The following is a 57,671-nucleotide window of genomic DNA, read 5'->3' on the forward strand; positions in this document are numbered from 1 at the left end:
CTTTCACCGCTGGCCACGAAGCCCGTCGCCGGCAGCGGATGCGTACTTTACGGATCCACCAGCGGGAACGCAAGGGGATGATGTAAAAATAGGCGCCCAGCGTTTACGTGGCAACGCCTTCAACAACACAAGGTCGACTGACCTCGTTGAGCAAGTCGAGAATCGAACGATAGGGAATCCCGGCATGGTAGCTCAGCCCCATTTCACAAGTCCGCGAGTTGGAATAGCCGACATCGCACCCACTGACGGCATCCGCCAGGCCACGCAACGCGGCGGCGTTCAACTCCGGCGTGGTGAGCCCCTTGTCCCCCGCGAACCCGCAACAGGCGATCTCCGCCGGCACCACGACGTCATCGGCACATGCTTTTGCCAGCGCCACGAACTTGTCGCTCAACCCCATGCGCACACTCGAGCAGGTGATATGCAGGGCGATACTCGAATGCTTCGGCCTGACCGCCAGGCGCGTCAATAGATAGTCGTGCGCAAACGCGACCGGCTCCTGAATCGTCAAACGCGTATCGAGGCTTTCCATCATGCGTTGTGTACAGGGGCTGGTATCGCACAGCACAGGGTAGCGACCGTTCTGGGATGCCAATAGCAACTCGCGGTTGAGTTCGCGCGCCTTGTGATCCGCCTCATCGAAATAGCCCCGGGATTGAAACGCCATCCCACAGCAAAGGTGCCCGATCATTGCGGGAATGACGACCTCGTAACCGGCCTTCTCGAGCAGTGCCAGGGTCGTGCGTGTCACGGCCTCGGCCCCGTCATCGCCCCGCGAGGTACCGAAGACTCGCGTGGCGCACGCCGGCAGGTAGACAACCTTGTCGCGCTTGCCACCGACCGCCTTCTCCGCCCGACGCTCCAGGATGCGAACCGGCGCGGGCGCCGGCAGTGAGGGGACCCACTGCGGCAGTCGCTCACCACTGAGTCGACGCGCACCCCGCGTCAAGGCGCTCATCATGCCCGTACCCAGCACACCGTGCGTGGTATCCACGAGACGTAACGCGCCTCGTCCGATGCGGGTCGTGCCGGAAAAATGACGTCCGACCAGACGCGCCGTGCCGCCACGCTCGACGACTCGGCGATGGCGCCACTCACGCACGAGATCACCGGTATTGATGCCTACCGGACATTGCGTGGCGCACAGGCCATCGGCGGCACAGGTATCGATGCCTTGATATTGATAGGCTTCGCGCAATGTTGCGAGGCGTGCTGTCGACGCTTGCGTTCCAACACGCTCGAGGCGTGCCATCTCACGCTGGATCACGATGCGCTGACGCGGTGTCAAGGTCAGCTCGCGGGACGGACAGACCGGCTCGCAGAACCCGCACTCGATGCACTTATCCACAATGGGATCAGCGGCCGGCAGCGGCTTGAGGTTGTGGAGATGTAGCTCGGCGTCGCGGCTCAGAATGACATCCGGGTTGAGCAGATTCTCGGCATCGAAGAGTGCTTTGATCCGCCACATCAAGGCATACGCTTCGGCGCCCCACTCACGTTCGACGAAGGGCGCCATGTTACGCCCCGTGCCATGTTCCGCCTTGAGCGAGCCGCCGTATTCGTCGGCCACCAAGGTCGCCACGTCATCCATCAGGGCGGCATAACGATGCACCTCGGCGGGCGTCTCGAAGCCCTGGGGGAAGACGAAGTGCAGATTGCCTTCCAGCGCATGGCCGAAGAGGATGGCGTCGTCATAGCCATGCCGCCGGAACGTTTCGGTCAGCGCTGCCACGCCTGCCTCGAGGTACTCGAGAGGAAAAGCGACATCCTCGATGATGACCGTGGTACCGACATCACGCACCGCGCCCACGGCGGGGAACAATCCCTTGCGCACCTTCCAATACCGCGCATAGAGCTCAGGGTCGCGCGTGAATCCCAGTGGTTCCAGCGTCTTGAGCCCTTCGAGTGCCGCGTGCACCGCGGCGATACGCGCCGCCAGTGCGCGCTCCTCCTCGTCACGCACATCGATGAGCAAGGCAGTCGCATCGGCAGGCAACGTCTCGAGGCCTACCGGCATGCCCGGCGCCCCTTCCACGGCGCGCAGAGCGGCCCGATCCATCAGCTCGACCGCCGACACCGGCGCCGACTTGAGCGCGAGCGTCGCCCGGCATGCCGACGCCATGTCCGTAAACAACGCCAGCGCTGCGGTCTTCAGCGGTGCGTCCTGCACGGTGTCGTAGGTGATGGCGCTGATGAAACCAAGTGTGCCCTCGGAGCCGATCATCAGGTGCGCGAGAATATCGAAGCCATCCTCGAAATCGACCAGGCTATTGAGCGCGTAACCGGTCGTATTCTTGAGTCGATACTTGTGGCGAATGCGCTCGGCCAGCGGCGTATTCGCCCGCGTCTCGCGTCCCAGCGCCTCCAGTGCTTCAAGCAGCTCACCGTGAGAGGCACGAAATGCTGAGCGACTGGCCGTATCGCCGGTATCCAAAAGCGTGCCGTCGGCCAGGATGACCCGCATATCACGGAGCGTGCGGTAACTGTTCTGTGCCGTGCCACAGCACATGCCCGAGGCATTGTTGGCGGCGATCCCGCCGATCATGCAGCTATTGATCGAGGCGGGATCGGGGCCGATCTTGCGGCCGTAAGGGGCCAGCAATTGATTGGCGCGCGCGCCGATGATGCCGGGCTGCAACCGAATCGCCCGCCCCTCGTCAAGAATCCGGTAATCCCGCCAACCCTGATTGAGTTGAATGAGCACCGAGTCGGTCACGGCCTGCCCGGAGAGCGACGTTCCCGCCGTACGAAACGTCACCGGCAAGCGCCGATGACGGCATTCGGCCAGCACGGCCATCAGCTCTTCTTCGCTGTCGGGACGCACGACCAACTGCGGAATGAGGCGATAGAAGCTGGCATCACTGCCATAGGCCAACGTCCGCAGCGGATCGTCGATCAGCTTGTGTGCGGGCAACCTTTCACGCAGCGCTTCAAGAAGCTCTGTATAGGGCGCTTTCATCGTGGATTCCGATTATCAGGCGGCGAACGCAGTGCATCGAACAGCAATACCGTTTCATCGGTCATTCGTCTCTCCCCGCTCATGTCGGTCGCCCTTCAGCATGGTGCACGATCATCATCCGCTCAATCCGCGCCGTGGCTTGCAGCAGACACCAACGAATCCGCCCCAAGCTCGGCGATGGAGCGTGCCCCGGTGAGCGTCATTGCGACCCGCATCTCCTTTTCGAACAACTCGAGCAGGTGGGTAACCCCCGCCTCCCCGGCGGTGGCAAGGGCATAGATGAAGGCACGTCCCAACAAGACAGTATCGGCGCCCAAGGCGATCATGCGCACGACGTCCAGCCCGTTGCGCACGCCGGAATCGGCCAGGATGGCCAGATCGCCTTTGACCGCGTCGGCGATGGCCGGCAAGGCACGCGCGGTAGAAGGCACACCGTCGAGCTGACGGCCGCCATGGTTGGAAACGACGATGCCATCCGCACCGAAGCGGACCGCATCGCGGGCGTCTTCGGGATCGAGTATCCCCTTGATAATCATCGGGCCATCCCAGAACTCGCGAATCCACTCCAGGTCTTTCCAGGAAATGGCAGGATCGAAATTGTTGCCGAGCCAGGCGATGTAATCCTCGAGCCCCGTCGGTTGACCTCGATAGTCCGAGACGTTGCCCAAGTCATGAGGGCGGCCATGGAGTCCCACGTCCCAAGACCAGGAAGGATGCATCACGGCCTGGAGCATTCGCCGAGCCGCTGCATGCTTGCCGCTCATGCCGGAATGGGCATCACGGTAACGCGCCCCCGGCACGGGCATGTCGACCGTGAAGACCAGCGTTTTGACGCCGGCGGCTTTGGCGCGCTCCAACACATGTCTCATGAAGCCCCTGTCCTTCAGCACGTAGAGCTGGAACCAGAGGGGACGATCGATGGACGAGGCCACCTCGTCGATCGGACACACCGATACCGTCGACAGCGTGAACGGTATGCCTTTCCCGGCCGCTGCGCGCGCCGCCTGCACCTCGCCGCGCCGGGCGTACATACCTGCCAACCCCACGGGCGCCAAGGCAACAGGCATGGCAAGGGATTCGCCGAATAGCTCGGTCTCCAATGACAACGTAGACATGTCCTTCAGCACGCGCTGACGCAACGCGATACCCGCAAGGTCTTCGACGTTATGTCGCAGCGTATGCTCGGTATAGGATCCGCCATCCGCGTAGTGAAATAGAAAGGGCGGAATACGTCGCTTGGCGGCTTGGCGGTAGTCCGTGGAAGCTGAAATGATCATGATGAACCCTGTGCAAGTGATGCGCTAAGCATTGTCTGAAAACTGCCTGCGCTCGGCCATACTGCGTTAAAAATCAGCTCGGGCGCGAGTCCGATCAAAATGCTCATTTACACCCCGTAAACTCCGCTTTTTCGCTGATTTTTGCCTTGTCTGACCTTCGCTCGTCGACTTTTCAGACAGTGCCTAACGTTGGATGGTCATCGAAGCGTCGTGCCGAACGTTCGGAGAGTGGTGATAATAGAATGGTTGAGACATAGGCGAACGAAGAAGAAGAAATGGAAACAGCAGCTCACCACTTGCCCTTATTGGTTTTACCAATTTACAAAACCGAATGGCCTAACTCTATGAGCGGGTACTGAAGGGTGTCAACAAGGAACCTGCTTCTCGAACAACAATAGCTTTATACTTTAGTCAGAGTCGTAATATAAGGCGCTCGAAGAAGACTGGAGTGGCGCAAAAAGATTGCGTAAAATTGGTCATACCATTTATCAAGCGATATCACGCCGGTCATCAACCAACGAGTAAAGAGCGACGCCCATGGCTCCACAACACCTCAGACAACCGCGCCTCGCCGACGTGATCACCGAGCGGCTCGAGGCCATGCTGCTCGAAGGCAGCCTCAAGCCGGGAGAGAAGCTGCCTCCCGAGCGTGAATTGGCGGAGCATTTCGGCGTTTCGCGCCCTTCCCTGCGCGAGGCTATCCAGAAATTGGCCGCGCGCGGCCTGCTCACCAGCCGCCAGGGTGGTGGCACTTTCGTCTCCGAACAACTCAGCAACAGCTATAGCGATCCGCTCCTGGAAATGCTCACACGGCATGGCGAGTTCAATCTAGATCTACTCGAATTCCGCGACGCCCTGGAAGGCATCTCAGCCTATTACGCCGCCTTGCGTGCCACATCCGATGACAAGGCCATGCTGCAAACACGCTTCGAGGAACTCGAGGCCAGTTATCGGCATCCTGATCGCAGCAGCGACCCCATGCGCGAAGCTCGTGCCGATGCGGCTTTCCATCTGGCCATCGCCGAGGCGGGCCACAACGTGCTGCTGCTGCACACCATGCGTGGCCTTTTTCACCTACTGGAGAAAAGCATCGTCGCCAACCTGGCTCACCTATTCGAGAAACCGAACTCTCGCGACCACCTCATGGACCAACATCGCGCCCTGTTCGAGAGCATCCTCGCCGGCAACGCCGACGAAGCACAAGCACGCGCCCACGAACACCTGGCCTTCGTCGAGAACGGACTCCTCGAGCTCGAACGTGCCGAAACACGCGCCCAGCGCGCGCAACGCCGCTCACAAGGATTACCCGAATCGCCTACCTGAAGCCCCTCGTCAGGCCACATCACGACCAGGATGTGACGCCGCGATTCACCAGCTCCAGCAACGTGGGCCAGGGCGGCAGCCACGGTGCCAGAGCAACGCCCAACAACAACCACAGAACAGCGTTGCCAGGCTCGCGGTAATCGAAGAGCTTGAAGGCGGTTCCGAAGGAACGCTTGAGCCGCGAGCCGACCAGATCGACGCTGTACAGCTCGTCAAGCAACAGATGGACCAACGCGCCCCCGCTCAGCGCCATGCCTTGAGCCCAAGCCATCGGTGCAGGCTGGGCCAGCAGATGAAAGCTCATCGCCGCCGTCCCCATACCACAAAGCAGGCTCGCCAGCAGCGAATGCCAAATGCCGCGATGCACGGTAAAACGCTTGAAGATCGCACCAGCCAAGTAGCGTACGCCGAGATACAAGCCACCACATGCCAACACCAAAGGGCCCGGCGCCAGACGCGATTGCAACCATAGCGCGCCGGCGATCACCGCCAGGACCGCCAGCAAAGTGAAGATTAGGCGAATGGCGTGCGAATGATCGGAGTCGATATCGGGCAGGATGCCGCCAAACGCCATCAAGACGGCCAACGGCCAGCCCTCGTTGAAGCTCCATAGGCTTGCCTGCCAGCCGGCATAGGCCGCCAACACGCCACCGCCCAGGGCAACGCCGAAATGTGTGCGAAAGTTGGCCATGGCCCGCCTGAAACGCCCTCGACAATACTGGATGAAAAACCAGATTATGAGGCTTCTCGACGAAACAAAACAATGCGTTAAGTGAGAAAATGGCGCCGCGGACGGGCCTGGCACACCCAGGCGTGTCGTTATACCGGTGGCTGGGCCAGATACTCGTCCTTGAGTTTCACGTAATTCCCTGCCGTATAGGTGAAGAAAGCTCGTTCGGCATCTTTGAGCGCCCTGAGCGGCTTCGCGGGATTGCCCGCGTACACTTGCCCGCTCTCAAGATGTTTGCCCGGCGTCACCACCGCGCCGGCGGCGATGATCACCTCGTCCTCGACCGTCACGCCATCCATGACCGTAGCACTCATACCCACCAGCACCCGGCTACCGATGGTGCAACCGTGCAATAGTGCTTTGTGGCCCACCGTCACGTCATCGCCGAGCGTCAGTGGATAGCCGTCGGGGTTGTAATCGCTGGCATGGGTAATATGCAACACGCTGCCATCCTGAATGCTGCAACGCGCGCCGATACGGATACGATGCATATCGCCACGTATCACGGTCATCGGCCACACGGAGCAATCGTCACCCAAGGTGACATCGCCCAGCACGACACACGTCGGGTCGATATAGACCCGCGCCCCCAAGCGCGGCGTCGTCCCTTTGAACGTCCGCAATGTCATCCACTGTCTCCCTTACTTCAACTCATGGTGGTCGGGCAGTTCATGCAGGCATCCTCCATCACCATAGCGCCGACAACAGCACGATGACGACCAGCGGGATCGACACGTAACGTACCAGCCCACGCCACATTCGGAACCCACCAGGACTTGCATCCAGCGCCCGCATGGCCGTACTCGCCGGCATGACCCAGGCGGCGAAGATAGCGATAAACAACCCGCCGATGGGCAGGAAAAACTCCAGTGGCACGGTGGTCACCAGTTCGAAGAAGTTCATGCCCGCCAGCCAGTTCACCTCCGACATACTCGAGAACGAGAACACCGACAGCAAACCGACCAACCACACCAAGGCGCCGATCAACGCCGCCGCCTTGCCGCGCTTGAGACCGGCATCGGTGAAGATCGCTACCAAGGGTTCGGCCAGGTTGATCGACGAGGTCCATGTCGCCAGCAACAGCAACAAGAAGAAAACGCCCAGCCACAACGGCCCGCCCGGCAGATCAGCGAAGGCGATGGGCAAGGTCACGAACATCAATCCCGGCCCCTCGGCGGGATCCATACCCTGCGAGAACACCACCGAGAAAATCGCGATGCCCGCCAGCAGCGCCACGGCAACATCCAGCACCGCTACCGCCGCCACGGCTCGCGGCAGGCTCTGATGATCGGGCATATAAGCACCATAGGCCATCAGCGCGCAGGCACCCACCGCCAGGGTAAAAAAGGCGTGGCCCATGGCATTGAGCACCACGCGCAGGGTGATTGCCTCGAGATCGGGCGTGAACAACCATGCCATCGCGGTGCCGAAACCGTCGGTGGTCACGGCGTAACCGACCAGCACCACCAACAGAATATAGAGTAGCGGCATCAACAGGTTGTTGAGTCGCTCCAGGCCGCCGGAAATACCCGCCGCAACCACCGACATGGTCAGCAATATGAACAACGTATGGTTGAACGTCATGCGCAGCGGATCGGCGAGGAAGGCATCGAAACTAGCGCCGATTTCATCCGGTGTGCGGCCGCTGAAATTGCCGTTGACCGACTCGATCAGATACTCGATCGACCATCCCGAGACCACCGAATAGAACGACAGAATGAAAAACACCGTCATCGCGCCGAACAGCCCCAGCCAGCGCCAATGCGGCGACACGCCCGCCTGACGCGCCAGATGCGCCAATGACTGCATCGGCCCGCGGCGACCGGCTCGACCCACGAGGATCTCGGCCATCATGATCGGCAGCCCCAGGATCAACACGAACACCACATACAGCAACAGGAATGCCGCCCCACCGTTTTCGCCCGTCATGTAAGGAAAACGCCAGATATTGCCCAGACCTACGGCCGCCCCGGTCACCGCGAGAATGAAGGCACGTCGCGACCCCCAGCGTTCCAGCGTTTCACTCATGGCGTTGTACCCTTCGTTATGACCCGGCGCCACACACGGCGCCGAAAGCGCCAAGCCTAGCAGGCGCGCGGTTGGCGGCCAATCGCGCCGACATTGAAAGCGGCCGCGCCCACCCCCACCTATGCTTCATTCACACGTTCATATCGAGGTGCCCATGTCACGCAACCCCTTGCTCGAATCGCATGTCCTGCCGCCGTTCGATGACATCCAGCCCGAGCATGTGGTGCCGGCCATCGAGCAGCTTCTAGCAAAGAATCGCCGTGACATCGAGGCCCTCGCCAATCAGTCGCAGGTCAGTTGGGAGAGCCTCGCAGCGCCCCTCGAGGCCCTCAACGACCGCCTCTCGCAGGCCTGGTCGCCGGTGTCGCACCTCAATTCCACCATGAACAACGACGCGCTGCGTGAAGCCTATCAAGCTTGTCTCGCCATGCTTTCCGACTACAGCACGTGGCTGGGCCAACACCAAGGCCTCTTCGACGCCTTCACGCAGCTGAAGGAAAGCAACGAGTACGCCCGCCTCGAGGAAGGTCAGCAGCGCTCCATCGACAATACCTTGCGCGATTTCCGCCTCGCCGGTGTCGATCTGACAGAGGACAAGAAGCGCCGCTACGGCGAGATTCAGGCACGCTTGTCGGAATTGGCCAACACCTTTTCCAACCATTTGCTCGACGCCACCCAAGCATGGCACAAGGACTTGCCCGACGACTCACGCCTGGCCGGCCTGCCGGAAAGCGCACTGGCCACGCTCAAGGCCAACGCCGAAGCCAAGGACGTCGAGGGGTATCGCATCACGCTCGACTTCCCGAGCTTCTACCCGGTGCTTTCCTTCGCCGACGACCGCGCGCTACGCGAAGAAGTCTATACCGCCTTCGTGACCCGCGCCTCGGACAAGGGCCCACAGGCCGACCGCTTCGACAACGCGCCGATCATCGAAGAGAGCTTGCGGCTGCGCCGCGAACTGGCCGAGCTGCTCGGCTTCGACACCTACGCCGACTATTCGCTGGCCACCAAGATGGCCGATTCGCCCGAGCAGGTACTGGGCTTTCTCAATGACCTGGCCGAACGCGCACACCCCCAGGCCCAGCGCGAATTCAACGAACTCGAAGCCTTCGCCCACGAATCGCTGGGGCTCGAATCGCTCGCGCCTTGGGATATAGGCTACGCCAGCGAGAAGCTCCGCGAAGCGCGCTACGCCATCTCGCAAGAACAGCTACGCCCCTATTTTCCGGCCCCCAAGGTCATCGAGGGGCTGTTCCGGGTGACCGGCACGCTCTACGGCATCCGCTTCGCCGAGCGCGATGACGTGCCGCTTTATCATTCCGACGTACGCTATTTCGAGATCCTCGACGGTGATACGCCGATCGCTGGCTTCTATCTCGACCTTTATGCCCGCGAGGGCAAGCGTGGCGGGGCCTGGATGGACGAATGCCGAGTGCGCCGCACCCGTGAGGACGGTAGCCTGCAATTGCCGGTCGCCTACCTGACCTGCAACTTCACGCGGCCCGTGGACGGCAAGCCGGCGCTGCTCACCCATGACGAGGTACTGACGCTGTTCCACGAGTTCGGCCATGGCCTGCATCACATGCTGACGCGTCAAACCGTCGCCGATGTCTCTGGCATCAATGGCGTCGCCTGGGACGCGGTCGAGCTGCCCAGCCAGTTCATGGAGAACTTCTGCTGGGAGCGCGAAGGGCTGGACATGATCGCCGCGCATGTCGACACCGGCGAGAAGCTGCCCGACGCCCTGCTCGACAAGCTGCAAGCCGCACGTAATTTCCAGTCGGCCATGGGCATGACGCGTCAACTCGAGTTGTCACTGTTCGACTTCCGCCTGCACCATGAACTCGAAGCGCCCGATGCGGGCGAAGTCCAGGCCCTGCTCGACGACGTACGCGACAAGACCACCGTCACGCCGCGTGTCGACTTCAATCGCTTCCAAAACGGCTTCGGACATATCTTCGCCGGTGGCTACGCGGCGGGCTATTACAGCTACAAGTGGGCCGAGGTGCTCTCGGCGGATGCCTATAGCGCCTTCGAAGACGCCGGCATCTTCGATACCGCGACGGGCAAGCGTTTCCGTCAGGAAATCCTCGAGCGCGGCGGTTCGCGCGACGCTGCTGCGCTGTTCAACGCCTTTCGCGGCCGCGCGCCCAGTATCGAAGCGCTGCTTCGTCACTCCGGCATCGAGAATGCCGACGCGGCCTGATACCGTCTTTTGCAATTCCGCTTTTGCAATCCTTTCCAACCGGGCCACGTGCCCGGTTGCCATCGCTAGAGGACTCCAAGATGACGGCCAATCCCAAGCGTTTCATCGCCGGCGCCATCTGCCCGCGCTGCGCGGCCATGGATCGCATCCGTGCCTGGGAGCAGAACGGCATCCGCTATCGCGAATGCGTGTCCTGCGATTACCTCGAGCAGCTGGCCATCGATGAGAATGGCTTCGCTGAAGACCTCGCCACTCGCGTCAACCAACCACGCGAGGATGACGCGTCCGACGACATCCAGACCGTGCGCCTGATCGACCCGAGCGACGGCAAGACCCACTGACCGCGAATCGCGCCGCCCCGCCACGGTATAAAGCAAGACGCATAAAAAAGGCTCCCGCAGGAGCCTTTTCGTTACCTAGCGTAGCCGACAGGGCCTTCGCAACAGGGCCATCACTCGGACACAGTGCCGCATGCTACGCGCTTGCCGCCGCCACCCAACTTGGGCTCGTCGGAGTATGTGTCGCCACCGGCATGAATCATCAGGGCGCGGCCATCCAAGTCGGAGACTTCAAGACGCGGTGCCAACACCGGCGTCGTGGCCTTGCCTTCCTTATCGACCATCAACACCGGCAGGTCACCGAGATGCCCATCTCCATAGGGGCCCTGGTGCGTACCCGTGTCTTTAGGGTCGTAATGACCGCCAGCAGCGCCGCCCGGCACCGTTTCACCGTCTTGCTCCGAAGGCTGGCAACTTGGGTTCTCATGCACGTGGAAACCGTGCATGCCCGGCTCGAGCCCCGAGAGATCCGGAGTCAGCAGCAGGCCGTAATCGGTATCTTCGAGGGTTACGGTGCCCATGCTGTCGCCAGTGCCCTGAGCATCGACCTTGTGCAGTTCGATATCATGTTGCGCTGCCTGGGCGCTTCCCAGCATCAACAAGGCACTGCCGACACCGAGCGCAAGACGAGGGATACGTAGCATGCCGTTCTCCTATCCATGGGTGAGACGTCTACCTCACAAAGGGTAGACAAAGAGCACACCCGACGCCATGCATCAGCTATCGTAACGAAGATTGTCGAGCACTCGCAGCGCCGGCGTCGCCTGGTTGAGCGTATAAAAATGCAACCCCGGTGCACCGCCGTCGAGCAGACGCTGGCAAAGGTTCGACACCACCTCCTCGCCGAACGCTTGGATGCTTTCGCTATCGTCGCCGTAGGCTTCAAGCTGTTTGCGGATCCAGCGCGGAATGTCCGCCCCGCAGGCGTCAGAGAAACGCGCCAGCTTGGTGTAATTACTGATCGGCATGATCCCCGGCACGATCGGCGCCTCGACCCCCAGTGCACGAGCCCGATCAAGGAAATGGAAGTAGGCGTCGGCGCTGAAGAAATACTGCGTGATGGCGATATCGGCACCGGCCTGCATCTTGCGCACGAAATTCTGCAAGTCGTGCTCGTAACTCGGCGCCTGGGGATGCATCTCAGGATACGCCGCCACCGCGATCTGGAAATGATCGCCGGTTTCCTCGCGGATGAATTCGACCAGCTCGTTGGCGTAACGTAGCTCGCCCATGCCGCCCATTCCCGAGGGCAGGTCGCCACGCAGTGCGACCAGGTTGGTGATACCCGCCTCGCGAAAACCCGCCAACCGCTCGCGCAACTCGCCCTTGTCGCTACCGATGCAGGACAGGTGCGGGGCGGTATCGATGCCGCACTGACGTACCGACTGCACGGTCTCGAAGGTCCGTGCCTGTGTCGAGCCTCCGGCGCCGTAGGTCACCGAGAAGAAACGCGGACGCCGCTCGGCTAGCATGTCACGCACGCCTTTCAGCTTGTCCCGCCCGGCATCCGTGTTAGGCGGAAAGAATTCAAAGCTGATGCCCAGCGGATGTTCGCGAGTACTCATCGATGCAACCCTCTTCATGACATGGCGCGACCGACATTGGGTCACGTTCGTATTCGATGCCGCGCATTCTGCCGATCCTCGTCCACGCTGACCAATGAAAGTTTCGCGGCTCGTCATTAATCCGGGTCATAGCGCCCGACGCCTCAGGGATGCGTGGTGGATGTCACCTGGCAATCGCCTCCTGTCAGGCAAGCCTCGCCTTCGACCTGCAACGTTGCATGGCTGATCCCGAAGCGTTCATGCAGGCACGCATAGGCGGCCTTGAGCATCGTCTGGTGCGACATGTCATCGCGCACCACCAGATGCAGGCTCAGCAACGGGTCCTGTGGCGTGAGTCCCCACACATGCAGGTCATGCACACTGACCACACCCTCGATGTCTTCCAACGCCGTGCGAATCTTGTCGACATCGACGCCTTCCGGCGTGCCTTCGAGCAGGGTATGGGCCGAGCGACGCAGAATTTTCCAAGCCGCGCGCAGGATCAAGGCCGCCGCCAGCACGGACAACAAGGGATCGATGGGCATCCACCCCGTCAGCATGATCACCAGCGAGGCCACAATCGCCGCCACCGATCCCAGCAGGTCGCCCATCACGTGTAACAGCGCCCCACGCAGGTTGAGATTCTCCTGGTCGCCACCGTGCAGAACCTTGAATACCACCAGATTCACCAGCAAGCCGAGGATCGCGATGGCCATCATCGGCCCGGCCAGTACGTCCACCGGCTGCGTGAAGCGCTCGATGGCAGCGATGAAGATCCATACCGCGATGCCCAGGAGCATCAGCCCGTTGATGAAAGCTGCCAACACCTGGAAGCGCTGGTAACCGAAGGTACGCCGCTTGTCCGGCGACTTGTCGCCCATGTAGAAGGCAAACAGCGCTAACCCCAGCGCAAAGCTATCACTGAACATGTGCCCGGCATCAGCCAGCAGCGCCAGCGACCCCGACACCCAGCCGCCGATCGCCTCTGCCAGCATGAAGCCGGCGGTCAGGTACATGGCGAACTTGACGCGCTTCGCACTATCGGCGGTGACCGTAGGTGCGTGGTCGTGGTCGTGGTCGTGGTCGTGGTCGTGGTCGTGGTGATGATCATGCGCCGCATGATCGTGACCGGAAGTCGAATGTCCCATGCCGTCGTGCCTCTGGAGGGCTTTTCTCCAGTGTAATGTCTGGAGTGGACTTCAGGGTCAATACGTCGACTTTTTGCCGCGTAGCGGCACGCGTAACCAGCCACTGCCGATGAGCATGCCCAGCGTGATCAGCCCCGCTGCCACCACTAGCCAAGCCGTGGCCGTGGCGTATCCGGTCGCGATCAGCACCAAGGTGGACAGCAGCGGCGTGAAGTAGGCCAGCAGCCCCAGCAAGCGCAGGTCGCCATGCTTCACGCCTATGTCCCAGGTAAAGAAGGCGCTGCCCACAGGACCGAGTCCCAGGCCGATCACACCCAGCCAACCGATGCCCTGCGGCCAGCGCGAGGGTTCGAACAACCAGTGACACAGCGCCGCCAGTACCGCCGTCGCCAGGCAAAAGCCCCCCACGGCCGCCGTGGGCACCGCGCGATTGGCCCGCGAGAGCACCGAATAACCGCTCCATAGGAAGGCACAGGCGAACGCCGCGATATAACCCACGGCACTGCCCGAGGCACTGACATCGCCCCCCACCAGCAAGGCCGCGCCCACGAAGCCCAGCAAGGCGCCCGCGACATGGCGCACGCGAAGCCGCTCGCCGGGCAACAGCGCCACGAACAGCACGATCAACAACGGCCACAGATAGCTGATCAAACCAGCGTTGGCGGGGGGCGCATTCTGCTGGGCGACGAAGTACAGAGCGTGATAGCCGAACAGCCCACCGACACCCAACGCCCAGACACGCGGTGGCTGACGCAACGGCGCCCACAGCGACTCACCACGCACGCGCAACCAGACCATGAAGCACACGAAGGCCAGACCGAACGCCAACGCGGTGAGCAGAAACGGCGGCACGGGGCCTGCCAATTGCGTCAACGCCGCCAACAAGGCCCAGTTGAGCACGGTGGTGGCGCCGATCAGCGTGGCTCGACGAGACGTGGACGACTCGAGCGACATGATGAACTCCCATATGACATGAACGCGAGCGCTCAGGCTGTCACGCCGACACGCCACAAACTTGTCAAATTCTGACCCCGGGCTACCACAGCGGGGGCATTGCAAGCGCATCAGGGGCTGGAAAACCCTGAATCCTGAACCCGGGGGCTGCCAAACAAGCCGCATAACGGGCATCATGGGTGCTCATCATCAGGAAGCGTGCATGTCCCAAGTCGATCTTTCTCAACCGCTGTGGATGCTGCTGATCTTCGTGGCACTGGGCTGGCTCTGTGCGCGGCGCCTCGCCGTCGACCCTCGCCCCATCGCCACGCTGTTGATCTATCTCATCGCACCGCTGACGTTCTTTCGCGGGCTCTATCTGGGCGAGCCCTCGCCTGCCTTGCTGGGCCTGACGGCAGGCATGTTCGCGCTGGCCAGCGTCTTGTGTCTGGTGACCCACGCCGTCGTACGGCGTTACTTCGCCCCGCAGGAAGCCGCGCTGCTGGCGTTTTCCGCCGGCACCGGCAACACCGGCTACTTCGGGCTGCCCCTGGCCATGGCGCTTCTCCCACCGGAGGGCGTTGCCGCTTACCTGTTCTGCTTGCTGGGCGTCACGCTGTTCGAATTCAGCGTGGGGTTTTACATCAGCGCCCGCGGGCAATTCTCGGTCCGCGAGAGCCTTGGCAAGATCGTCCGCCTGCCGTTGCTCTACGCCTTCCTGGCAGCGCTGGTCGCCTCTCATCTACCCTGGTCGGTGCCTGGCGCCGTGATCGAAGGACTCGACTACTTCCGCGCCAGCTATACCGTGCTCGGCATGATGATCATCGGCATGACGCTGGGTGGCGTCTCGATGCGCGCCTTCGACGTGCGCTTTCTGGGCGTCTGCATCGCCGCGCGCTACGTGATGTGGCCCTTGGTGATGCTGGGCCTGGTGCTCGCCCTGCAAGCGACAATGGGCATTTCGTCGACGCTGGCCGGCGCACTGATTTTGCTGGGTGTGGTGCCCATGGCGGCCAATGTCGTGGTCATCGCCATGGAACTGAACATCCGCCCCGCCAAAGGCGCCATTGCGGTGCTGCTGACGACCGTGGCGGCGCCGCTGATCATTCCGTCCTACCTCGACATTCTCTGGCGAATCGCAGGACTCGGTTAGCGTATCGGCTATCGTTAACCTGCCGACTGACGGCGTTGCCGCCACTCGCGGGGTGACAACGCATGACGGGCGCGGAAGGCACGCGAAAAATGCGCGCTGTCGTGAAAGCCACACGCCTGGGCGATCTCGGTGAGAGGGCATTGGGTATCCTGCATCAGCGCACAGGCGCACTGCAGGCGGCGCTCGATCAACCAGGCATGTGGCGAGGCTCCAGTGAGGATGCGAAAACGCCGCGCGAACGCCGCCTCCGCCATGTGGCAGCGCGCCGCCCAGTCACGCACACGCCAAGGTGCCGCCAGATCCGCCTCGACCTCCGGCAGCAAATGCAACAAGCGCAAGCGCGGTTCGGTATGCGTCGTGCGCCCCACGTCGAGCAGCGCATGCAGTCGCCTCGCCAGTACATCGGGACGCGCGTCGACGAGCGCAGCGATATCCGCACGCACGGTCGGCGGCAAACGGCGCGACGTGATATCGCCAAGCCCTGCTGCCTCGCACCACGCAACAGGCAGGTCGAGCACCAGCGTGCGGTTGTGGCCCGGCGCCAGATAGTGATGCTCGTTGCCGCTGGAGATAGTGACGAGCCGCCCCGCATCCACGTGCGCGCCACGTCCGTCGGCTTCCAGCTCGACAACGCCCTCGAGCCCGATCAGCCACTGGTGAAAGCCATGGCGGTCGGTCAGCACCCGATCCGGGTAACGGCGCGTCTCGGCGGTAGGCAGCAAGCATTCATTCGACATGGCAACGACTCATCTCAATCGGCCAGGGCCCAGCCGGCCGCACCATAGACACCGGCGCCAACCAACGTGGCCAACCCTACGTTAGGCGTCAAACGCTGCACCAGCAACACCGCCGTCGCGCCCAGCGCCAAGCGTACCCCGCCGCGCCAGTGCGGCGCCTGCCACCATAGATCGCTCACCGAGAGGACGATCAACGCCGCGATGGCGGCAAGCCCCAGTGCCCCAAGGAAGCGGCTCAGCCTGCCCTCACCACGCACCAGGCGCGTCCCGGAAAGTAGCGGCAGGTAACGTATCAGAAACGTGCCCACCCCCGCCGCAATCACGATGACCCACCATGTCATGTCATTGCCTCCCGAGCGCGTGCGGTACGGGCTCGACGGCTACCCACCAGGGCACCCGCCAGCATGCCGACCAGCATGGCCACATGTCCCGGCCACCACACCATACCCAATAGCGTGGCGCCGGCCGCGACCGCCACCACTGGCCAGCGAGCACGACGCCACGCCTGCGCCAGCAAGGCCAGGAACAGCGCGGGGAGCACGAAGTCGAGTGCCTGTGCTACATAGCCACCATCGTTGGTCCACCCTGCCCCCATGCCGGCGCCCAGTGCCGTACCTCCGACCCAGGCCAGATAAGCGCCCAACGCCAGGCCCAGGCACCAGGCTGGCTCAAGAGGCCGCGACGCCCCCTTGGCCATCGCCGTGGCGAAGACTTCATCAGTCAGCCCGAACGCCAGCCAGGGCACCAAGCGACGCGGCAATGCCACGAGACGTGTCGCCAAGGCCGGACCATAGAACAAATGGCGTAGATTCATCATCAGCACCGCCGACAACACCGTGAGCCCACCACTGCCTGCGGCCATCATCGCCACCATCACGAACTGGCTGGCACCGGCGAAGACCAGCAACGAAATGCCCACGGCCTGCCATGGCGTCAACCCGGACTGCACGGCGATAACACCAAACGAGAACGCGATCGGCGCATAGCCCGCCACCAGCGATAAGCTCTCCCGCAGGCCTTGGCCTGCTGAGCGCCAGGGCGACGAGATTGCCCGTTCGAACGTCATTGAGCCACCTCGTCATGTGGATACACGATGCTGACCACGATCCGCGTAGTGTCCAACAAGGCTTCATAGCGATGCTCGACATCCGCCGCGAACGCGTGCCCCTCGCCCGGCCGGCAAACGGCCAGCGCATGGCCAGTTCCCACACGCAACGTGCCCTCTACCACCATGACATGCTCCCGCACTCCTCGCGGATGCGCCCGCGAGGTTTTCAGCTCTCCCGGCGCCAGGTGCATGAGATAGACATCCACCCGAGGCGACTGCTGCCCGCGCACCACCAGTTGCACACTTCCGCCACCGGGTTCGCTGACGGTCATGCCCTCTTCGCCCTCGGCGAGCAGCTCGCTAAAAGCCACCCCCAGCGTATTGGCCAGCGTCCAGAGCGTTTCGATGGTGGGATTACCCTTGCCAGCTTCGAGCTGCGAGAGCGTCGATTTACTGATCGCGGCGCGCTCGGCCAGCGCGCTCAATGAATACCCCCGCACCTCGCGAAGGCGGCGCAGGTTGGCGACAATGACGGGACTCGGTGACGGCATGGCCTTGTTTACCAAAAAGAACGCTTTCGTTCTTTTTAACGAACAACACATCAAAAAACAAGGGCGCCGACGGGCGCCCTCTTCTATCGACTGCACTGTGTCCCGCTTGTCACGCCGTCGCGGGTTTCGTCTGATTCGACAGCAGGAACAAGCCGACCGCGATTGCCGCCCCCACGATATCACTGATCAAGCCAGGGAAGATCAGTGTCAGCGCCCCGACGGCTGCCAACAGGCGCCAGAATGGGTTGAGCTGACGGCGTAGATAGCCCTCCACCGCGACGGCCAGCAGCAGTACGCCGACCACACCGGTCACGACCACCCACAGGATGTTGCCAAGCGTCGCATCGATCATCAGCATGCTATGCGCGAACACGAACATGTACGGCACCACGAACCCGGCGATGGCCAGTTTCATGGCCTGAAAACCCGTAGCATTGGGCGAGCCACCGCTGATGCCGGCGCCTGCATAGGCCGCCAGGGCCACCGGCGGTGTCAGGTTGGCGAACAGTCCGAAATAGAACACGAACATGTGCGCTACGAAGATCGCTGTCTCGTTGCTACCCGCCAGCTCGCGGAACAACGGCAAGTTCAGCAGGATCGGCGCCGCCATGGTGCTGGTAATGATATAGGTCGGGATACTCGGCAGACCCATCCCCAGCACGATGGACGCGATCATGGTCAGGAACAGCGTGACCAAAAGCTGAATCATGGGGATCGGAATCTGCTGCCCCAGAGCGACCACGGCATCGGCGGCTTCCAAGGCGATACCCGTAAGCGTGGCAACTCCCACGATGATTCCTACCGCACCACAGGCGATTGCCACAGGGATCGCGTTGCGTACACCATCGTGCATCGCATCGCGACACGCGACGATATCCATTTTCTCCGCCACCAGGCCAAGCCTGGCACGCAGTGCGTTGATTGCCACCGGCACCGCAATGACCAGGAACAGCGACCAGCGACTCAACGGCATATTGGGCTGCGCGTAGCCAGCAAACAATGCCCGCAATTGCGGCTCGAAGATCAACAGCGCCAGGATCGCACTCAATCCCACGGTGACCCAGCGTGTGCCGCAGATCAGCACGGTGGCGGCAATCGACCAGAAGGCCGCGAAGAACGGTGCCCGGCCATCGAACAACAACCACAGCAACACCACCATCGGCACCAGCAGGTGGCCGCGCTTGAGCATCACGGCCTTGAGCGGCGTCAGCTCGGAGCGCGGGATTCCCTCGAGACCATTACGCAGGGCACGCAGGTGCACCTGGAACAACACGCCCAGATAGAACAACAAGGCGGGAATGATCCCGGCCAAGACCACCTGGGTGTAGGGCACCGATAGCACTTCCGCCATGATGAAGGCGGCCGCCCCCATGATCGGCGGCAATATCTGCCCACCGACACTCGCCGAGGCCTCGACGGCCCCCGCGAAATTTGGTTTGTAGCCGGTACGCTTCATCAACGGAATGGTGAAGGCCCCCGTGGTCACCACATTGGCGATCGCCGAACCGTTGATCGACCCCAGGAAGCCACTCGCGAGCACCGCCACCTTGGCCGGCCCACCACGTGTATGCCCCGCTACGGCAAGCGCCAGATCATTGAAAAGCTGCCCCAATCCCGATTTCCCCAGGAAGGCGCCAAACAGGATGAACAAGATGATATAGCTGGCCGAGACCCCGATGGCGGTACCCAGCAGGCCCTCGGTGATGAACACCAGATGCGACATCACCTGACGGCCTGTGGCCAGGATGATCGACTCGTTCAACTGCGGATAGAACGACAGTTTGGCGTAGAAGCCGTAGACCAGAAAAATCGTTGCCAGCAGCGTCAGCCCCCACCCGGTCGCACGCCTGGTGGCATCGAGCACCAGCAGGATGGCCAGGCAGCCCACCAGCATGTCGACGTCATTGATGCGCCCCGCCGAGGCGATGACGCGATCGGATACCACCAGCATGTAGATACCCACGCCGAACGCCAGGAGCGCCAGCACGGCATCGCCCCAAGGAACGCGATCACGCGCGCCCTTACGGGTCAACGGATAGAGAATGAACGTCAGCCCCAGCAGGGTATACAAGTGAATACTGCGTTGTGCCACGTCGACCAGCGGCCCGGAAAACGACGTATATAGGTGAAACACTGCCAGCAGTACCGCCAGGACGGTAACGAACTTGATCACACCCCCGGGCAACGCATCGCGTACCAAGCTTTCACGGTCAAACTTTTCCAGCGCTTCCTTGACCGCCTTGTCATCGTTATCGATCGGCGGTACTTGTTTTTCTTCGGACATGAGAACCTCATTCCCATCCTGCGGGAGATTACGGCAACCAGGGACGTATCAAGGCCGGCAATGCCTGCCAAAGAGGTGCCCTGAGAATGCTGAACGTCAGTATCGGTGGGGGCTCGGCACGCGACAACACGAAAGTGTGTCCGGCATAACGCATACGATAGCGTTCGGCGATGGCGGCCTGCACGGCAAGAGGATCGACGATTCGGTCGATCCCCGTCATAACCACCCACCCATCCTCGAGGTGAGTTTCATTGCCCGCCGAGGCCGGCACGCCGGCACCGAAGGTCTTGAAGCGGGTACCGGTGATCTCGATGGCCCCACGCTCGGTCACCTCGAACCACTCTTCCCAGTCTTCCTTTTCGACCGAATGCGTCCAGCGCAGCGTGAACCGCGTGCCTTCCCACCCTGGAAAGGCGTAGCGCCACTCGGCACCGTCACGTACCACGAGCCATGGCAACGGATAAACAAGCGTGGCGACCATCACGGTCGCCACGGCGAGTGTTATCCAGCCTGTTTTACGGCTCATGCGTATGGCCATTCATTCCCACACGCTGAGCAAGAACGGATCAATTTCCTGAGTCGGCACTGTCCGCATTCTTGTCCTCCGATGCACCGCCTTCGGAGAGGGTGTCATAAAACGCCTGTGCTCCGGGATGCACCGGCGCCACCAGGTTCTGGTTCATGGTGTCGGGTTCGAACTGCTTGAGCGCACCCACCGAGACCTTCTCGGAATTGAGGTAGTCATAGAAGCGCTGGGTCAGTTCCTTGGCGACGTCATCACGCATATCGCTGCTCACGATCAGCATGTTGCGTATCGCCACGGTATCGACTTCTTCATTGAGGCCATAGCGCTCGGGCGCACCCGCAGGCAATGTATAAGGTTCATAATACGGATAAGCCTCAAGCAGCTTGTCCGCCACATCGCCAGTAACCGGCACGAAATTTATATCGGTGCTCTGCATCAATCCCGTGATACTCGAGTTGGGCACGCCGGAGGTAAAGAAGGCCGCATCGATGTTGCCGTTGCTCATACCAGTGACGCTATCGGCATACCCGGTATGGCTGACCTGAGCCAAGTCGTCATAAGTCAGACCGGCGGATTCGAGCACTTTCTTCGCACTCTGTTCAACGCCGGACCCGACCTTGCCGACACCGACACGCTTGCCTTCGAGATCGGCAATGCTCTCGATGCCGCTGTCCTCGGTGGCCACGATCTGCACGACGTTAGGATACAATCCCGCGAGCGCCTCGATATCAGCTGGCCTGCCCTCGAATTGGTTTTCGCCATTGATAGCATCGTAGGCAACATCGCTCATCACGATAGCGATCTGGTTGAGACCATCGGTAATGTTATTGATGTTCTGCACGGATGCGCCGGTCGACACCACCTGGATGTCATCGACGAGCTCGCTGGCCTCAAAGACGCCCTTCAGGGCACCGCCGATAGGATAGTAGGTGCCGCCCGTACCGCCTGTTCCGAAGATCAGGCTGACCGGCTCGACGCTCGCCGTTTGCGCCTCCTGGTCTCCCTCGCCGCTGGTACTGCTGGTGTCGCTGGTACTGCTAGTGTCGCTGGTACTGCTAGTGTCGCTGGCACTGCTGGTGTCGCCGGTGTTATCGGAGGAAGCCTGCTCCTGCGAGCTCGTCCCGCCGTTTTGTGTCGTGTTGTCGGTTTCAGCGTCACTGCCGTCATCGCCACAACCGGCCAACAAAGCACCGGAAAGACCCAGCACGGCCGCCAGCATCAAAGTACGAGTCGCCATAGCGCAATCATCCCTTGGTTGTCCACGAATCCGTGGTCATTAAATTCAACTTCCTAGCTTACGAGTCGCAACGCCTGGATACCATGTCGACACCCCGGCTTACGACTAAAGTAGTAAGTTACATCGCGCTCTTCCAGCTTGACACGCCCCAACGCCAAGACCCCCGGTAGGCCGGGGGTCTTGCAGACTGCGAACGCTTATCGGGCTGTCAGAGGCTAGCGGCTTGCCGCAGAGCGTCGGCACGATCGATCCTTTCCCAAGGAAACGCCGTGAATGTCTCGACGTGCTGCTCGCCGCTGACATCGGTCCAAGTATAGCTGTGCTCGAACGGCTCGCGGCCGAAGTGCCCATAGGCCGCCGTCAGTTGATACATGGGATGCAACAGATTGAGCATGCTGGTAATCGCATTCGGGCGCAGGTCGAAGTGCTCACGGACCAGCTCGACGATCTTGGCATCGCTGATCTTGCCGGTACCGAAAGTATCCACCGAGACGGACGTCGGCTCGGCCACGCCGATGGCGTAGGAAATCTGAATCTCGCAGCGCTCGGCGAGACCGGCAGCGACGATGTTCTTGGCCACGTAACGGCCGGCATAGGCAGCACTACGATCGACCTTGGAGGGGTCCTTGCCCGAGAACGCTCCGCCACCATGGCGCGCCATGCCACCGTAGGTGTCGACGATGATCTTGCGCCCCGTCAGGCCGCAGTCGCCCACCGGCCCCCCGATGACGAACTTTCCGGTCGGGTTGATGTGGTATTTGGTGTTCTCGGTCAACCATTCAGCGGGAATCACCTCTTCGATGATCTCGCGCTTGACCATGTCGCGCAGTTCATCCTGGTCGATGTCCGGATCGTGCTGAGTGGACAGCACGATGGCATCGACGCTGCACGGCTTGCCCTGCGCGTCGTAGCGAAAGGTCAACTGGCTCTTGGCATCCGGACGCAGCCACGGCAGCAAGCCGTGCTTGCGCAGCTCGGCCTGGCGCTCCACCAGACGATGTGAATAGTGAATCGGCGCCGGCATGTAGGAGTCAGTCTCGTCGGTGGCGTAGCCGAACATCAGCCCCTGGTCACCCGCGCCCTGATCCTCGGGCTTGGAGCGATCGACGCCCTGGGCAATATCCACGCTCTGCTTACCGATCAGGTTGAGCACGCCACAAGTATTACCATCGAAGCCAACCTCCGAGGAGGTATAACCGATGTCGTTGATGACGTTACGCACCAAGTCTTCCAGATCCACCCAAGCGGACGTAGTGATCTCGCCGGCGACGATGGCGACACCGGTCTTGACCATGGTTTCACAGGCCACGCGCGCCTGCTTGTCACGGGCGATGATGGCATCCAGCACCGCGTCGGAAATCTGATCGGCGATCTTGTCCGGGTGCCCCTCGGAGACAGACTCGGAAGTAAACAGGGAGTATTCGCTCATGGCGTCCTCGACTCTCTCTATCACATGCTGGCGAGCCGAAACACGACCGCCATCGTTAAGGAGATGAAATTACGCCGTCAGCCGATGGCGATGTCGGCACGACGCATGACAGGTCCGGCGCGAGACGAGGCCGGCTCGGGGGTGCAAAGTTTACACGCTGGATGACTAGCTGCCTAGCGATTGGCCCTCGGCGGCATTTGATGCCACGCGGCTTCTCGGCGACAATAACGCACCGCTTTACCCGATGCCCGCAGGCGAGGAGCTAGCCAATGCCGTCCCGTTTCGAAATGGCCAATGCCATTCGTGCCCTATCCATGGATGCCGTCCAGAAGGCCAATTCCGGCCACCCTGGCGCCCCCATGGGCATGGCCGACATCGCGCAAGTGCTGTGGAATGACTACCTCACGCACAACCCGGCCAATCCACACTGGGCCAACCGCGACCGTTTCGTGCTTTCCAACGGGCACGGTTCGATGCTGCTCTACTCGCTTCTGCATCTGACGGGCTACGGCATTTCGCTGGAGGATTTGCAGAACTTCCGCCAACTGCACTCGAAAACCGCCGGGCATCCGGAACTTGGCTACGCACCGGGCATCGAGACCACCACCGGGCCGCTGGGCCAGGGTCTAGCCAATGCCGTGGGCATGGCCATCGCCGAGCGTACCCTCGCCGCGCAATACAATCGCCCCGGCCATGCGGTCGTCGACCACTATACCTATGTCTTCGTCGGCGATGGCTGCCTGATGGAAGGCATCTCGCACGAAGTCTCCTCGCTGGCGGGCACTCAGGGGTTGGGCAAGCTGATCGCCTTCTACGATGCCAATGGCATCTCCATCGACGGTGAAGTCGAAGGCTGGTTCACCGACGATACCGCCAAACGCTTCGAGGCATACGGCTGGCACGTGGTGCCCAACGTCGACGGCCACGACCCCGAGGCGGTCAAGGCAGCCATCGAGCTGGCCCGTACCAACGACGACAAGCCCAGCATGATCATCTGCAAGACGATCATTGGCTTCGGCGCGCCCAACAAGCAAGGCAAGGAAGAGAGTCACGGCGCGGCGTTGGGCGAGGACGAAGTCGCCGCCGCCCGCGAGCAGCTCGGCTGGCCGCATCCGCCGTTCCACGTACCGGAAGATATCTATCAATCCTGGGACGCCACCCAGCGCGGCAGCGAGGCCGAAGCCAACTGGGACGAGCGCTTCACTCGCTACCAGGCCGCCTATCCGGAAGAGGCCCGCGAGCTCGAACGCCGCCTCAAGGGCGAACTTCCGACCGCGCTGACCAGCGAAAAGCTCATCGAGGACGCCCAGGAAAAAGGCGAAAGCCTCGCCTCGCGCAAGGCCTCGCTGGCGTGCCTCAACGAGCTCGGCCCGCAACTGCCCGAACTACTGGGCGGCAGCGCCGATTTGGCACCGTCCAACCTGACCTTCTGGAAGGGCGCCAAGGCCATCACGCAGTCCGAGGCCAGCGGCAACTACCTGCATTACGGCGTACGCGAGTTCGGCATGGCCGCAATCATGAACGGTATCGCTCTGCATGGCGGCTTCGTGCCCTATGGCGCCACCTTCCTGATCTTCATGGAATACATGCGCAACGCCGTGCGCATGGCAGCGCTGATGGGCCAGCAGGTCATCCACGTCTTCACCCACGATTCCATCGGGTTGGGCGAAGATGGGCCGACGCACCAGCCGATCGAGCAGCTCACCACGCTACGCTCGACGCCCAACCTCTCCACCTGGCGCCCCTGCGACGCCGTGGAAACGGCCGTGGCCTGGGACGCTGCGCTCAAGCGTCAGGCCGGCCCCTCCGCGCTGGTACTCTCACGCCAAGGCTTGCCCCATCAGGCCCGCGACAAGCAGCAGTTGGCCAATATCGAGCGTGGCGGATACGTCCTCAAGGATTGTGACGGGACACCGGAACTGCTCCTCATTGCCACCGGCTCCGAGGTCGGCCTGGCAATGGATGCCGCCAGTGAGCTGGAAAGCGCCGGCAAGCGCGTGCGTGTGGTCTCCATGCCCTCTACCGACACCTTCGACGCTCAGGATGCCGACTATCGCGAATCGGTCCTGCCGCGTGGCGTCACTGCCCGCCTGGCCATCGAAGCCGGCCACCGCGACTTCTGGTTCAAGTACGTGGGCCTCGACGGCGGCATCGTCGGCATGACTACCTACGGCGAATCCGCCCCCGCCGGCGATCTGTTCAAGCACTTCGGCTTCACCGTCGACAACGTCGTCGACCAGGCCAAGGCGCTGCTGGCATGACGCACTCCGCCTGGCGCCCTTCGCCAGGCCTTTAATACCCGTCGCATGACGTAAACGCCCGGCAAACATGGCTTGCCGGGCGTTTTGCATGCCGCGCCGCCACGCGACGGGCTATCGGCTGACGCTCAGTCGTCGAGATACTGACCATGCAGCACACGGTCGGCATGGCCCAAGCGGCTAGCCGCCGTATTATGCTGATGCCAATACGGATACAGCAGGTCCGGGCGACTGACCTTCTCGATGGCGGCGATCTCGTCGGGCTTGAGCGTGAGCTCGGCGCTCGCCAGGTTGTCCTTGAGCTGCTCATCCTTGCGCGCACCGATCACTGCAGTGGACACCCCGCTGCGCAACAGCGTCCAGGCCAACGCCACTTGGGCGGCGGACACGCCGTGCCCATCGGCCACGTCGACCAGCACGTCGATCAAGTCGAAGAGCTTGTCCTCGTCGTGGATCGGCGGCTCGGTCCAGCCCTGGCTGAACCGCGTGCCATCGAGATGGCGCTGGTCGCGGCGATACTTGCCCGAGAGCAAGCCGCCGGCCAGCGGGCTCCAGACCATGGTGCCAAGCCCCTGGTCGACGGCCGCCGGCATCAACTCGTACTCGGCGTCGCGAGCCTGAGCGGTGTAGTGGATCTGCTGGCAGATCGGCTTGATGAAGTTGTGCCGCTCGCAGATCTGGAGCGCCTTCATGACGTGCCAGGCGGACCAGTTGGACACGCCGTAATAGCGAATCTTGCCGTCACGCACCAGCTGATCCATGGTCGCCAGCGTCTCCTCCAGCGGCGTCAGGCCATCCCACTGGTGCATGAGGTACAGGTCGAGCCAATCGGTCTGCAGGCGTCGCAGGCTGGCCTCGCACTGCCGCAGGATATGATGACGCGATAGGCCCTCGTCGTTGGGGCCATCCCCCATCGGGAACCGCACCTTGCTGGCCACCAGCACCGAATCGCGACGATCCGCCAGTACCTCGCCGAGGATTTCCTCGGAACGCCCTTCCGAATACATGTTGGCGGTATCGAAGAAGTTCACGCCCTGTTCGGTGGCCATGTCGACCTGGCGCTTGGCACCGGCGATATCGGTCTCGCCGACGCTGGCCATCTTGCCAACGCCGCCGAAGGTCATGGTGCCAAGCGTCAATGCAGAAACGCGCAGGCCCGAATGGCCGAGATGACGATATTCCATGTTGCTCTCCTTTGCATGTCAGCGGCAGCGTGCCGCCTTCTGGAACGCTATCCAGCGTGGTCGCCAGCCGCCGCTTTGACAAGATTGCCGGGAGGGGAAAGCGAAGGACGTGCGCTCCCGGGCGCCGCGACACGCGCCGGTGTCGGGTACCCGGGAGTGACTGATCGATCAGTGCCACGGCAGACGTTGACCGAGACGTGCTGAGGCTGACTCAGAACGCCCAGTCTTCGTCCTCGGTCCGCTCCGAACGCCCGATGACGTAGGAAGAGCCGGAGCCGGAGAAGAAGTCGTGGTTCTCCTCGGCCCCCGGTGATAGTGCCGCCAAAATAGCCGGATTGACCGACTCGGCCGCCCCGGGGAACAGCGACTCGTAGCCCAGGTTCATCAACGCCTTGTTGGCGTTGTAATGCAAGAACGCCTTGACCTCTTCGGTGAGTCCCACGTCGTCGTAAAGCGATTCCGTGTACTGCACCTCGTTGTCGTAAAGCTCGAGCAGCAGATCGAAGGTGGCATCCTTGATCTCTTGCTGACGCTCGGCGCTCTCCTTGGCCAGCGCCTGCTGGAACTTGTAGCCGATGTAGTAGCCGTGGACCGCCTCGTCGCGAATGATCAGACGAATCAGGTCGGCGGTGTTGGTCAGCTTGCCGCGACTGGCCCAGTACATCGGCAGATAGAAGCCGGAGTAGAACAAGAACGACTCGAGGAAGACGCTGGCGACCTTGCGCATCAGCGGATCATCCATGCGATAGCGATTGAGGATCAGCTCGGCCTTGTTCTGCAGATGCGTATTTTCCTCGCTCCAGCGATAGGCATCGTCGACATCGCGCGTCGCGCACAGCGTCGAGAAGATCGAGCTGTAGGAGCGCGCGTGCACCGACTCCATGAAGCTGATGTTGGTGAACACCGCCTCCTCATGAGGCGTCACGGCATCCTCAATCAGCACCGGCGCGCCGATGGTACCCTGAATGGTGTCGAGCAGCGTGAGCCCGGTGAAGACACGGATGGTCAGCGTCTGCTCTTGCTGGGTCAGCGTGTTCCACGAGCTCACGTCGTTGGACAACGGTACCTTCTCGGGCAGCCAGAAGTTGGCGGTCAGCCGGTTCCAGACCTCGAGGTCCTTGTCGTCCTGGAGACGGTTCCAGTTGATGGCATCGACGCGCGTCAGATGACGCGGTGTGGCGGTAGCGGTCATGACGATTCTCTCAGTTCCGACGGTGCGCTGGTACGGGCACCAACGCACCGATAATCTCGATGGGGATATCGATCGTGCGGGTACGTCACCCCCGCCTTACAAGGTGCAGGACACGCAGCCCTCGACCTCGGTCCCTTCCAGCGCAGCCTGACGCAGACGCACGTAATACAGCGTCTTGATGCCCCGGCGCCAGGCGTAGATCTGCGCCCGGTTGATGTCGCGCGTGGTCGCGGTATCGCGGAAGAACAGTGTCAGCGACAAGCCCTGATCGACGTGCTGCGTGGCTTCAGCATAGGTATCGATGATCTTCTCGGGACCGATCTCGTAGGCGTCCTGGTAGTATTCCTGATTGTCGTCATTGAGATACGGCGCCGGGTAATAGACGCGCCCCAGCTTGCCTTCCTTGCGGATCTCGATCTTCGACACCACCGGGTGAATGCTCGACGTCGAATGGTTGATATAGGAAATCGAACCGGTCGGCGGTACCGCCTGGAGGTTGCGGTTGAAGAGCCCATGCGCCATGACGGAGGCCTTGAGCGCACGCCAGTCGTCCTGAGTCGGGATATGAATCCCGGCCTTGTCGAATAGCTCGCGAACACGCGCGGTACGCGGGCCCCACGCCTGCTCGGTGTACTTGTCGAAGTACACGCCGCTGGCATAGTCCGAGTCCGCGAAACCGGCGAACGCCACGCCTCGCTCGATGGCCAACTGGTTGGAAGCGCGCAGTGCGTGATAGGTCACGGTGTAGAAGTAGAGGTTGGTGAAATCCAGGCCTTCTTCACTACCGTAGTGAATATGCTCGCGAGCCAGATAACCGTGCAGGTTCATCTGCCCCAGGCCGATGGCATGCGAATGCTTGTTGGCCTCGGCAATCGACGGCACCGAGCGGATATCGCTCATCTCGGACACCGCCGTCAGCCCGCGAATCGCGGTTTCGACCGTGGCCCCGAAATCCGAGGAATCCATGGTCCTGGCGATGTTCAGCGAGCCAAGATTGCAGGAAATGTCCTCCCCGATACGCTCATAGCCCAGATCCGCATCGTAATCGGACGGCGTGTTGACCTGCAGGATCTCCGAGCACAGGTTGCTCATATTGATGCGGCCGGCGATCGGATTGGCGCGATTCACCGTGTCCTCGAACATCACATACGGATAGCCCGACTCGAACTGGACTTCCGCCAGCGTCTGGAACAGCTCGCGCGCGTTGATCTTGGTCTTGCGAATACGCGCGTCGTCGACCATCTCGGCGTACTTCTCGGTGACACTGATATCGCCGAACGGCTTGCCATAGACGTTCTCGACGTCGTAGGGCGAGAACAGATACATCGGTTCGTTGCGCCTGGCCAGCTCGAAGGTGATGTCGGGAATCACCACGCCCAACGACAGCGTCTTGATGCGAATCTTCTCGTCGGCGTTTTCGCGCTTGGTGTCGAGGAAACGCAAGATGTCCGGATGATGCGCGTTGAGGTACACCGCACCGGCGCCTTGGCGCGCGCCCAGTTGGTTGGCGTAGGAGAAGGCGTCTTCAAGCATCTTCATGATCGGAATGATGCCCGAGGACTGATTCTCGATATGCTTGATCGGCGCTCCGGCTTCGCGGATGTTGCTGAGCAGAAACGCCACCCCGCCACCACGCTTGGAAAGCTGCAGCGCCGAATTGATGGAGCGCCCGATGGACTCCATATTGTCCTCGATACGCAACAGAAAGCACGACACCAGCTCGCCGCGCTGCTTCTTGCCGCAATTGAGAAACGTCGGCGTGGCCGGCTGGAAGCGTCCGTGGATGATTTCATCCATCAGCTGCCGAGCCACCGTCTCGTCCCCCTGCGCCAAGGTCAGGGCGACCATGCATACGCGATCCTCGAAACGCTCGAGGTAACGGCGCCCGTCGAAGGTCTTGAGCGTATAACTGGTGTAGTACTTGAACGCGCCGAGAAAGCTTTGAAAGCGGAATTTCACGGCATAGGCGCGCTCGAACAGCGACTTGATGAAGGCGAAGTCGTACTGGTCAAGCACCTCCTTCTCGTAATAGTTCTCCGCCACCAGATACTCGAGCTTTTCCGCCAGCGAATGAAAGAAAACCGTATTCTGGTTAACGTGCTGAAGGAAGTATTGACGCGACGCCTCGCGGTCCGCCTGCAGTTGCAGGCGCCCCTCGTTATCGTAGAGGTTGAGCATCGCATTGAGGGCGTGATAGTCCAGCGTCTGCGTCGCGCGGCTCAGCTCGACGGAGGACGTATTCTCGGTAGTTTCCACGGTATCATCCAGCATCTGTCATCTCCGCCGCCAGGCAACTATGCACCTTGGCGACATCCTCGGGCATTCCCATCAATTCGAAGCGGTGCAGCAACGGCACCTGGCACTTGTGCGCTACTACGCGACCGGCCAGGCCGAAGGCGGCACCGAAATTGGTATTGCCACCGGCTACCACGCCTTCGATCAGGGCCCGGTTGTGGGGGTCGTTCAAGAACCGGATCACCGGCCCCGGCACCGCCGTGCGTGGATCACCATCACCGTACGTCGGCAAGATCAGGATATAGGGGCGTTCCACGCGCAGCGGGGCATCGTTGCGGCTACGCGGGATGCCCTGCGCCGGCACGTCGAGCTTTTCGACGAAGCGCCGCGTATTGCCCGATTGCGTGGAAAAGTACACTACATCACGCATGCTGCCCCCTTCCTCTCACGCGAGTTGGCGAATCAGCTCGGGACGAAAACCTGACCAATGCTGAGACTCCGCCGCCACGACCACCGGCAACTGGCGATAGCCCAGCGATTCGACGGTCCGTACCGCTTCGGGGTCCACGCTGACATCCACCACCGTGTAGTCGAGCCCCTGCTTGTCGAGGGCGCGATAGGTGGCGTGGCACTGCATGCAATCCGGCTTGCTGTAAATCTTAATGCTCATGAGAATGATAAGCCTTTGTTTTCGAAAAGAAGAAATCGAAGGTACAAATATCGTTCAGAAATGACGCGCCGCCCTCTCAGGCACCGCGTCTCAATACACCATATATGGTAGTACAAACTGGAAGGCCCGCATAGATGTTGACGGTACGGCACAAGTTCGCTAGAGGGGCTTACGTTGGTAACGCCCATGTGCAGCGTGGCGAGAAAGTCTCAATGGCGCGCCAGATAGCTTTCCATCAGCCATTGCAGCGGCGCAGCCCGGCGTGCGGCGCCCAGTGCCAAGTGACGCACGAGACGTGCCGGAGGCCGCGTATCTCCGTACAACGTCACCAGGGCGCGCGAGGCATGCCACAGCGGCAGGATCGCACGCTGATGGTGCCGCGCATAAAGCGCTAACCGCGACGGCGCCCCGACATCCTCCACCGCCTGGTCGTAATGCGTCAGCGCATCGACCAGCCGACGCACACTGGCCAACCCGACGTTGAAGCCATGCGCCGTGACCGGGTGAAGCCCTACCGCCGCATCGCCCACCAGCGCCACGCGATCGGCGACCAGTTGCTCGGCACGACTGACCGAGAGCGGATAATCGTGCAACGCGCCACGACAGCTCATCTCACCCACACTGCTCTGGTAAAGGCGCGTCGCCTCCGCCGCGAATGCGTCCGACGACAACGCCTTGAGCCGCTCGGCGTCGTGCGGCGGGAGCGTCATCACCAGCGACGCGGTATCGCCCGCCAGCGGCAGCAATGCCAAGCCTCGCTCACCGTGGAACCATGACCAGGTCACTTCCCGATGTGGCCGCGCATGCGCCATGCGGCGCACCAGCAGACGCTGGCCAGTGTCGTGAATCTGCGCGGAGAGCCCCGCCAGTCGCCGCGTCACCGATAAACGACCATCGGCGGCCACCACCAGACGCGCGAGAATGTGCGACTGGTCGTCGAGCAGCACACTACGCCCGCCAGAGCCGGTGCCCAATGCGCTCACCCGGCGTCCGGTGACAAGCTCGATATGCTCGACGCCTTGCACCGCCTCGAACGCGGCGCGCCTGATGACATGATTGGCGACGAGTTGGCCGATGCTGTCTTGGCCCTCACCTCGCGCACTGGCCAGGGTCATGCCCCGCGGGCTATCCCCGTTATAGAGACGTGCCTCGCGAATCGGTGCCATCCGGTCTGCGGGGATATCGATGCCCGCCGCCGCCAGTTGCTCGCGCGAGGCATGCGTCAGAGCAATCTCACGCCCATCGTCGCCTGGCGAGGCCAGCGCCGTGTACGGCGCGGCATCGATCAACGTCACCGACAAATTCAGTGCCGCCAGTTCCAGCGCCAGGCACAGGCCGACCGGCCCGGCGCCGACGATCACGACATCTTTGATAGCGACACCTCCGGCAGGTTGCGGCATGCGCCCTCCGCATCAAATGAGCGTGTCCAGGCTGGGCACGCCATCATCATAATCGGCACGACGCTCGCGCGTCATAAGCGTGACAATGGGTCGCGACCTTAGGCTATGTACGAAAAATCGGCAAGACGACCCGGCAAGACCGAGTCGTCATTCAGTGTCGTGGGGCCGCGCGTCAGGCGAGGGTAACCTCGGGGGAGAGGTAAACGTCTTGAATGGCGTTGAGCAGTTCAATGCCTTCGTTCATCGGCTTCTGGAATGCTTTGCGTCCGGAAATCAGGCCCATTCCGCCAGCGCGCTTATTGATCACCGCCGTGCGCACGGCTTCACCCAGGTCGGAATGGCCCTTGGAGCCACCGCCGGAGTTGATCAGCCCGGCACGACCCATGAAGCAGTTCGCCACCTGGTAGCGAGCCAGGTCCACGGGATTGTCGCTGGTCAGCTCGTCGTAGACCTTGTCGTGGGTATGCCCGAAACCGACGGCACGATAGCCACCGTTGTTCTCCGGTAGCTTCTGCTTGACGATATCCGCCTTGAGCGTCGCCGCCATATGGATCGCCTGACCGGTCAAGTCCGAGGCGACGTGATAGTCCGTGCCCTCATGCTTGAACGCCGGGTTGCGCAGGTAGGACCACAACACGGTCACCATGCCCAACTCATGGGCACGCTCGAAGGCCTCGCTGATTTCCTGAATCTGGCGCCGGCTCTCTGGCGAGCCGAAGTAGATGGTTGCACCCACCGCCACGCAACCCATGTCGTGCGCCTGTTCGACCTGCGCGAATAGCGTCTGATCAAACATCGCCGGATAGGTCAGTGTCTCATTGTGGTTGAGCTTGAGCATGAAGGGAATCTTATGCGCATAGCGACGCGCCACCGAGGACAGCACACCCAACGTCGAGGCCACGCAGTTGCACCCGCCTTGGATGGCCAGCTCGACAATGTTCTTGGGATCGAAATAAAGCGGATTGGGCGCGAACGACGCCCCGGCGGAGTGCTCGATGCCCTGATCCACCGGCAGGATGCTCAGGTAGCCGGTACCGGCCAAGCGGCCATGATTGAAAAGCGTCTGCATATTGCGCAGCACGTGCGGGCTGCGGTCGTTTTCCGACATCACCCGATCGATGAAATCCGGCCCCGGCAGGTATAAATCGTCCTTGCGAAACGTCTGGCATTGATGCTCCAGCAGTGTTTCCGCCTCAGCCCCCAAGAGCCTTGCGATATCGGTCATGTAGTTTCCTCCCTGTCATCCAAGCCTGGCTATAACGCACGTCGTGGCAGCCGACACGCTCGTCAGGCTGGCACATGCCTGTGAAGCATAGCAATTCACGCGCGCCACGTAAGCGTCAATGTCGCGCCCAGCATCCGCCGCGCGCTCTGGTATGATGCGCATCAATCTCCGGCACATTCATGCGAGGACCCATACGCATGCTGTCCATCCTGCGTGGTTTTTTCGGCCTGTCAGCGTTTCTATTGCTCGGCGACATCGTCGTCAGGCTATTTGCGCTCCCGCTCTCCAGCGGCGTAGCAGGTATGTTATTGCTCACTGTGTGGCTTTTGCTGCGTCGCCGCTTGAGCCCCGACCTGACCGCCGCCAGCCAACCGCTGATCGGCATGCTGGCACTACTCATCATGCCGGGCGTGGTGGGCATCTTCTTTCAGGCGAGCGAATTTGCGGGGCACTGGCCGACGATTTTCGCCGCCTTGATCGCGGGCACGTTGCTCAGCTCGTGGACCACACTATGGCTGATGCGACGACTCGTCCCCAGGGCGGAGAACGACGTGCATGAGTGAGCTATTACTTCGCCTGGAACTGCTGGCCGACGAACTTCCCCAGCAAACGGAAACCGCCATCGTCCTGACTCTGGCGGCCTATTTCGCCGGCCTGCGCCTGTTTGCCTGGCTGCGCTCGCCCGCCTGGTGCCCGCCCATTCTGCTGGCCTCGTGCCTACTCGCGCTGCTGTTGGCCCTACTACCGCTCGACTATGCAGGGTATCGCCAGGGCGTGGGATGGATGACCTGGCTGCTTGGCCCCGCCACCGTGGCACTGGGCGTCCCGCTTTATCAGCAGGTGCATCACATTCGGGCACTGTGGCGGCCCATTGTGCTCACCTTGCCACCCGCCGCCATGCTCGCGGCCGGTTACGCAGTGGGCATCGCCTGGCTGTTGAACGCACCGCCCCGAGTCCTGGCCTCGCTCGCCCCAAAATCGGTCACCGCACCTATCGCCATGGGCATCACGCAAGAGCTGGGCGGCTCGGTGCCCCTGCTCATGGGGGCGCTGCTGATCACCGGCGTGATGGCCACGCTCGGCATCACGTTCATGGCACGCGGTTGGCGCCTGAGAGACGAGCGCGTCATCGGCTTCGCACTGGGCGTCAACGGCCATGCCATCGGCACCGTGCGAGCCTTCGAGATCGGGCCCACCGCCGGTGCCTTCGCCTCTCTGGGCATGAGCCTGACCGGCGTGTTCACCGCGCTATGGCTCCCGTTGATGTGGCATCTCGTGGGTTAAGCCCTCACCTGCGTGGGCATGAAATCACAAGCTGAATCGTGTCATGTCATACCCACGTCACGCGGTCTTGGGCAAGCGGGGCGTAACTGCGCTAATATCGGCGCTCCACTGTCGAAGCGGGGCTCCCGAGCGTCTGTCCATGTCCTATCGCATCGCTATCAATGGTTACGGCCGTATCGGCCAGTGTGTCCTGCGAGCCCTTACCGAGCGCCATGCTACTGACCTGGTCGTGGTGGCCATCAACGAGATGTCAGATCTCGATACCATCGCCTACCTGACGCGCTATGACACCACCCATGGGCGCTTTCCCGGCCAGGTGGAAACCCGCGACGGCGCGCTGATCATCGACGGTCATGCTATCCGTGTGCTGTCCGAGCCCGATCCGACAAAGCTGCCTTGGGCGGAGCTTGACATCGACCTGGTGCTCGAATGCTCGGGCAGCTTCAAGGACCGCGCCACCGCCGAGCGGCATATCGCCGCCGGCGCCCAGCGGCTGCTGTTCTCGCAGCCCGCTGAGGCCGATGTCGACGCCACCATCGTGCATGGCATCAACGACGCTGAGCTGCGCCCCGAAATGCGCATCGTTTCCGCCGCGTCCTGCACCACCAACTGTCTGGTGCCGCTGTTGACCGTGCTCGACGAAGCGCTGGGGCTGGAGCATGGCGTGACCACCACCATTCATTCGGCGATGAACGACCAACCGGTGATCGATGCCTACCACAAGACCGATTTACGCCTGACCCGCTCGGCCATGCATTCGATCATCCCCGTGGACACCGGCTTGGCCCGTGGCATCGAACGCCTCATGCCACATCTGGCCGGGCGCTTCGAGTGCCTGCACGTGCGTGTGCCGACCATCAACGTCTCGGCCATGGATATGGCGCTTGCAGTGCGCGAGGCCACCACGGCCGAGCAGGTCAACGCGCTATTACAGGCCGCCAGCCACGAGCGCCTCCACGGCTTGCTCGGCTATACCCAGGAGCCGGTGACCTCAGTCGACTTCAACCACGATCCGCGCTCGGGTATCGTGGACGCCACCCAGACCCGCGTGGCCGGCAGCCATCTGATCAAGATGCTGTGCTGGTTCGACAACGAGTGGGGCTTCGCCAACCGCATGCTCGACGTGGCGACGCACTGGCTGGCACTCGCCGCCCAGTCTATTCCCACTTCGACGACGTGCACCGCGCCCTCGACATCATCGTTGTCGTCTGACATCCCTTCACCCAAGTGAGGAACACGCCCATGAACGTGCGCAAGATGACCGATCTGGATCTCGCCGGAAAACGTGTACTGATTCGTGAAGATCTCAACGTGCCCATCAAGGGCGACCAGGTCACCAGCGATGCGCGCCTGCGCGCCTGTCTGCCGACCATCCAGGCCGCGCTCGACGCCGGCGCTCGGGTGATGCTGATGAGCCACCTCGGCCGTCCCACCGAAGGCGAGCCCGCCGATGAATTCTCGCTCGCCCCAGTGGCGACGCACCTCGGCAAGCTGCTGAACCGCAAGGTACGTCTGGAAAAGGACTATCTCGACGGCAGCGTCGAGATCGCCGATGGCGAAGTCGTGCTGCTCGAGAACGTGCGTTACAACACCGGCGAGAAGAAGGACGACGAGGCGCTGGCCAAGGCCTACGCCGCGCTCTGCGACGTCTACGTGATGGACGCTTTCGGCACCGCACATCGCGCGCAGGCCTCGACCCACGGTGTGGCACGGCACGCACCCACTGCCTGTGCGGGTCCCTTATTGGCCGGCGAGCTCGACGCGCTGGAAAAGGCGCTGGCCACGCCGGCACGCCCGATGCTGGCCATCGTCGGCGGCTCCAAGGTATCCACCAAGCTCGAGGTGCTCACCGCGCTTTCCGAAAAGTGCGATCAACTGATCGTCGGCGGCGGCATCGCCAACACTTTCATTGCCGCGGCGGGCTACAACGTCGGCAAGTCGCTGCATGAGGCCGACCTGGTCGATCACGCCAAGGCGCTGATGGCCAAGGTCGACATTCCGCTGCCGTCCGACGTGGTGGTCGCTACCGAATTCTCCGAGCAGGCCGAAGCTACCGTCAAACCGGTCGACCAGCTCAACGACGACGATATAATCCTCGACATCGGCCCGGATACCGCCAAGCGCTTCGCCGCGCTGCTCGAAAACGCCGGCACCATCCTGTGGAACGGCCCCGTCGGCGTGTTCGAGATTGACCAGTTCGGCAAGGGCACGGAAACGCTCGCGCGCGCCATCGCCGCCAGCCCGGCCTTTTCCATCGCCGGCGGCGGCGACACTCTGGCGGCCATCGACAAGTATGGTGTCGCCGATGATGTCTCTTATATTTCCACCGGCGGCGGCGCCTTCCTCGAATACGTGGAAGGCAAGCAACTGCCCGCCGTGGCGGCGCTCGAAGCCGCTTCCCGGTAAACCTGGCTCACGCCACGACTAAAGCCACCACTCAAACCACTACGTCACGATCGGCGGCCTACGGGCCGCCCTGCATTTCCAGAGGAATCACACTCCCCATGGCTCTGATCAGCCTGCGTCAACTGCTCGACCACGCCGCCGAACACGCCTATGGCGTTCCCGCGTTCAACGTCAACAACCTGGAACAGATGCGCGCCATCATGGAGGCCGCCGACCACACCGACTCCCCGGTGATCGTGCAGGCCTCTGCGGGTGCGCGCAAATACGCCGGCGCGCCCTTTCTGCGCCACCTGATCCTGGCTGCGGTGGAAGAGTTTCCGCATATCCCGGTGGTCATGCACCAGGATCACGGCACCAGTCCCGATGTCTGCCAGCGCTCCATCCAACTCGGCTTCTCGTCGGTGATGATGGACGGCTCGCTCAAGGAAGACGGCAAGACGCCCGCCGACTATGCCTACAACGTCGACGTCACCCGTCGCGCGGTAGAAATGGCGCATGCCTGCGGGGTCTCGGTTGAAGGTGAGCTGGGCTGCCTGGGCTCGTTGGAAACCGGCCAGGCCGGTGAAGAAGACGGCATCGGTGCCGAGGGCACGCTGGATCACAGCCAACTGCTGACCGACCCGGAAGAGGCCGCACAGTTCGTTGCCGCCACCCATGTCGATGCCCTGGCCATTGCCATCGGCACCAGCCACGGCGCCTACAAGTTCACGCGGCCGCCGACGGGCGACATTCTTTCCATCCAGCGCATCAAGGAGATTCACGCGCGCATTCCCGACACGCACCTGGTGATGCACGGTTCCAGTTCGGTGCCGCAGGAATGGTTGGAGACCATCAACGCTCACGGTGGCGAGATTCCCGAGACCTACGGTGTCCCGGTCGAGGAAATCGTCGAGGGCATCAAGCACGGCGTGCGCAAGGTCAACATCGACACTGACCTGCGCTTGGCGTCCACCGGCGCGGTACGTCGTTTCCTGGCCGAGAACCCCAGCGAATTCGACCCGCGCAAGTTCCTCAAGGAAAGCGTCACCGCCATGCGCGATGTGTGCATCCAGCGCTTCGAAGCTTTCGGCACCGCCGGCCAGGCCAGCAAGATTGCCCCGCTCAACCTCGAACGCATGTTCGAGCGTTACGCGCGGGGCGAGTTGAAACCGCAGGTATCGTAAGAGCTCGTCGGTGTCGCGGTAGGCTTGAGAGCGCCACTGGCGCTCTCAAGTGATTCAGGGAAGGATCACTGCTCGAGTACGAACGGGGCGGTATACTGATCAACATTCTCCGGAGTGATGAGTGACGTGACCCTCAGATTTTTGGCCAGATGTAGCTATCTTTTTATGACGATTAGTAAGGATGATCATGAACAGGAAACGCAGGCAATACAGCTGCGATTTAATGGCTAAGATGTCGCTCGTGCTGCAAGATGCCTAACGCAACGGGAACTATATCATGATGGTCACAGCTCCTAAGCGCTCAAGAAACAGAAGTGCCGCAGGGCAACCCTGGCGGCACTAATTTATTTACTGTCAGCTCTTGCCCATCTTTGCTTCACTAGAACTGACCACCTTCTACCAACAACTTACTGAAATTCATCAAGATTATCCTGGGTTATGAGGTCTACACCAGTATCCATATAGTCGGGCGGCTTGATCCCCAAAGACTGTTGCCACAGAGCTTGAACGGTCCAGTAGCCTTGTGCTTCGGGTCGATTGGCAACGGACGAATCAGCAACGCCCTCCTCAATCAACTGCAGCATCTCAGGAAGCTTCTCCAGGCCAACCAACTTTACTTCGCCAACTTTTCCGGCTTCCTTGATCGCTTGAGCCACACCAATGGGGCCGGATGCTTCTGCAACTACCCAACCATCGAGCTGGGGATTCGCCTGCATGATGGTGGCAGCTTGTTGCTGGGCTTTGGCAATGCTGTCGTTATTGATGCCAGTCCCTACAATCTCAATATCGGAGTACTGCGCAAAAACTTCCTTATGACAACGAACTCGGATGGCATGATTTGGCGCTGTCGGAGTACCCATCATAATTGCAACTTTCCCCTTTTTATCGAGCAGCTTGACCAAACGTCGAGAGGCAATTTTGGCTTGTTCGCAGAAATCATTACCGACACTACTGACCGCCAAACCTTTCGGAGCAGGTGCGTCAAAAATGACAACATTGATCCCTTGATCAAGCGCCTCCTGCAGAATGGCTCGGTTAGCCTTGGCGTCCAGCGGATCTACAGCAATACCATCCGGCTGGGTCGCAATCGCCTGTTCAATAATCTGGTTCTGGATCAAAACCTGAGATTGCTGTGGTGCACTATATTCAATTTCAACATCAGCACCGCTTTGCGCTTCAATCATCCGTGCTGCTTGTCGAGCTCCCTTATCGACACTATCAAACCATGGCGCTATGGCCTTGGGCACAATCACAAAGCGGTAACTATCTTTGCCCTCCAGAGAAGTATTCTGCTCATCGGCATAGGCCTCCTTCATCAGCATCGGTATTACTGAAGCCGCGACCATAAACAGTATCAAAAATAAACAGTGAGCACGTGTTATCCCAAATCGAGATTGGTTCTTATCAAACATACATCCCCCTTGGTTTTGTCACTCTAACTTAGCCTCGTTGTTGAGACTTCCTTCAAAATAGGGTCGGTTTATCGGCCCAATAATGACTAATTATCAAGGCTAATCTCGTTTGAAGTAGCGCCGCGAAACTGAGTCCAGTGAGATAGCAATGACCACGATTCCGCCTGTAACCATCGCCTGCCAATAAGGCGAAACCCCAAGCAATACAATGATATTATTGATTACGCCAATGATTGCTGCACCAAAGATCGCCCCCAGTGGCGTACCAATACCACCAGTCGTGGGCACGCCGCCAATGACTGCGGCAGCAATTGGGCCCAGCACCCAAGAGTCGCCGATGGAAGGTTGTGCCGACCCTAGTCTCGCGACCATCAGCATACCGGCTAACGCCGCCAGAAATCCTGCGAAAGCGAACACACCGACACGCACCCTATCGGTACGAATACCCAACATCTTGGCTGCGGGAAGATTACTACCCACTGCATACATATAGCGCCCAAAAGGTGTTTTCAGGGTGATGAAGCAAGCCAATGCCAAGAACACCAACATGACCCAAAACGGCACCGGCATACCAAGCCAGGTGCCACTACCCATGAAGCCAATGTCAGACGGGATTCCTGTAATTGCGACCCCCTTGGTGATTACCAGATTGAGGCCACCGTACATACCCGCCATACCAATAGTTAGCACTAACGATGGCAAGTGCAATAGCGTGACAAGCAAGCCATTTATCGCCCCAAAAAGAGCGCCTACGGCCAGGCAGACCCCGAAAGATAACCATGGATTCACCCCCATATTAACCATCAGTATTCCGCCAATCACACCACAAAAACCACCGATAGCTCCCAAGGAAAGGTCCAGCTCTCCCAGCATCATAAGCATCGATTGGCCAATGGTAATAAGACCAATGAATGCCAGAGTTCTAGAGATAATAACTAGGTTATAACTATTGAGAAAATTCTCTGAAAGTAGCGAGGCTGCTACTAGAATTAGCACCAGAACACTGATCACTCCACTTAGGGGATTGCCGACCATAAATCCCATTAATTTACGCAGCATTACCATCTCCTTCGTGGCCGTGAATGGCACCAACCAGGTCGGCACCACTGGCGTCATCAATGTGAAAATTACCACTGATTCGCCCTTCATACATTGTGATAATTCGGTTGGCACATCGCTGGAGCTCATCCATCTCAGATGACACCAGGATGATCCCGACGCCACGTTCGGCTAGCTCCTTCATCAGCCTATAGATTTCCATCTTGGTGCGCAGATCAATCCCCTTGGTCGGTTCATCAAAAATAAGCACTTTAGGATTGCACGCCATGGCTCTACCAATGATTGCTTTCTGCTGGTTCCCTCCGGATAAAAACGCAATATTCTTGTTGAGCGTCGGCGTCTTGATGTCGTAATCGCGGACAATCTTACCGACGCGCTCGCGCTCTTTCTGAGAACGGATGACACCACGACCTGCAGTCTCCTCAAACAACGCCATTCCAATATTTCGGCGCACGCTCTGTCCAGGGAAAATACCGTGATATTTTCTTTCTTCAGATAGGTAAAACAACCCGCTTCGGACCGAGCTGCTGGTATCACCGAGGCGCCAATCCTGTCCTTCTACTCGCAACTTACCAGCACGAGCTGGAAGGAACCCGAACAACGTCTGCATGACTTCCGAACGACCGGACCCGACCAGCCCGGCAAAACCTAGAATTTCACCGCGCCGAAGTTGAAACGAAACGCTATCAAAACCTTTACCGCTCAACCCCTCCACCTCGAGAAGCACCTCTCTGGTGCCATCACTCTCAACTGGCTGCAGCTTAGCATCGGTCTTAATTTCCTGGCCTGACATCAGCTTGACCAATTGATTATTATCTAGCCGTGAAGCGGGCTGGGTATCAATTTTCTGTCCATTACGCAGCACGCTGATGGTGTCACTGATCGCGAACATCTCGTCGAATTTGTGCGAAATGAACACCACCCCGCAGCCCTCTTCCACCACGTCACGTACCACTCGGAATACCCGCTCGACTTCATTCTCCGTCAATGACGAGGTCGGCTCATCGAGTATCAGGATTTTCATCGATTCGTTGGTACAGGCTCGGGCGATCTGTAATAGTTGCTGGTCGGAAATAGATATCTTGCCCACCTTGTCGCCTGGCTGGGCAGCAATATTGAAACGCTCGATCCAGGCTTGTGCTTCACGCTCCAATTGGCGACGCCGGAAGACCATCCCGCCATGATGCGAGCGAGAAAACGGCATAAATAGGTTCTCGGCTACTGTCAGATTGGTAAAGAGATTAATTTCCTGAGGCACATAGGCAACGGTCTTGTACAGATGTGAATGTTCGGCTGCATCCTCTCCGTCGATCATCACCCTGCCTGACGTTGGGCGTTCAGTACCGGTCAGGATCTTGACCAGCGTTGACTTGCCCGCCCCATTTTCCCCAGCCAGCGTATGTACCTTGCCCATCTCAATTTCAAGCTCGATGTCATCTAGCGCTGTCACTCCAGGAAATATCTTGCCGACGTGGTCCACATGCAAATATGCCATCAAATCCCTCCTTACCGCTTCAGCCCAGGCGCCATCGTCTGGATGATGCCCGTCCCCTTCTCAGGCCTGGCATCACTTATCAACAGACGAGACAGGACAACTAACAGTAAGTCTTACTGCTTATTGTACGAGTCGACGTTATCCGGCGTGATCATTACATTGCCAGTATCGATATGCTCAGGCGTGACGGCACCGGTGGCGTGCTGCCACATGTTCATTACCGACCAATAACCCTGCATAACGGGGCGCGATGCCGAGGAAGAATCCGCCACACCTTCTTTGATCAACTCCAGCATCTGATTTAGATCATCAAGGCCAACCAGTTTGACCTTGCCTACCTTGCCAGCTTCCTTGATTGCCTGACCGATACCGATCGGGCCAGCAGCGTCAGAGGCCACCCAGCCATCAAGTTCAGGATTTGCTTGCATGATCGCTGCCGCCTGCTGCTGCGCCGTGAGGATATCATCGTTGTCGACACCCGTTGCCACGACCTCAATACCCTCTGCGGCATCGAACACTTCCCGCGCACAACGCGCACGCTCAGCATGATTGGGAGCAGTGGGAACGCCCATCATGATCGCCACCTGCCCCTCGCCATCGAGCAACTCGACCAAGCGGTTAGCGGCCATATTAGCCTGCTCACAGAAGTCACTACCCACGGTCGTCAGGTTCATGCCATCCGGATTACTGGAATCGAACAATGTAATCGGAATCCCTTGGCCCATGGCATCCTGCAGCACACTGCGATTACCGTTGGGATCAAGCAGGTCAACGATCAAGCCATCAGGCCGCGTGGCAATAGCCCGTTCAATAATTTGGTTCTGCTCGGAGACACTAGCGCTTTGGGGGGCAGAATACTGAATTTCGACCTCGGCTCCGGTCTGGGCTTCGATCGCGGCCGCTGCCTGTTGAGCCCCATCGTTGACCTTATCGAACCAAGGGTGGACCACTTTCGGCACCACCACGAAGCGATAACTGTCGGCAGTTTGAGTTCCCGGGCCATCAGCAGCCTGAGCTGCGGTAGCGAGCGTTCCAGAAATTAGTACACTTAACGCTAGCACCATGCCGGCCTTGGTTATTTTCATGGCATCTCTCCTGACTTGCTTGATTGTGCTTGTGGTAACTGGATGCCTGAAACATCAGGCTTCTTAAATAGCGCTTATTATAATAAGCATCTGAGTAATCACAACATATGAAACTCGGATGATCATATGCATAGCGCATTCAGCCTTGAGTAAAGGTCACGAAAGGTAATGGCGCAATCTAGACTTTAGTGGATGACACCACAAACTATTGATATTAAAGGAATTAATATAACCGCCAGGAGAATTTTTGAAACGAAAGCAAGATTTATGCAATTTCATATGAACACCAGGATCACCATATGATCATCACTGACAGGCCAGCTCTAGCGCCTTAACACTGCTTCTTAAAAGCTAATTCCTGCGACACCACCCCCACCCAGCGATAACCTTGCCTGCCAAGGGCTCATGCAGCTCAGCAGGCTCAGCGCTCCAAAAATAAGACTCAGCGACCGTCGCGCTCATATGCTTTGATACGGTCAACTTTCGCTTGGGAGCTTCCACCAGAGAACTCACTAGTCAAGAAGGTCTCAGCAATCACCTTGGCCAGCTCGACTCCAATGACACGAGCCCCCATAGTGACGATCTGCGCATCGTTACTCTTGCGAGCGCGCTCCGCAGAATAGGTGTCATGCGCCTGCGCCGCGCGAATACCCGGCACCTTGTTAGCGGAAATAGCCACTCCGATCCCGGTACCGCAGATCAGCACACCGCGATCGACCCGCCCCTCAGAGACAGCCTGCGCAACATCAAGAGCCACATCGGGATAAAGCACCGGCTTGGCGTCATGAGTGCCGAAATCTTCAACCTCGTACCCCAATGACCGAATATGCGCGACAAGCGCTTGCTTCATTTCATAGGCCGCCTCATCACACCCGAGAGCAACTTTCCACTTCTCAGCCATACTCACCTCTCATTGCTGACTTCGATATTGGCGCTCCAGTACTACTGGAACCGTAGCAGCCGACACCGGTATCTTAAATTAGCTATGCTCATCTGAACAACAAAAAATCAAATGATCAAAAAAATTCAACAAACTGAATGACAACCCCCGAAATTTTGTACATATAGCACAGCCAAAAACCTGAAATGTACCGCTTTCCTCAGGCGACTTCCTAAAATTACCACCAAAGTTGCATATCTATGACCTCCTCCATCGCTATTATAGGGCCTAACCGCTAAAAAATCATATGAACATACCTAGATCAAATTTTCATATAAATTGCTATTGACAGTAAATTCAATCAATGGGCTGAGCTCTTGCCAAGAAGCTCTCAAACCAAGCCATCAACCGGGAGCGTCGGTCATGACACGTCTGTACAACGATCCTGTAAAATTTGTCGATGAAGCCATCGAAGGCTTTGTCGCTGCACATGCGCAACACGTCTGCCAGGTTCCCGGTGGTGTCATCCGCAACACACGTAGCGAAGAGGGCACTGTCGCAGTGGTCATTGGTGGTGGTTCTGGCCACTATCCGGCCTTTGCCGGCTTGGTCGGGCAGGGACTGGCCCACGGTGCGGTTATAGGGAATCTGTTTGCATCACCTTCTGCTCAACAGATCTATAATGTCTGTAAGGCAGCTAATAATGGTGGCGGTATACTGCTGAGTTTCGGCAACTATGCAGGAGATGTGCTGCACTTCGGTCAGGCCCGAGAACGCTTGATTCGTGAAGGAATTCCCTGTGAGATTGTGGCAGTCACCGATGATATATCCAGTGCCAGCCACGACGAGTTACAGAAGCGGCGCGGCATCGCCGGTGACTTGACAGTATTCAAGACCGCCGCCGCCGCCGCCGAGGCAGGCTACTCGCTGGAAGATGTTGCCAGGGTCTCTAATGCTGCCAACTTGCGCACGCGCTCAATGGGCGTAGCTTTCGACGGCTGCACCCTTCCGGGAGCTGAAGACGCACTATTCCATGTCCCCGATGGCAAGATGGCCGTCGGCTTGGGCATTCATGGCGAGCCGGGTATCAGCGAACAGGAAATACCCAGCGCAGACGAACTAGCAGAGTTGCTGGTCTCTCACCTGCTCAAGGACGTCCCTGACGGCATCACCAGTACTGACGGCTCAAGAGCATCTGTTTTGCTGAACGGTCTCGGCGCAATCAAGTATGAAGAACTATTCGTAGTCTACCGTCGCGTAAATCAGCTGCTTGAAGAAGCGGGCATCGAGATCATCGAACCAGAAGTCGGCGAGCTGGTTACCAGCCTGGACATGGCTGGCACATCGCTGACCCTGTTCTGGCTCGACGACGAGCTTGAACACTTTTGGCGGGCACCTGTAGATAGCCCAGCCTACCGCAAGGGCAGCTTAAAACCAGCTACCCCGATCGATACATCTAAGCTCGATATCCCCGACGATGACACCATCCCCCCAGCCAGCGAGGCTTCTACCGAAGCTGCCCACTGCATCAACGAGGCCCTGAGTGCCATTCGCCAACTCATCGATGACAATGTCGATGAGCTCGGACGCCTGGACGCCATTGCCGGTGACGGCGATCACGGTATCGGCATGCAACGCGGCGCTGTGGCAGCATCAGAAGCCGCCAACAAGGCACTAAGCGGCAATTCCGGCGCCGGCACCTTGCTACATCTTGCCGCAGAGGCCTGGGCTGACCGCGCAGGCGGTACGTCCGGAGCAATCTGGGGCGTCATGCTCAACGCCTTGAGCTTTACTATTGGCGATCGAGACAAGCCGACGGCGAACCATTACGCTCGCGCACTTATTAAAGCCAAGGAAGATGTCATGAACTTTGGTAAGGCTAAGGCTGGCGACAAGACACTGGTCGATGTACTGATCCCTTTCAGTCACACGCTTGAGCAGCAGGTCAGCGGCGGTGATGATTTAGCAAACGCCTGGGGCAAAGCCTCTGCGGCAGCCGCCGAAGCAGCCGAGGCAACAGCTGACATGATTCCTCAGATTGGGCGCGCCCGCCCGCTTGCCGAGAAGAGTCTCGGAACTCCTGATCCGGGCGCCAAGTCTCTCGCCATGATCGTGGGTACCGTTCACGAGATAATCCAGCGCCACCAACGTTAATCACTATATAGAGGCATTCATGCAACGCTCTACTATTACGCTGGGCATCAGTTTCAAGATGTACTTTGGCTATGCCCAGACGCTGACATGGTGCCGCGAGGTTGCCGCCTCATTGAAAAAACATCCGGCCGTGCTTGATGGCAGAGTGTCGTTGTTTGTACTCCCTAGCTTTCCCGCAATAGCGCCAGTACTTGATATTTTTACCGACAGCCCAGTCGGTGTTGGCGGCCAAAACCTGTATCAATCAGCCTACGGTGCCTATACAGGCGAAGTGAGTGGCGCCATGCTGGCCGAGATGGGATGCCGCTATGTCGAGGTCGGACATGCCGAGCGCATGCGTCTCTTCGGAGAAGATGCCGAAACCATGGCCACCAAGGTACATGTGGCGCTAGCACACCAACTGATACCGGTACTCTGCATCGGTGAAGTTGAACGTGGCGCGCCCGAAGCGGCAATCGCGACTTGTCGAACACAGATCGACAATTCACTATCGTTAGCCACGTCGAAACAACGTCAACAGCCAATCATCATCGCTTATGAGCCTCACTGGGCAATCGGCGCGTCGGAACCGGCATCGCTCGAGCACATTACTGCGGTATGTCAGGGGCTACGCGAGCATATGAACTCACACCCCTCAGCCAGCATCATCTATGGTGGCAGCGCCGGCCCCGACTTGTTGACCAAGCTGGCAGGGCAGGCTGACGGGTTATTCTTAGGGCGCTTTGCACACGACCCGGCCGCGTATAATACTATCGTCAACGAGGCCTCGGTACTTGCCGCATCACGCTGAATGCCGGCCACAATATAATGGAGGATTAACGCACCGGGTGATCGTCAGCCCGAGTCGCCTCATCTAGGCGCAGTATGGTGTGCGCATTGGTGGCGCTGGTCGCCAACGTATCGATGACGCCAGTTCTCAACGCCCCCAGGATCCCCGCCGCCTTGGTGTTTTCACTGGCGATCGCCACCACATCGGGAATCCGCGCCAGATCCATGATAGTCAAGCCAATGACCCGCCCTTGCATGGGCGTTTCCGACGGCCGGCCAAAGATGTCGATGAAGTCATAGCCCATCATGTCTCCCACGGTTCCTGAGAGCCGCGCCTCGGCGATCTCCTGGGGCGTGAACCAGCCCATCCGCACCATGTTGCTATCCTCGCTGAGATCGCCGACACCTATCATCGCGATATCCGCACGCCGCGCCCTGTCCAAGGTCTGGCGCACGGTGGGATTTTCATACATCGAATCGCGCAGCGCCGGATTCTGCACCAGCGCCGGAGCATAAAGCGTCTCGCTATCGCCGCCATACTTCATCGCCAGGCGGCGACAGATATGGTCGGGGTTCATGTACTCGCCGGCACGCAACGAACCACCAATGGCACACACGAACGAGCATTTGCGCTCGCCTTGCTCGAAGACGTTATCGGCCACCGAGCCCACGTTACGCCCCATGCCCACCGCCACGATCGAACCATCGTGCAATTCGCGCGACAAATGATCGGCCACCAGGCTGGCAACACCGGAACGCTGAACGTCGGGGTCGGTGTGGTCGAGCGCAATCAAGGCGCGCTTGATACCGAAGCGGCGTATCAGCGCCTGCTCGATCTCGGCACTCACCGCTGGATGCTGGCGCACCCGTACATTAACGATACCTTCAGCCTGCGCTCGCTTGAGCCAGCGCCCCGCCTTGACTCGCGAGATGCCCAGGCGATTGGCAATAACCTCCTGCGTTTCTCCCTCCACGTAATAGAGAGTGGCAATCTCGGTCATCAACGCGATATCAGCGTTCTCAACGCGCTCGTTCATAGCGATGGCCTCATACGATCCTTGACTGACAATCGGCACAAGATATCACAGCGACTCGCAGAATCCTCAGTGCTTACAAATGGTTGAGCGCTGATTGGCTAAGCTCGGCATAAATCCCCCACCCTTGTCACCATCATCCCATTCTCCACGCTGATCAAAATATCAACTAAAGACCATTTGAAAAAGCAAAAGCTATCCCAAGGAAGCTCATAACCCAAACGAAGAAGCCTATAAAAACTCAAAAAACCAACGCACCTAGCTTAAAAAGCAATATAACCACATGAACAACATGACTTATTTAAAAATTATCGACTAAAGCACCACGATCATATCCAGAATAGGCCTTGACACACCCTCGCATCAAGGATAAACATTTGATCAACAAAAGAACATTTGAAAATGTTGCTCATCAGACTCTGTTCGGGCAACCAACCAGGTTGATCCAGTGGAGACACGCATGATTTCACAGCTCGACTCACTCAAGGCATTGTCGCAAGTGGTCGCCGACACCGGGGACCCAGCCGCCATCGAACGTTATCGGCCCGTCGATGCCACCACCAACCCTTCCTTGATCCTCAAGGCATTCGAACTGCCCGAGTATCAACCACTGATCGAGCGGGTTCTAGCCGAGGAGCGCACCGAGAAACCGCACGATGCCCACCATTTGGAGCGCATCGTCGATCGACTCTCGGTCGGCATCGGCAGCGAGGTCGCCCAACTCATTCCGGGGCGCGTCTCCACCGAGGTCGCCGCCAAGCTCTCGTTCGATACCCAGGCCAGTATCCGCAAAGCCCATGAATTGGTGGCGCGTTACGAAGCGCTGGGTATCGGTCGCGAACGTATCTTGATCAAGCTCGCCTCGACCTGGGAGGGGATCCGTGCCGCCGAGGTGCTCGAGCGTGAGGGCATCCAGTGCAACCTGACGCTCTTGTTCAGCGACGCTCAAGCCCAGGCTTGCTTCGATGCCGGCGTGTTCCTGATTTCACCCTTCGTAGGGCGTGTCACCGACTGGTATCAGAAAGAAACCGAGCAGACATTCGGGCCCGACGATGATCCCGGTGTGCGGTTCGTGCGGCAGGTCTGCGAGCGCGCCGATAAAGGCGGCTACGACACCGTCGTCATGGGGGCCAGCTTTCGTACGCCGGAGCAAGTCCTCGCCCTCGCCGGCTGTCACCGACTGACGATCTCCCCTGCCTTGCTGGAAACGCTCGAGACGCGCGAAGGTAATGTCGACGCCAAGGTAAGTTTCACGCACCCCGAGGCACAGCCCACCACGCCCCTCGGAGAAAGCGCCTTTCGCTGGCAGCATAATCAAGACCCCATGGCCATCGACAAGCTGGCCGAAGGCATCCGGCGCTTCGCCGACGATCAGGCCCGCCTCGAGGACTTGATCGCCGACCGGCTCGCCGACTGATTCACCGCTCATGGAGGAGACACCGATGCCCTCTCGCTTCACACTGGCCAATGCCATTCGCGCCCTTTCGATGGATGCCGTGCAGGCGGCCAATTCCGGCCACCCCGGCGCACCAATGGGTATGGCCGATATCGCCGAAGTGCTATGGAATGACCACCTCAAGCACAACCCCGGCAACCCGACCTGGCCCGACCGCGACCGTTTCGTGCTCTCCAACGGGCATGGCTCGATGCTCTTGTACTCGCTGTTGCACCTCAGCGGTTACGACCTGGCCATCGACGACATCAAGCAATTCCGACAGCTCCATTCGCGCACGCCCGGTCATCCCGAGCTCGGCTATACGCCCGGGGTCGAGACGACCACCGGCCCCCTGGGTCAAGGGCTCGCCAACGCCGTGGGCCTGGCGCTGGCCGAGCGCACCCTGGCCGCGCAATACAATCGCCCGGGACACGACATCGTCGACCATCGCACCTGGTGCTTCGTCGGCGATGGCTGCCTGATGGAGGGCATCAGCCACGAAGCCTGCTCGCTAGCAGGTACCCAGGGCCTCGGCAAGCTGACCGTCATCTACGACGATAACGGCATCTCCATCGACGGCGAGGTCGCGGGGTGGTTCACCGATGACACCGCCAAGCGCTTCGAGGCCTACGGCTGGCAGGTCATCGCCGACGTCGACGGCCATGACCCCGCTGCCATCGAAGACGCCATCAGTGCCGCCAAACAACACGACCAGCGCCCGACCTTGATCATCTGCAAGACGGTCATCGGCTTCGGCGCGCCCAATAAACAGGGCACCGGCGCCTGTCATGGCGCCGCCCTGGGCGAGGATGAAGTTGCCGCCGCACGCCAGCGCCTCGATTGGCCGCATCCGCCGTTTCACGTGCCCGCCGACGTCTACGCGGGGTGGAACGCCGACACGGCCGGCCAGCAAGCCGAGGCCGAGTGGCGCCAACGTTTCGCGCGCTACGCCGAGGCCTATCCCGAGCTCGCCGAGGAGCTGGAGCGCCGCTGGCGTGGCGAGCTACCCGGCGATCTGGGCGGCAGCGCCCTGATCGAAGAGGCCCAGCAAGCCTGCGACACACTCGCCTCGCGCAAGGCCTCGCTGGGCGTGCTCAATCGCCTGGGACCCAAGCTGCCTGAACTGCTCGGCGGCAGCGCCGATCTCGCGCCGTCGAATCTGACGTTCTGGGAGGGAGCACGCGTACTCTCCGCGCAGTCCCCCGAGGGCAACTACCTGCATTACGGTGTCCGTGAGTTCGCTATGGGTGCCATCATGAACGGCATCAGCATGCACGGCGGCTTCATTCCCTATGGGGCGACATTCCTCACCTTCATGGAGTACATGCACAACGCCGTGCGCATGGCCGCCATCGCGCGGCGCCAGGTGATCTTCGTCTACACCCACGACTCCATCGGCCTGGGCGAAGACGGCCCTACTCATCAGCCCATCGAACAGCTCAATGCGCTACGCATCACGCCCAACTTGGCGACGTGGCGCCCCTGCGACGCCACCGAAACCAGCGTGGCCTGGCTGGCGGCACTCAAGCGCCAGGACGGCCCCACGGCTCTGGTCTTCTCGCGCCAAGGGTTACCCGGGCAAGCACGCGATGTCGCACAGCTCGCCGCTATCGAACGCGGCGGTTACGTACTCTACGACAGCGACGCCCCACCCGAGCTGATTCTCATCGCCACCGGTTCGGAAGTAGGCCTTGCCATGGAGGCCGCCACCCAGCTCAACGACCAGGGGCGGCAGGTTCGCGTCGTCTCGATGCCCTGCGCCAGCGCCTTCGATGCACAAGACGCCGATTACCAGGAGGCGGTGCTGCCGCCTGGGGTGACACGTCGCCTCGCCATCGAAGCCTCGCATCCCGACTATTGGCGCAAATACGTCGGCCCTCGCGGCAGCGTGATCGGCATGACCGGCTACGGGGAATCGGGCAAGGCCGAGGACTTGTTCCGCCACTTCGGATTCACCGTCGAGAACGTGGTCGACAAGGCCCGCGCCTTGCTCGATTGAGGTGTCTGGCCCGAGCCGCTGGATTATCTATGATCGCCAGGGCTGGGCTAAGTGTGACGCCAGCCTCACGCCAAGGCTTGGCACACATCCACCCACTCGGCCTCGGTGAGCGACGCCAGCCGCTCGGAAGACAAGCGGACGGCGATCTTATGAGTACCGGCGGCGGGCAAGACGTCGTCGAAGTGACGTAACGAGACGTCGCAATAGACCGGTAGTGCCGTCGCCAACCCGAACGGACAAACACCGCCCCCGGGGTGGCCAGTCACTGCCAATACGCGCTCGGCGTCTAGCATCTTGGCTTTACCGCCGAAGGCTTCACGCAGCTTGCGGTTATCGAGACGCCGATCGCCCCCCGCCACGACCAAGATGTCACGTTCACCGATACGCAGCGCGAGTGTCTTGGCGATCTGTCCCGGCGCAACGCCGTGAGCATGTGCCGCCTGCTCCACCGTGGCTGTACTAGTCTCGAGCTCGAGAATGTCTAGGTCGGGGGCTTTATCCGCGAGAAAGGCATGGGCGGACGCTAAGCTCATGGCGTTTTCCTTGTAGGTGGGCAAAGTGGCACATTAAGCCATTCCAAGCGTATTCAGCACTACTACCGCTCTACAGTGAGTCCTACCCCTTGTCCACCACCGATACATAGCGTAGCCAGTCCTTTGTGGACGTCGCGGCGCTGCATTTCGTGGAGCAGCGTTACCAGAATGCGCGCGCCGGAGGCACCAATGGGATGGCCCAGCGCGATCGCACCGCCATTGACGTTGACCTTGTCCTTATTCCATCCCAGATCCTTGGCCACGGCCAGCGTCTGGGCGGCAAAAGCTTCGTTGGCTTCGACCAGGTCCAGCTCGTCGATGGTCCAGCCGGCCCGCTCCAGGCAGCGGCGAGTCGCTGGCACCGGGCCGATGCCCATGGTGGCCGGATCAACGGCGGCATTGGCATAGGCACGAATGGTGGCAAGAACCGGTAGCCCAAGCTTGGCGGCCCGCTCGGCGCTCATGATCAATAGCGCGGCGGCACCGTCGTTGAGCGAAGAGGCGTTGCCCGCGGTGACACTGCCGCTCTTGGAAAACGCCGATCTGAGTTTGCCCAAGGACTCGGCGGTAACACCGTCTTGGGGTTGCTCATCGCGTTCGACCAGGATGGGATCACCTCGCCGTTGAGGGACACTGACCGGCGTGATCTCGGCGTCGAAATAGCCAGCGTCTCGCGCCGCTGCGGCGCGTCGTTGCGATTCTGCGGCGTAGGCATCTTGTTCTTCCCGGGAGATGCCCCATTGTTCGGCGACGTTTTCCGCTGTAATACCCATATGGTAGTCGTTGAAAGCGTCCCACAGGCCGTCGCTGATCATGCTGTCGAGGAGCTCGGCGTGCCCCATCCGCAGCCCGGTACGGGCTTTGGGCAGGACGTAGGGCGCCAGGCTCATGCTCTCCATACCGCCGGCAACGATGGTATCAGCATCGCCGCAGCGGATCGCCTGAATCGCTAGGTGCACCGCCTTGAGCCCAGAGCCGCAGACTTTATCGACGGTCATCGCCGGCACACTGTCAGGCAGGCCCGCTGCAATTGAGGCCTGACGTGCCGTGTTTTGACCCAGTCCGGCACGCAGCACGTGGCCCATGATCACTTCGTCGACGCCAGCCGGATCGATGTCCTCGAGAATACGTTGGACTGCCGTGGCGCCCAAAGTCACAGCAGGCACACTCGACAGCCCGCCCTGGAACGTACCGATCGGCGTGCGCGTGGCGGCGACGATGACCACATCGCGCATCGATGTTGTAGTTCCATCAGACATGGGCTGTCTCCCGCTGATCGAGTAGTTCACAACCTGTGGCTTCACGTATCTCCTCGAGGGTGACATCAGGCGCCAACTCGACCAGAGCCAACCCTTGGTCGGTGACATCCATCACCCCAAGGTCAGTAATGATGCGATTGACCACACCGACGCCGGTCAGCGGCAACGAACACTCATCGAGGATCTTGTGCTCGCCCTTGGCGGTATGACTCATCAAGATGACCACCCGCTGCACGCCAGCAACCAGATCCATGGCGCCGCCCATGCCCTTGACCATCTTTCCAGGGATCATCCAGTTGGCCAGATCGCCTTTGCAGGAGACCTGCATGGCACCCAGTATCGCCAGGTTGACGTGACCGCCACGGATCATGGCGAATGACTCGGCGTTATCGAAGTAGCTCGAGCCGGGCAGGGCGGTGACGGTTTGCTTGCCAGCATTGATCAGATCGGGATCAACGGTCTCTTCGGTCGGGAAAGGACCAATGCCAAGCAGGCCGTTCTCCGACTGCAGCCAGACATCCAAGCCTTCGGGAATATAGTTCGCCACCAGCGTCGGCTGGCCGATGCCGAGATTGACGTAGAAGCCGTCTCGCAATTCGCCGGCGGCGCGCTCCGCCATCTGTTCCTTTGTCCAGGTCATCTCAATTCACCTCCCTGAGCGTGCGTTTCTCAATGCGTTTTCCCGGCGCCGGGTTGTATACGATGCGATGCACGAAGATGCCTGGCAGATGGATGTCTTCGGGATCGATGTCGCCAGTATCGACGATCTCCTCGACCTCTACTACGCAGACCTTGCCAGCCATTGCCGCCAGCGGATTGAAGTTGCGGGCGGTCTTGTTGAAGCGCAGATTGCCGGCCTTGTCGGCGACCTGGGCCTTGACCAAGGCGATATCGACCGGCAGCCCTCGCTCCATAACGTAATGGTCTCCATCGAACTCGCGTATCTCCTTGCCTTCGGCGATTTTAGTGCCGTAGCCAGTTTTAGTGTAAAAGGCGGCGATACCGGCCCCCCCGGCGCGAAGGCGTTCGGCCAGCGTGCCCTGGGGACAAAACTCGAGCTCCAACTCTCCGGAGAGATACTGACGCTCGAATTCTTTGTTCTCGCCCACGTAGGACGAGAGCATTTTCCTGATCTGGCGAGACTCAAGCAGGATTCCGAGGCCAAAACCATCAACGCCAGCGTTGTTGCTAGCGACGGTCAAATCTTTCTTGCCCGTATCGCGTAGGGCCACGATCAGTGATTCGGGGATGCCGCAAAGGCCGAAGCCACCGACGGCCAGGGTCATACCATCTTCGATCAGATCATCGAGCGCAGCCGATGCTGAGGCGTATTGTTTGTTCATTTCAGTACTCTCATTTCGTAGTAAAACTCAGGAGCATGGGCTTAGATACTGGCTGATTCGCCCTGAATCATCTTGACGCTCGATGTCCTGGTACAGCACTAGATTTTGTCGAAAGCCTTTCGGTGGAGGTATTTGGGAAAGTAATGACATATTTTCACCTAATTAGACGGATTGTTTACTGCCAGGAAAATGTAGCTGCTGGAGAAGCATTTCGAGAGAGGTGGAAGCCTCCATAATGTCTTCGGTTACTGCAGCCCGAGCAGCCGACTCGTCGTGCTCATACAGAGCCTCTAGAATACGGGAATGAGCTAGCATTGAACGTTCAAGATGCTGATGATCAGGAGCGACCAGAGCGAAGTATGGCCCCATGTGGAGCCAGAAATTCTCAACTGCGGCCATAATCAGTTCCGCATCGGCGGCTTGATAAATTCGACGATGGAAGGAAAAATTCGCTCGTAGATAACGCTGAGTATTACCTACATTGGCTGCGTCTTGAAGATCGTCATATTCCTGTCGGATCTCAGCCATATCTTCATCATTCATTCGTCGGGCGGCCCGCTCAAGTAATAGTCCTTCCAGTGTAACGCGGGCATCGCGAATTTCTCGCAGATTAGCCGTGTTCATTGACCGGATACGGATGCGCGAAGTCTTGGTTTCTTCGAAGGCATTTTCAGCGCTCAGCCTATGCAGAGCTTCGCGTACTGGCATTTGACTAGCGCCAAGTGCATCCGACAGCCCTCGAATAGTCAGCTTCTGGCCAGGATTGAACTGGCCACTCATTAATGCCTCCCGTAGTTGTCGATAGACTTGCTCTCTTTGTGTGACTCGCGACACCTGTCTGATATGTGGCAACTGCAATTCGTCGCTATTCACGATGGCCTCTCCTTTTTATGTATCAAAAATATGTGATCACAAAAAAAATTTCTATGGATGTAGGTGTCAACTTTAGTCGCACGCGTGATTCGTTATGTGTTGAATCCAGGAATGAAGTAACGGGGACTGACCCCATGGCGTCACACCCTACTTCCAAGCACTACCAGGCAGAAGCGGCAATAGCGAACAAGCGGAGAGATCAATTGATAGCATTTAGACTACGTAACCCAACTGTTAGACAAAAGTATATTTACTTTATTTTCAATAAGTTAACTATTTTATTTCGGCTATAAAAAATATCACTATTGCATACGTATGCATCATCACCTAAACATAGTAGAGCGTAAGTACAGAATATCAAAAGTAAGCAATCTGTCCTTCGTATAAGCATTATCCACAAACTCATAAGTACAATGCAGCCAACGATTTTTTGGCAAAAATCTCAGGAGCTCATAATGGCACACTTTCGAACCAAGAAATTAGCTCTCACCGCCCTCGCGACATTGATCCCTCTCGCCTTGTCCACAGGGGCCTCCGCCCAGGCCGAGCGTGTCATAGATGTCAGCCTTCCTCTTGGGCCAGAGTCACAGCAAGGAATTGGCGTTCTGAAGTTTGGCGAAGAACTGAAGCGCCTTTCTGATGGTCGCTTGACCATAGAGCCCCACTACGACAACGCACTCGGCGCTGAACGTGAAGTCATCGAAGGCATGGGCTTCGGCACCATCGATGCCGGCATAACGTCCACCGGGCCCATGGGGGGATTCGTCGATGAATTCCTGCTGTTCGACCTGCCGTACATCTTCGAAAACCATGAGCATGCCTACGCTTTCCTCGATAGCAAGTACGGTGATCAGCTAGCTCAGCTTGCAGAGGAACAGATGAACGTAAAGTTCCTAGCGTGGATGGAGAACGGCTTCCGTCACGAGACTAACTCGGTACGACCCATCGAACATCCCAGCGACCTCCAGGGCATCGATCACCGCACTCAGCAGAGTCCTGTTCAGATCGACACTTGGGAAGCGCTTGGGGCCAATGCTACCCCTATGGCCTGGACCGAGGTCTACACAGCCCTTCAGCAAGGCGTGATGGAGAGCCAGGAGAATCCTTTGGCAACCATCTATGACGTGAATTTCTATGAAGTTCAGGACTACCTGAACATGACCAAGCACGTCTATTCGCCGGCCCCGCTGATGATGAGTCTAGATCTCTTCAACTCCTTCAGCGAGCAAGATCAGGCCATCATCATGAAGGCCGCCCAGATCGCGCTTCCCGTCCAACGCAAAGCCAGTCAAGAACTTGAAAAGCGTTATCTAAAGAAGCTCGAAAAGCTAGGCATGACCGTGACACACCCAGATCTTGCCCCTTTCCGTGAAGCGGTTCGACCTGTCATCGACGAGTGGGCTCCTACTATCGGAGAGGACTTGGTCGAAGCTGCTATTAACTTCGATTACTGAGCCTTACGACGCCCGCATGCGGCATATCGCATGCGGACGTCACCCTGACGTATGAGGCAATCATGAGAGCATACCTATTACTGGCAAATAGAGTCATTGACCAGTTCAATCGGCTAATCGGATGGGGATTAGTCATCCTTCTACTGGTGATGACCGTGCTCATTTGTTGGCAGGTGTTCGCCAGGTTCGTGATCGGAGATCCCCTGTATTTTTCCGAGGAGATCGCGCGCTTTTCGATGCTGTGGTTGACCTTCCTCGGGGCAGGATATGCCTTCCGCAAGAGCCGGCTCATCTCGGTGGATATTGTGCTCGAGTACGCCGGCCCCTGGCTTTCCAGGTTCATGCGCGTGCTGGTGGTGCTGGTGTCGCTAGTATTCGCTTTCATTCTGATCAAGTACGGCCTCGACATTGTCGATCGAG

At 59.8% G+C, this 57,671-nt stretch carries 51 protein-coding genes (1 of these 51 running past the window's edge); 16 read left to right on the forward strand and 35 right to left on the reverse strand.

The features are described 5' to 3' along the window. Positions 1 to 103: 103 nt before the first annotated feature. Both RVY79_RS03590 and lldD read right to left on the reverse strand, forming a co-directional pair. Complete coding sequence (locus RVY79_RS03590; RefSeq protein WP_317462660.1) at positions 104 to 2,959, reverse strand: FAD-binding and (Fe-S)-binding domain-containing protein; 2,856 nt, start codon at positions 2,957 to 2,959, stop codon at positions 104 to 106. 122 nt (positions 2,960 to 3,081) lie between these two features. Continuing rightward, entirely contained in the window at positions 3,082 to 4,236 is a 1,155-nt protein-coding gene (lldD, locus tag RVY79_RS03595; protein WP_317462661.1) for an FMN-dependent L-lactate dehydrogenase LldD, read from the reverse strand. Positions 4,237 to 4,773: 537 nt separating this feature from the next. Here lldD and RVY79_RS03600 point away from each other — a divergent pair. Beyond that, positions 4,774 to 5,559: a GntR family transcriptional regulator gene (locus tag RVY79_RS03600; protein ID WP_317462662.1), complete on the forward strand. Its 786-nt coding sequence runs from the start codon at positions 4,774 to 4,776 to the stop codon at positions 5,557 to 5,559. 19 nt (positions 5,560 to 5,578) lie between these two features. Here the strand turns inward: RVY79_RS03600 and RVY79_RS03605 are convergent, their stop codons facing one another. The 3 genes from RVY79_RS03605 to RVY79_RS03615 form a co-directional block, all read right to left on the reverse strand. After that, the gene (locus RVY79_RS03605; protein WP_317462663.1) at positions 5,579 to 6,250 is read right to left on the reverse strand and encodes a metal-dependent hydrolase; all 672 of its coding nucleotides are present in this window, start codon (positions 6,248 to 6,250) and stop codon (positions 5,579 to 5,581) included. Between the two features lie 128 nt (positions 6,251 to 6,378). Beyond that, positions 6,379 to 6,918 (reverse strand): gamma carbonic anhydrase family protein, encoded by a 540-nt coding sequence (locus RVY79_RS03610; protein ID WP_317462664.1) that lies wholly within the window; start codon positions 6,916 to 6,918, stop codon positions 6,379 to 6,381. A gap of 58 nt (positions 6,919 to 6,976) precedes the next feature. Beyond that, entirely contained in the window at positions 6,977 to 8,317 is a 1,341-nt protein-coding gene (locus tag RVY79_RS03615; RefSeq protein WP_317462665.1) for a sodium-dependent transporter, read from the reverse strand. A 154-nt stretch (positions 8,318 to 8,471) separates the two neighbouring features. Between RVY79_RS03615 and prlC the strand changes: the two genes are divergently transcribed. Together prlC and RVY79_RS03625 are read left to right on the forward strand one after the other, a co-directional pair. Further along, complete coding sequence (gene prlC, locus RVY79_RS03620; RefSeq protein WP_317462666.1) at positions 8,472 to 10,523, forward strand: oligopeptidase A; 2,052 nt, start codon at positions 8,472 to 8,474, stop codon at positions 10,521 to 10,523. A gap of 80 nt (positions 10,524 to 10,603) precedes the next feature. Continuing rightward, complete coding sequence (locus tag RVY79_RS03625) at positions 10,604 to 10,864, forward strand: YheV family putative zinc ribbon protein (RefSeq protein WP_317462667.1); 261 nt, start codon at positions 10,604 to 10,606, stop codon at positions 10,862 to 10,864. 110 nt (positions 10,865 to 10,974) lie between these two features. On the opposite strand, the gene sodC is transcribed toward RVY79_RS03625, so the two are convergent. From sodC to RVY79_RS03645, 4 genes are all read right to left on the reverse strand, one after another. Further along, positions 10,975 to 11,505, reverse strand: coding sequence for a superoxide dismutase [Cu-Zn] SodC (sodC, locus tag RVY79_RS03630; protein ID WP_317462668.1), 531 nt, complete (start codon positions 11,503 to 11,505; stop codon positions 10,975 to 10,977). A 72-nt stretch (positions 11,506 to 11,577) separates the two neighbouring features. Next, on the reverse strand, positions 11,578 to 12,426 hold the full coding sequence (gene metF / locus RVY79_RS03635; protein ID WP_317462669.1) for a methylenetetrahydrofolate reductase [NAD(P)H]: 849 nt from the start codon (positions 12,424 to 12,426) through the stop codon (positions 11,578 to 11,580). Positions 12,427 to 12,569: 143 nt separating this feature from the next. Continuing rightward, positions 12,570 to 13,553 (reverse strand): cation diffusion facilitator family transporter, encoded by a 984-nt coding sequence (locus RVY79_RS03640; protein ID WP_317462670.1) that lies wholly within the window; start codon positions 13,551 to 13,553, stop codon positions 12,570 to 12,572. 57 nt (positions 13,554 to 13,610) lie between these two features. Beyond that, on the reverse strand, positions 13,611 to 14,507 hold the full coding sequence (locus RVY79_RS03645; protein WP_317462671.1) for a DMT family transporter: 897 nt from the start codon (positions 14,505 to 14,507) through the stop codon (positions 13,611 to 13,613). 202 nt (positions 14,508 to 14,709) lie between these two features. Here RVY79_RS03645 and RVY79_RS03650 point away from each other — a divergent pair, with 202 nt between their 5' ends. After that, complete coding sequence (locus tag RVY79_RS03650) at positions 14,710 to 15,639, forward strand: AEC family transporter (protein ID WP_317462672.1); 930 nt, start codon at positions 14,710 to 14,712, stop codon at positions 15,637 to 15,639. Between the two features lie 14 nt (positions 15,640 to 15,653). Here RVY79_RS03650 and RVY79_RS03655 read toward each other — a convergent pair whose 3' ends face one another. The 8 genes from RVY79_RS03655 to metK form a co-directional block, all read right to left on the reverse strand. Further along, complete coding sequence (locus RVY79_RS03655) at positions 15,654 to 16,376, reverse strand: AraC family transcriptional regulator (protein WP_317462673.1); 723 nt, start codon at positions 16,374 to 16,376, stop codon at positions 15,654 to 15,656. A gap of 14 nt (positions 16,377 to 16,390) precedes the next feature. Beyond that, on the reverse strand, positions 16,391 to 16,717 hold the full coding sequence (locus RVY79_RS03660; protein WP_317462674.1) for an AzlD domain-containing protein: 327 nt from the start codon (positions 16,715 to 16,717) through the stop codon (positions 16,391 to 16,393). Then, positions 16,714 to 17,442, reverse strand: coding sequence for an AzlC family ABC transporter permease (locus RVY79_RS03665; protein WP_317462675.1), 729 nt, complete (start codon positions 17,440 to 17,442; stop codon positions 16,714 to 16,716). The genes RVY79_RS03660 and RVY79_RS03665 overlap by 4 nt, the downstream gene beginning before the upstream one ends. Further along, positions 17,439 to 17,975 (reverse strand): XRE family transcriptional regulator, encoded by a 537-nt coding sequence (locus tag RVY79_RS03670; RefSeq protein ID WP_317462676.1) that lies wholly within the window; start codon positions 17,973 to 17,975, stop codon positions 17,439 to 17,441. The genes RVY79_RS03665 and RVY79_RS03670 overlap by 4 nt, the downstream gene beginning before the upstream one ends. 109 nt (positions 17,976 to 18,084) lie before the next feature. Then, positions 18,085 to 20,259: a TRAP transporter permease gene (locus RVY79_RS03675; protein ID WP_317462677.1), complete on the reverse strand. Its 2,175-nt coding sequence runs from the start codon at positions 20,257 to 20,259 to the stop codon at positions 18,085 to 18,087. A gap of 28 nt (positions 20,260 to 20,287) precedes the next feature. Then, positions 20,288 to 20,785, reverse strand: coding sequence for a DUF1850 domain-containing protein (locus RVY79_RS03680; RefSeq protein WP_317462678.1), 498 nt, complete (start codon positions 20,783 to 20,785; stop codon positions 20,288 to 20,290). Between the two features lie 40 nt (positions 20,786 to 20,825). Next, a complete protein-coding gene (locus tag RVY79_RS03685; RefSeq protein ID WP_317462679.1) occupies positions 20,826 to 22,022 on the reverse strand; it encodes a TAXI family TRAP transporter solute-binding subunit in 1,197 nt (398 codons plus the stop codon). Between the two features lie 208 nt (positions 22,023 to 22,230). Beyond that, positions 22,231 to 23,451 carry a methionine adenosyltransferase gene (metK, locus tag RVY79_RS03690; protein WP_317462680.1) on the reverse strand — a complete coding sequence of 407 codons (1,221 nt, stop codon included), beginning with the start codon at positions 23,449 to 23,451 and terminating at the stop codon, positions 22,231 to 22,233. A 269-nt stretch (positions 23,452 to 23,720) separates the two neighbouring features. Between metK and tkt (RVY79_RS03695) the strand changes: the two genes are divergently transcribed. Next, the gene (tkt, locus tag RVY79_RS03695) at positions 23,721 to 25,712 is read left to right on the forward strand and encodes a transketolase (RefSeq protein WP_317462681.1); all 1,992 of its coding nucleotides are present in this window, start codon (positions 23,721 to 23,723) and stop codon (positions 25,710 to 25,712) included. Positions 25,713 to 25,837: 125 nt separating this feature from the next. Here tkt (RVY79_RS03695) and RVY79_RS03700 read toward each other — a convergent pair whose 3' ends face one another. The 7 genes from RVY79_RS03700 to RVY79_RS03730 form a co-directional block, all read right to left on the reverse strand. Then, positions 25,838 to 26,893 carry an aldo/keto reductase gene (locus RVY79_RS03700; RefSeq protein ID WP_317462682.1) on the reverse strand — a complete coding sequence of 352 codons (1,056 nt, stop codon included), beginning with the start codon at positions 26,891 to 26,893 and terminating at the stop codon, positions 25,838 to 25,840. A gap of 211 nt (positions 26,894 to 27,104) precedes the next feature. Next, entirely contained in the window at positions 27,105 to 28,085 is a 981-nt protein-coding gene (gene nrdF, locus RVY79_RS03705) for a class 1b ribonucleoside-diphosphate reductase subunit beta (RefSeq protein WP_317462683.1), read from the reverse strand. 96 nt (positions 28,086 to 28,181) lie between these two features. After that, on the reverse strand, positions 28,182 to 30,356 hold the full coding sequence (nrdE, locus tag RVY79_RS03710) for a class 1b ribonucleoside-diphosphate reductase subunit alpha (protein WP_317462684.1): 2,175 nt from the start codon (positions 30,354 to 30,356) through the stop codon (positions 28,182 to 28,184). After that, positions 30,346 to 30,750, reverse strand: coding sequence for a class Ib ribonucleoside-diphosphate reductase assembly flavoprotein NrdI (gene nrdI / locus RVY79_RS03715; protein WP_317462685.1), 405 nt, complete (start codon positions 30,748 to 30,750; stop codon positions 30,346 to 30,348). Before nrdI ends, nrdE begins: the two co-directional genes overlap by 11 nt. Before the next feature lie 15 nt (positions 30,751 to 30,765). Then, positions 30,766 to 30,990 carry a glutaredoxin-like protein NrdH gene (nrdH, locus tag RVY79_RS03720; RefSeq protein WP_280541271.1) on the reverse strand — a complete coding sequence of 75 codons (225 nt, stop codon included), beginning with the start codon at positions 30,988 to 30,990 and terminating at the stop codon, positions 30,766 to 30,768. 209 nt (positions 30,991 to 31,199) lie between these two features. Beyond that, positions 31,200 to 32,390: a 5-demethoxyubiquinol-8 5-hydroxylase UbiM gene (ubiM, locus tag RVY79_RS03725; protein WP_317462686.1), complete on the reverse strand. Its 1,191-nt coding sequence runs from the start codon at positions 32,388 to 32,390 to the stop codon at positions 31,200 to 31,202. Positions 32,391 to 32,562: 172 nt separating this feature from the next. Further along, a complete protein-coding gene (locus RVY79_RS03730) occupies positions 32,563 to 33,615 on the reverse strand; it encodes a class I fructose-bisphosphate aldolase (protein WP_317462687.1) in 1,053 nt (350 codons plus the stop codon). A 197-nt stretch (positions 33,616 to 33,812) separates the two neighbouring features. Here RVY79_RS03730 and RVY79_RS03735 point away from each other — a divergent pair, with 197 nt between their 5' ends. From RVY79_RS03735 to fba, 5 genes are all read left to right on the forward strand, one after another. Beyond that, a complete protein-coding gene (locus RVY79_RS03735) occupies positions 33,813 to 34,178 on the forward strand; it encodes a CidA/LrgA family protein (protein ID WP_317462688.1) in 366 nt (121 codons plus the stop codon). Next, complete coding sequence (locus RVY79_RS03740; protein ID WP_317462689.1) at positions 34,171 to 34,899, forward strand: LrgB family protein; 729 nt, start codon at positions 34,171 to 34,173, stop codon at positions 34,897 to 34,899. The genes RVY79_RS03735 and RVY79_RS03740 overlap by 8 nt, the downstream gene beginning before the upstream one ends. A gap of 139 nt (positions 34,900 to 35,038) precedes the next feature. Beyond that, positions 35,039 to 36,130 (forward strand): type I glyceraldehyde-3-phosphate dehydrogenase, encoded by a 1,092-nt coding sequence (locus RVY79_RS03745; RefSeq protein ID WP_317462690.1) that lies wholly within the window; start codon positions 35,039 to 35,041, stop codon positions 36,128 to 36,130. An 11-nt stretch (positions 36,131 to 36,141) separates the two neighbouring features. Next, entirely contained in the window at positions 36,142 to 37,305 is a 1,164-nt protein-coding gene (locus RVY79_RS03750; protein ID WP_317462691.1) for a phosphoglycerate kinase, read from the forward strand. 98 nt (positions 37,306 to 37,403) lie between these two features. Beyond that, a complete protein-coding gene (fba, locus tag RVY79_RS03755; RefSeq protein ID WP_317462692.1) occupies positions 37,404 to 38,468 on the forward strand; it encodes a class II fructose-bisphosphate aldolase in 1,065 nt (354 codons plus the stop codon). Positions 38,469 to 38,875: 407 nt separating this feature from the next. Here the strand turns inward: fba and RVY79_RS03760 are convergent, their stop codons facing one another. The 5 genes from RVY79_RS03760 to rpiB all read right to left on the reverse strand — a co-directional run bounded on the left by RVY79_RS03760 (position 38,876) and on the right by rpiB (position 44,420). Next, a complete protein-coding gene (locus RVY79_RS03760; protein ID WP_317462693.1) occupies positions 38,876 to 39,880 on the reverse strand; it encodes a substrate-binding domain-containing protein in 1,005 nt (334 codons plus the stop codon). Between the two features lie 99 nt (positions 39,881 to 39,979). Further along, positions 39,980 to 40,939, reverse strand: coding sequence for an ABC transporter permease (locus RVY79_RS03765; RefSeq protein ID WP_317462694.1), 960 nt, complete (start codon positions 40,937 to 40,939; stop codon positions 39,980 to 39,982). Beyond that, positions 40,929 to 42,434, reverse strand: coding sequence for a sugar ABC transporter ATP-binding protein (locus tag RVY79_RS03770; protein WP_317462695.1), 1,506 nt, complete (start codon positions 42,432 to 42,434; stop codon positions 40,929 to 40,931). Before RVY79_RS03770 ends, RVY79_RS03765 begins: the two co-directional genes overlap by 11 nt. A 113-nt stretch (positions 42,435 to 42,547) precedes the next feature. Next, a complete protein-coding gene (locus tag RVY79_RS03775) occupies positions 42,548 to 43,519 on the reverse strand; it encodes a substrate-binding domain-containing protein (RefSeq protein ID WP_317462696.1) in 972 nt (323 codons plus the stop codon). Positions 43,520 to 43,961: 442 nt separating this feature from the next. Continuing rightward, complete coding sequence (gene rpiB, locus RVY79_RS03780; protein ID WP_317462697.1) at positions 43,962 to 44,420, reverse strand: ribose 5-phosphate isomerase B; 459 nt, start codon at positions 44,418 to 44,420, stop codon at positions 43,962 to 43,964. A gap of 402 nt (positions 44,421 to 44,822) precedes the next feature. Between rpiB and RVY79_RS03785 the strand changes: the two genes are divergently transcribed. Then, the gene (locus tag RVY79_RS03785; protein WP_317462698.1) at positions 44,823 to 46,553 is read left to right on the forward strand and encodes a dihydroxyacetone kinase family protein; all 1,731 of its coding nucleotides are present in this window, start codon (positions 44,823 to 44,825) and stop codon (positions 46,551 to 46,553) included. Between the two features lie 19 nt (positions 46,554 to 46,572). Further along, the gene (locus RVY79_RS03790) at positions 46,573 to 47,343 is read left to right on the forward strand and encodes a triose-phosphate isomerase family protein (protein ID WP_317462699.1); all 771 of its coding nucleotides are present in this window, start codon (positions 46,573 to 46,575) and stop codon (positions 47,341 to 47,343) included. Between the two features lie 25 nt (positions 47,344 to 47,368). On the opposite strand, the gene RVY79_RS03795 is transcribed toward RVY79_RS03790, so the two are convergent. After that, positions 47,369 to 48,358, reverse strand: a complete 990-nt coding sequence (locus tag RVY79_RS03795; RefSeq protein WP_317462700.1) for a sugar-binding transcriptional regulator — start codon at positions 48,356 to 48,358, stop codon at positions 47,369 to 47,371. Between the two features lie 457 nt (positions 48,359 to 48,815). Between RVY79_RS03795 and tal the strand changes: the two genes are divergently transcribed. Both tal and tkt (RVY79_RS03805) read left to right on the forward strand, forming a co-directional pair. Further along, on the forward strand, positions 48,816 to 49,772 hold the full coding sequence (gene tal, locus RVY79_RS03800; RefSeq protein WP_317462701.1) for a transaldolase: 957 nt from the start codon (positions 48,816 to 48,818) through the stop codon (positions 49,770 to 49,772). 25 nt (positions 49,773 to 49,797) lie between these two features. Next, positions 49,798 to 51,789: a transketolase gene (gene tkt, locus RVY79_RS03805; protein ID WP_317462702.1), complete on the forward strand. Its 1,992-nt coding sequence runs from the start codon at positions 49,798 to 49,800 to the stop codon at positions 51,787 to 51,789. A gap of 65 nt (positions 51,790 to 51,854) precedes the next feature. Here tkt (RVY79_RS03805) and RVY79_RS03810 read toward each other — a convergent pair whose 3' ends face one another. From RVY79_RS03810 to RVY79_RS03830, 5 genes are all read right to left on the reverse strand, one after another. Beyond that, positions 51,855 to 52,322 carry a YbaK/EbsC family protein gene (locus RVY79_RS03810; RefSeq protein WP_317462703.1) on the reverse strand — a complete coding sequence of 156 codons (468 nt, stop codon included), beginning with the start codon at positions 52,320 to 52,322 and terminating at the stop codon, positions 51,855 to 51,857. A gap of 62 nt (positions 52,323 to 52,384) precedes the next feature. Further along, positions 52,385 to 53,557: an acetyl-CoA C-acetyltransferase gene (locus tag RVY79_RS03815; protein ID WP_317463227.1), complete on the reverse strand. Its 1,173-nt coding sequence runs from the start codon at positions 53,555 to 53,557 to the stop codon at positions 52,385 to 52,387. A 16-nt stretch (positions 53,558 to 53,573) separates the two neighbouring features. Continuing rightward, positions 53,574 to 54,221 (reverse strand): CoA transferase subunit B, encoded by a 648-nt coding sequence (locus RVY79_RS03820; RefSeq protein WP_317462704.1) that lies wholly within the window; start codon positions 54,219 to 54,221, stop codon positions 53,574 to 53,576. 1 nt (position 54,222) lies between these two features. Beyond that, on the reverse strand, positions 54,223 to 54,924 hold the full coding sequence (locus RVY79_RS03825) for a CoA transferase subunit A (RefSeq protein ID WP_317462705.1): 702 nt from the start codon (positions 54,922 to 54,924) through the stop codon (positions 54,223 to 54,225). A gap of 162 nt (positions 54,925 to 55,086) precedes the next feature. Continuing rightward, on the reverse strand, positions 55,087 to 55,797 hold the full coding sequence (locus tag RVY79_RS03830; RefSeq protein WP_317462706.1) for a GntR family transcriptional regulator: 711 nt from the start codon (positions 55,795 to 55,797) through the stop codon (positions 55,087 to 55,089). Positions 55,798 to 56,252: 455 nt separating this feature from the next. Here RVY79_RS03830 and RVY79_RS03835 point away from each other — a divergent pair, with 455 nt between their 5' ends. Both RVY79_RS03835 and RVY79_RS03840 read left to right on the forward strand, forming a co-directional pair. Continuing rightward, positions 56,253 to 57,251 (forward strand): TRAP transporter substrate-binding protein, encoded by a 999-nt coding sequence (locus tag RVY79_RS03835; RefSeq protein ID WP_317462707.1) that lies wholly within the window; start codon positions 56,253 to 56,255, stop codon positions 57,249 to 57,251. A gap of 62 nt (positions 57,252 to 57,313) precedes the next feature. After that, a protein-coding gene (locus tag RVY79_RS03840; protein WP_317462708.1) for a TRAP transporter small permease crosses the window boundary here: on the forward strand, positions 57,314 to 57,671 show its 5' portion. 134 nt of this gene lie beyond the right edge of the window; 358 of the gene's 492 nt are visible here — the first part of the coding sequence; it begins with the start codon at positions 57,314 to 57,316; its stop codon lies beyond the right edge, outside the window.

Source organism: Chromohalobacter sp. HP20-39 (assembly GCF_033052815.1).
Classification (GTDB): Bacteria; Pseudomonadota; Gammaproteobacteria; order Pseudomonadales; family Halomonadaceae; genus Chromohalobacter.

Bases quoted from the DNA above. Each gene is read 5' to 3' on its own strand.
- RVY79_RS03590 (WP_317462660.1), bottom strand. From the start codon at position 2,959: ATGAAAGCGCCCTATACAGAGCTTCTTGAAGCGCTGCGTGAAAGGTTG.
- lldD (WP_317462661.1), bottom strand. From the start codon at position 4,236: ATGATCATTTCAGCTTCCACGGACTACCGCCAAGCCGCCAAGCGACGT.
- RVY79_RS03600 (WP_317462662.1), top strand. From the start codon at position 4,774: ATGGCTCCACAACACCTCAGACAACCGCGCCTCGCCGACGTGATCACC.
- RVY79_RS03605 (WP_317462663.1), bottom strand. From the start codon at position 6,250: ATGGCCAACTTTCGCACACATTTCGGCGTTGCCCTGGGCGGTGGCGTG.
- RVY79_RS03610 (WP_317462664.1), bottom strand. From the start codon at position 6,918: ATGACATTGCGGACGTTCAAAGGGACGACGCCGCGCTTGGGGGCGCGG.
- RVY79_RS03615 (WP_317462665.1), bottom strand. From the start codon at position 8,317: ATGAGTGAAACGCTGGAACGCTGGGGGTCGCGACGTGCCTTCATTCTC.
- prlC (WP_317462666.1), top strand. From the start codon at position 8,472: ATGTCACGCAACCCCTTGCTCGAATCGCATGTCCTGCCGCCGTTCGAT.
- RVY79_RS03625 (WP_317462667.1), top strand. From the start codon at position 10,604: ATGACGGCCAATCCCAAGCGTTTCATCGCCGGCGCCATCTGCCCGCGC.
- sodC (WP_317462668.1), bottom strand. From the start codon at position 11,505: ATGCTACGTATCCCTCGTCTTGCGCTCGGTGTCGGCAGTGCCTTGTTG.
- metF (WP_317462669.1), bottom strand. From the start codon at position 12,426: ATGAGTACTCGCGAACATCCGCTGGGCATCAGCTTTGAATTCTTTCCG.
- RVY79_RS03640 (WP_317462670.1), bottom strand. From the start codon at position 13,553: ATGGGACATTCGACTTCCGGTCACGATCATGCGGCGCATGATCATCAC.
- RVY79_RS03645 (WP_317462671.1), bottom strand. From the start codon at position 14,507: ATGTCGCTCGAGTCGTCCACGTCTCGTCGAGCCACGCTGATCGGCGCC.
- RVY79_RS03650 (WP_317462672.1), top strand. From the start codon at position 14,710: ATGTCCCAAGTCGATCTTTCTCAACCGCTGTGGATGCTGCTGATCTTC.
- RVY79_RS03655 (WP_317462673.1), bottom strand. From the start codon at position 16,376: ATGTCGAATGAATGCTTGCTGCCTACCGCCGAGACGCGCCGTTACCCG.
- RVY79_RS03660 (WP_317462674.1), bottom strand. From the start codon at position 16,717: ATGACATGGTGGGTCATCGTGATTGCGGCGGGGGTGGGCACGTTTCTG.
- RVY79_RS03665 (WP_317462675.1), bottom strand. From the start codon at position 17,442: ATGACGTTCGAACGGGCAATCTCGTCGCCCTGGCGCTCAGCAGGCCAA.
- RVY79_RS03670 (WP_317462676.1), bottom strand. From the start codon at position 17,975: ATGCCGTCACCGAGTCCCGTCATTGTCGCCAACCTGCGCCGCCTTCGC.
- RVY79_RS03675 (WP_317462677.1), bottom strand. From the start codon at position 20,259: ATGTCCGAAGAAAAACAAGTACCGCCGATCGATAACGATGACAAGGCG.
- RVY79_RS03680 (WP_317462678.1), bottom strand. From the start codon at position 20,785: ATGAGCCGTAAAACAGGCTGGATAACACTCGCCGTGGCGACCGTGATG.
- RVY79_RS03685 (WP_317462679.1), bottom strand. From the start codon at position 22,022: ATGGCGACTCGTACTTTGATGCTGGCGGCCGTGCTGGGTCTTTCCGGT.
- metK (WP_317462680.1), bottom strand. From the start codon at position 23,451: ATGAGCGAATACTCCCTGTTTACTTCCGAGTCTGTCTCCGAGGGGCAC.
- tkt (WP_317462681.1), top strand. From the start codon at position 23,721: ATGCCGTCCCGTTTCGAAATGGCCAATGCCATTCGTGCCCTATCCATG.
- RVY79_RS03700 (WP_317462682.1), bottom strand. From the start codon at position 26,893: ATGGAATATCGTCATCTCGGCCATTCGGGCCTGCGCGTTTCTGCATTG.
- nrdF (WP_317462683.1), bottom strand. From the start codon at position 28,085: ATGACCGCTACCGCCACACCGCGTCATCTGACGCGCGTCGATGCCATC.
- nrdE (WP_317462684.1), bottom strand. From the start codon at position 30,356: ATGCTGGATGATACCGTGGAAACTACCGAGAATACGTCCTCCGTCGAG.
- nrdI (WP_317462685.1), bottom strand. From the start codon at position 30,750: ATGCGTGATGTAGTGTACTTTTCCACGCAATCGGGCAATACGCGGCGC.
- nrdH (WP_280541271.1), bottom strand. From the start codon at position 30,990: ATGAGCATTAAGATTTACAGCAAGCCGGATTGCATGCAGTGCCACGCC.
- ubiM (WP_317462686.1), bottom strand. From the start codon at position 32,390: ATGCCGCAACCTGCCGGAGGTGTCGCTATCAAAGATGTCGTGATCGTC.
- RVY79_RS03730 (WP_317462687.1), bottom strand. From the start codon at position 33,615: ATGACCGATATCGCAAGGCTCTTGGGGGCTGAGGCGGAAACACTGCTG.
- RVY79_RS03735 (WP_317462688.1), top strand. From the start codon at position 33,813: ATGCTGTCCATCCTGCGTGGTTTTTTCGGCCTGTCAGCGTTTCTATTG.
- RVY79_RS03740 (WP_317462689.1), top strand. From the start codon at position 34,171: ATGAGTGAGCTATTACTTCGCCTGGAACTGCTGGCCGACGAACTTCCC.
- RVY79_RS03745 (WP_317462690.1), top strand. From the start codon at position 35,039: ATGTCCTATCGCATCGCTATCAATGGTTACGGCCGTATCGGCCAGTGT.
- RVY79_RS03750 (WP_317462691.1), top strand. From the start codon at position 36,142: ATGAACGTGCGCAAGATGACCGATCTGGATCTCGCCGGAAAACGTGTA.
- fba (WP_317462692.1), top strand. From the start codon at position 37,404: ATGGCTCTGATCAGCCTGCGTCAACTGCTCGACCACGCCGCCGAACAC.
- RVY79_RS03760 (WP_317462693.1), bottom strand. From the start codon at position 39,880: ATGTTTGATAAGAACCAATCTCGATTTGGGATAACACGTGCTCACTGT.
- RVY79_RS03765 (WP_317462694.1), bottom strand. From the start codon at position 40,939: ATGCTGCGTAAATTAATGGGATTTATGGTCGGCAATCCCCTAAGTGGA.
- RVY79_RS03770 (WP_317462695.1), bottom strand. From the start codon at position 42,434: ATGGCATATTTGCATGTGGACCACGTCGGCAAGATATTTCCTGGAGTG.
- RVY79_RS03775 (WP_317462696.1), bottom strand. From the start codon at position 43,519: ATGAAAATAACCAAGGCCGGCATGGTGCTAGCGTTAAGTGTACTAATT.
- rpiB (WP_317462697.1), bottom strand. From the start codon at position 44,420: ATGGCTGAGAAGTGGAAAGTTGCTCTCGGGTGTGATGAGGCGGCCTAT.
- RVY79_RS03785 (WP_317462698.1), top strand. From the start codon at position 44,823: ATGACACGTCTGTACAACGATCCTGTAAAATTTGTCGATGAAGCCATC.
- RVY79_RS03790 (WP_317462699.1), top strand. From the start codon at position 46,573: ATGCAACGCTCTACTATTACGCTGGGCATCAGTTTCAAGATGTACTTT.
- RVY79_RS03795 (WP_317462700.1), bottom strand. From the start codon at position 48,358: ATGAACGAGCGCGTTGAGAACGCTGATATCGCGTTGATGACCGAGATT.
- tal (WP_317462701.1), top strand. From the start codon at position 48,816: ATGATTTCACAGCTCGACTCACTCAAGGCATTGTCGCAAGTGGTCGCC.
- tkt (WP_317462702.1), top strand. From the start codon at position 49,798: ATGCCCTCTCGCTTCACACTGGCCAATGCCATTCGCGCCCTTTCGATG.
- RVY79_RS03810 (WP_317462703.1), bottom strand. From the start codon at position 52,322: ATGAGCTTAGCGTCCGCCCATGCCTTTCTCGCGGATAAAGCCCCCGAC.
- RVY79_RS03815 (WP_317463227.1), bottom strand. From the start codon at position 53,557: ATGCGCGATGTGGTCATCGTCGCCGCCACGCGCACGCCGATCGGTACG.
- RVY79_RS03820 (WP_317462704.1), bottom strand. From the start codon at position 54,221: ATGACCTGGACAAAGGAACAGATGGCGGAGCGCGCCGCCGGCGAATTG.
- RVY79_RS03825 (WP_317462705.1), bottom strand. From the start codon at position 54,924: ATGAACAAACAATACGCCTCAGCATCGGCTGCGCTCGATGATCTGATC.
- RVY79_RS03835 (WP_317462707.1), top strand. From the start codon at position 56,253: ATGGCACACTTTCGAACCAAGAAATTAGCTCTCACCGCCCTCGCGACA.